The organism is Roseibium sp. HPY-6, assembly GCF_040530035.1.
Taxonomy (GTDB): Bacteria; Pseudomonadota; Alphaproteobacteria; order Rhizobiales; family Stappiaceae; genus Roseibium.
Window position 1 is genome coordinate 1,367,100 of record NZ_JBEWCD010000001.1, and the last position, 56,275, is coordinate 1,423,374.

Sequence of the window (56,275 nt, forward strand, 5' to 3'; positions counted from 1 at the left end):
TCAGGCTCAAACGCAAAGGTCCAGGATCACGGCATCAGGTCAGGAACAGCATATAGGTCCCGGGCGTTGCTGCGTCCCGAATTCTTCTCGCCCAGGGCGGAAATCTCATTTGACAGCGGCAATTCCGGCGCCATGCTGTCAAGTGGCCGGATGGGTACAACGACTCGCTTCGGCACCTTGGGGGGAACTTCGTGAAGAAACTGCTGCTAACCGCGTTCATCTCAATTGCACTTGGTGGACCCGCCACCGCCGAACTGGCTCGAACCACCTATGGCGACTGGTCGATCCGCTGCGACGAAAACAACTACTGCATTGCCGAAACCGAAGGCGAAAGTTCCAATGACGAGGCTTTCAGACTGAAAGTCGAACGGGGTGCCAAACCCGGCGGTGATGTCTTCGTCACGCTCCGTCCGACGACGGTGCTTGAGGTCGGAATGCGCGCCCGGATCGAGATCGAAAGCCTGGAAGAAGAGAACTACGGATATTTCGGCACGGCTTCGAAAGTCTATACCGGCAACGAGATGACCTTTGGCGGTGATGCTGACCGGGAACTCATCGAAAAGCTGCGCCTTGGAGAAGACGCCCGTATCCAGATCGACTACGGCGGCTCGACAGGTACGCTCACCTATTGGGTCAAACTGTCCGGTCTGACCCATGCGCTCTTGAAGATGGACGAGGAACAGGACCGCATCGGGCGCCTGGACGCGGTGGTTGCCTGGGGCGGACTGCCAGCGGACGGAACCGTCGCCATTGCGCCAGCCACCGCCAAGTCCGCACCTGCATCGAAGGACACATCAAGCGCTGTGCCAGCGCCGCAGCGTGATACCACGGCAACTGCCTCACCTCCGGTGGATGATCTGCCCCCGCCGGTCATGCCCTCTCAGGACGCATCATCGGGGCCTAGAGGGCTGGTTTATACCGTCGACGAACTGCCGGAAAGCGTTCAGATGATGGGTTATCGAACTCTGAACTGCCAGCTGACGGAAACCCTGCCCGCTTATGGGGCGCAGTTCTATGCGGAAGGTGACGTCGAAACCTGGATCGTTCCCTGCACCGTTGCGGACGCCAACGTGCCCTATTTCATGGCGATCCACATCCCGTTCAATCCGTCTCTTGACGAGTGGAAGGAATTCGAGACGCCACCGGACTTCAATCAGCCCAATCACGCACTGGTCAACAACCTTTTCTTCGATCCGGACACCGGTCAGGTGACGGGAACGACCTACTATTCTCCGAATTTCGACTGCGGTGCATATGAACGCCACGAAGTCATGGCGGAGAGCGGCGATTATGAGCTTGTCGAATACCTTGAAAAATCGAACTGCGACGGCGTCTTCGGGCCCCCGGAAGGCTGGCCCCTCAGTTGGACAATCGACGAGATGGGCGGTTGACAGGGCGCTGGCGAAAGAGGATGCCGGAACCCCTTTCAGGCCGGGTCCGGCGCGGTCTAACACAGAGTGAGAAAAACGCATGGCAGCGACCAGATTGCACTTGCTCGGCATTTTTTTCGCCGGTCTGCTGGCATCTTCGATGAGCATTGCCGCAGATTTCAGGGTGCCAGCGGAATGGGAGCCGCAAGCGGCAATATGGATGCAATGGCCGGGGAAATACGAGGCCGCGCTCAGACCTGCCTTCGCCGATATCATTCGCTCCGTTCAAAAACATGAGAACCTCCATCTCCTCACCAGCACTGCCAGGGAACAGGAGGCAGCGAAAGCTTTCCTGGCGAAGCGTGGTGTCTCGGATACAAACATCACCTGGCACCAGGTACCGGTCGACAATGCCTGGATGCGCGACAACGGCCCGATTTACCTGACGAACGGCACCACAGTCCTGATCCAGAACTGGGACTTCACCGGCTGGGACGGAACGACCGGAGCGGACTACCGCCGTGACGACAAGGTGCCCGGGCACGTTGCCGGGCTGCTCGACATGGAGTTGGAAGACCATTCCGGCTACGTCCTGGAAAAAGGCAATCTGGAAGTCAACGGCGCGGGTATCGCCATGCTGAACTGGGATTGTCAGGATCAGCGCAATCCCGGCCTTTCGAAGGCTGAACATGAAGGCATTCTGAAAGACGCCCTCGGACTGCACACGATCATCTGGTCCTATGGCCATGATCCCGAAGACCTGACGACGGGACATATCGACGGTGCAGCACGGTTTATCAACGCAACGACAGTTGTGATCGCCGATACGGGCGAGGACAGCGAATTGCGTCTGGCCGACGATCTCAGCACGGCCGGCTTCAAGGTGGAATGGTATCCGGGCGATGTGAACTGGCTGTTAGGCGATGGGTATGTTGTTGCCATGAGCGAGCTGGACGCGGCGCTTGACCGCGATCTGAAGGCCCGTTTGAAGGCCTATTTTCCAGACCGCAAGATTTATCTGATCGATGCCTGGGCGATTGCCGACGCCGGCGGCGGCATCCATTGCGTCACGAACGATCAGCCGGATGTGCAAAGCCGCCGGTGAAAGTGCGTAGTCGGCAGAATTGACGATGAAACACATGTAAAACACAACCGACGCCCGCTGATTTATTAACCATAGGTTTAAACCCGCTCATCAACTGGGGACATTTCGCTTTTTGGGGTAACAAATCCCGATATATTCTGTTTGTCGATCTGTGTGAGTCGTTGAAACGCCCGAGATAGTTGGGTTAATAAAGGGTTAAGATCGAGCAGATTTCGCCGGAGCGGCGCCGGCGAGAAATTCAGGAGACAGGAATGGGCATTTTCTCGAAGTCCCCGCGCCCGGGAAGCGACCAGGAGCAGCGGACCGAGACAAGGACTGAGTCAGACGGCGCGCAAGAGGCACTCGACGCGCCGGGGTCAACAGGAAACGTTGAAAAACTCTCCCCCTTCGCGCTCAAGATGCAGGAAAAAATGAACCATCTGGATGGTCTCAAGTCACGCGTTGGTGGCCTGAACCAGATGTTTGAGCAGATGGCTGCCTTCGCGTCGGAAAGCCAGACCAGCATCCGGATGATGTCCGAATATGTCGAAGCTTCGCGTCACTCCGTTGAGACGGAGGTCCGGCTCAAGTCGGAAAATGCGAAAATCTCAACCGATTTGCTGGACGCGGAACACAAAGTCAGATCCCTGACGACCCAGCTGGAAGACGCCCAAGCGGAAGTCCATTCACTGCGCAAGCGCGCAACGGAAACGCGCACGGCGCTCGAGACCGCCCGCAATGACATCGTGTCGATCCGCGACAACAACAAGAAAGTGAACGAGGAATACCGACTCCAGAGTTCCAAGCTCGTGGAAGCCAATTCTCAGATCGCGGAACTCACCGGCAAGTTCAATGACCTGTCCGCCAAGCACGAAACGCTTGAACGGCATGCGGAAGGATTGAAAGAGGACCTGGAAGCGGTCAAGCACCGCGAAAAGGAACTTCAGCAGAACCTGGCCGAAAGCGCCAAGCTTCTGGAAGACGAGATCCGCAAGAACAACCAGACCAGCAGTGAGCTGGAATCAGCCAAGCGAGAACTCATCGAATTCCGGAACGACAACATCGACCTGAAGTCGCACCTGGATGTCGCCAATCAGGAACTGGTCTACGCAAAGTCCAGGCTGGAAGAAGAGCAGCGCAAGCACGACAATGAGGTTTATGCGCTCAACGCGGAAATCGAGAACCTGTCGTCGCAGCGCCGTATCGGCGCGCAATCGCTTCAGGAAATGGCGCGCGAGAACTCGACACTGAAAGAACGCAGCCGTGACGTTCTGAAACGCATGCAGGAAATCGAACATCTTCTTGATAGCGCACAGAAGAACCACGAGAAGGACCGCAACGAGCTGATGGCAACGACCGCCAAGCTTCGTGAAGTGAACCTGCGGTACAATTCCGCGCTGACCGACCTCAATCATCAGCGCAACCAGAACCAGAAGTTCGCTGACAATCTGGAAGACCTGGTTGAGGAGAACAAACGGCTGCAGCGATACAAGATACAGGTCGACACGGCCAATGATCAGATCGTTCAGCTGAAATCGGTCATTGCCAACTACCAGATGGCTGTCGAAGGCAAGGGCCCGGCAGAAGAGTTGGGACTGACCGAATCTTACGATCCAGCGGTAGAACTCGGGATCACCGAGCCTCTTGAAAAAGACCTTCTCGCCAAGGACATGGACGGATCAGGAGGTCCGGACACTGAGGCTTCATCGATGGATGCAGATGGCCCGGACGATGATACGCCCGGCGGCGGCGGCGACGACAAGATCGTCAAGCTGCGCGACTAACTGTTCGACAGAACCAAAAAACAAAAAAAGCCGGGCCGCACTGCGACCCGGTTTTTTTTGAAATCTGCTGCAAAGTACTTTGTCCGGTAGCGTTGCCGCCGCGCCTCTTTTACTCCGGCTCGACTGTGAATTGCAGCGGGTAGCCCAACTGGCTCGCGGCATCGATCGCCCGCGTTGCCTTGGTCTCCGCGACGTCCTTCGGATAGACCGATACGACGCATGCACCTTTCTGGTGCGCGGTCATCATGACGACTTCCGCCTGCGCAAGGTCGAGGCGAAATTCCGCTTTCAGGATCAGGACCACAAACTCACGTGGTGTGAAATCGTCATTCAGCAGGATGACCTTGTAGAGTTTCGGCTTCTGGACTTTCGTCTTTTGCTTCAATTTCGGTTTCAGGTCGGAATCGCTCATAACACTTATCCAAACTTGCGCTCCGGAACTGGCCGAGAGCGCCGCATATCTCATAGAACTCCAAAAGCTCCTGGGTTCCGGACAGTGCACCCGGCACCCGAACACGGCGACTACGCCCGGTGCACCGGGTTACGCGCCAACATTGCGGAAGCTGAGCCGGGTTTGTCCCGGAATTTCAGACCGTTCTCCACGCTCGGGTGGCTTTGCACCGTTGCCCGGTCTGCCGTTCTTGTTACTAGCTTAGCATTATAATGCATCGCAATATCAAAGGAAACATGATGGAGGTGCAATTAAGCAGAACCATCTTGTTCTGCGCGTCAAGGCACTCCCGCGCGCGGTGATGCAGGAAGAAATTGACCACGTCCGAAGCAATCCGGCCTCCCCCCTTTTGCGTAGGACAGCTAACGCATGAGCCACCCGGAGGATTGTCCCGTGATTTCGCGTACCAAATCAATTGCCTTGAACTGGCCTACACTTTCGCTTTTTTGCTTGGTGCTTGCTTTTGCGCACCTTGCACCGGTCAGCGCGCGCGCAGATATCGGTCCTGCGGCGAGTTCGGTGCCCTCCGCCCAGTTGGTCGGCAAGGGCCGCATGACCTACCTGGGTTTCAAGGTGTTCGACGCACAACTCTATGCGCCCAACGGCGCCTACAAGGCGTCGGGACCGTTTGCGCTTAAGCTCACTTATCTTAGAAATTTCAAGGGCAAAGCCATCACCGAAAGCACCGTCAAGGAAATCAAGCGTCAGGGCGGAGCGTCCGCTTCGAAGTTGGCATCCTGGGAAAAACAGATGCTGTCGATCTTTCCGAACGTTTCACCCGGTCAATCGATTACAGGCGTTCGTACGGCGAAGGGCAACACTGTCTTTTACTATGGCGGCCGCAAGATCGGTGCGATCAACGATCCGGCCTTCACCAAGCGTTTCTTTGCGATCTGGCTTGGAAACAACACCCGGAACCCGGGCCTTAGAGCAAAACTCGTCGGGGCCGGTGCGTGACGGGAAACCAGCAACCGGCACACATTGCGGCAGAGCGCGTTGAACAACACCCTCCAGATGGCTCTGTCGCTATCACCGACGAACCGACGGACCAAAAGATTAAGCCATCGAGCCTCCTGGTCTATGGCGCGATGGCTTTCCCCCTGTCATTTGTCGGACTGCCGATCTATCTGCACGCACCTGACTTTTATGCGGTAACGCTGCAGTTGCCCCTGGCGACGTTGGGGACAGTCCTATTGGCACTCCGTCTCTTTGACGCGATCCAGGATCCGTTGATCGGAGATCTCAGCGACCGTTTTCATCATGCACGTTCCGCGATCCTCATTTTCGGGGTTGTCTTATTGGGTGCAGGCTTCTGGATGCTGTTCCATCCGCAGGCTTCATATCCTGTCCTTTGGTTCGCAGCCTCCGTTTTGATCTGCACAACCGGATTTTCCGTCGTATCGATCAATTTCCAGGCTTTGGGCGGTTTGTGGCGCACAACAACGACCCAACGCACCAAAGTCACCGCAAGCCGGGAGGCCATTGGTCTGATCGGTTTGTTGGTTGCGGCCGTGACGCCGCCTGTTCTGACGCAGATTGTCGGCCCGCAAGAGGCTTTTCACTGGCTTTCACTCATGTATCTGCCCGTGTTGTGCATCGCCCTTTGGCTGCTGATACGCTGGATGAAAGACGCACCGCTGGACATTCCTGAGAAAACATCCGGGCAGGACGGGTGGCTGTCACTTCTTCGCAACAAGTGGCGCGCGCTGTTCTTCTCACTGATGTTTCTCAACACATTCGCGAGCGCTATACCTGCCGTCCTTGTCCTTTTCTTCATTCGGGACCGTCTTGGCGCGGAGGCGTATACCGGCCTGTTTTTGCTGACTTATTTTCTCGCCGGTGCGCTTTCCATGCCGCTCTGGACCGCCCTTGCCCGGAAATTCGGGAAAATTCGCGCATGGCAATTCTCGCTGGCAGCAGCCATCTTCACGTTCTGCTGGGCCGCTTTGCTGCAGCAGGGCGATCTTGCTGCCTACGGCGTCGTCTGTGCCCTTTCCGGTCTTGCACTTGGAGCGGACCTCGCGCTGCCGCCGGCCATTCTTGCTGATCACATTGAAGCTGACGATAGGCAGAACGATGCGTCTCGCCTGTTCTCGATCATGGCCTTTCTGTCAAAGTCGGCGCTCGCGGTCGCGACCGGTCTCGCCCTGCCGATGCTCGGCATCTTCGGATATTCGCCAAGCGTTACCATGACACCGGAATTGAATTTTGTGCTAAGCATCACCTATGCAGGGCTCCCGTGCGTCTTCAAGCTTGCCGCACTGGGTGGATTGCTCATTTTCGAAAAGGACCTTGCAACACAAAGGGCCATTGCGTGAATTGAATGGTCGGCGACATGCCTGCCCAGCCGGCCCATGAAAGCCAATTGCGGAAATCACACATGACGGTCAGACCGCCTCAATTTACAAAACCTGCCGACAAGGATCCGCTCGCCGCAGCCCTGGAACAGGAAATATTCAACGAAAAGGCATCAACCCTTTCCAGATTGATCAAGCGACTGGAGAAAGCTCTCGAACTTTTGAAGGAAGCCGAAAACGATCCGGATGCGCCGGAAGAGCTTCGACTGGACAGATTTGCCGAAGCCGGCGAAGCCCTTTGGAATGTGACCATTCAAAGGGAATTGTGCGGCTTGCGCAGGCATCGGGAATTCAATGATCATCTGGGCGTTCCGAGCGCCGTAAGGCTGAGCATGGGACCGGCAAGCCTTACCAAAAAACGATCCGGCCGCTGATTATTTTTTGCCGCCGGATTCCGGAAACGGATCTCTGTGACCGCAATCACTTCTTTGTTGATGGGAATGCCGTAGCGAAAGGAAGCAGTTGCATATCGGTGACAGCGATGCTTTTTACGGGGGGTTATCAAAGTATGTGTTATTTACTGTTGCATTCAGTGAACTATCTGTATCCGCTTAGGTTGACAGGTGCAAGGGTCCTTGCCCGGTACCCGGTTAAACAATAATGCCGAGCGCAGAGCAAAAAATGATGTGCATGAAGACAGGCCCCTTGAGTTTAATACCAAAACTGACCGTCAGCTGTCTGGCCCTGGGATTATTGCTTAACCCGGCCGTGCCGACACTTGGGTTTACGCAATCCGCGCAGGCACAGTCCGTCCGCTCCGTACCCGAGGGAAATCGCTACAAGAACCAGCCGAAAATTCCCTATGCTTCGGCCCGGCGAACCGCATCTTCCAAATCCAGCTATGATGCGAAGTTCAACAAGGTGCTTGCGGTTCTGAAACGCGACCGTCGCCTAATGTCGTCCATCAAGCGCGTCTCCAGCCGATACGGCATAGATCCGATCCATATCATCGGCGCGATCGTTGGCGAGCACACATACAATTACGACACGCTCGACAGCGCTCAGTCATATTATGTCAAAGCGCTCGCGTATGCCGGCATCAATATCGACTTCGAGCTCAATGGCGAACACGTCGACACATTCGTGGAACGCCCTCAATTCGAAAGATGCCGGAAAGACCACATTCAAAAGAGCAGTGACCGGCGCTGGTCCTGTTACGAGAATGTCTGGAACAGCAAGTTCCGTGGCAAGCGTGTTGATGGTGTCCGCTATCCGAAAAAGAACTTCAACGAAGCCTTTTTCCAGCCGCTTTATGCCGGCCAAAGCTTCGGCCTTGGCCAGCTCAGCCCGCTGACGGTCCTGAAAATGACGGATCGCGTCTCGCGCCAGAGCAACTTCCGCAAGCTGAAGGCGTCCAATTCGGAGGCCGTCTACAAAGCAACAATGGATCCCAACATTTCGCTGCATTACATGGCGGCGATCATTCAGGACTCCATTGCCGCTTACAAGTCGGTGGGCAAGGTTGATATTTCCAAGAACCCCGGCTTGACGGCGACACTCTACAATCTTGGCGATCCCTGGAGCCGGGCAGCCAAGTTCCGCCGCACGGGCCGGAGCTGGCCCCGCGAAAACTATTACGGCTGGCTGGTCAACGACCGGATAGACGAATTGCGCGCCTTGCTCTGAGCCGTTTCAATCCCGTCATTGCTTCAGACCCGGGACGACGCGCCTGATTGACCTGCGTCAGGTGAGAAACGAGTTTGTCTGGCGTTCATGCCCAAGCGTGGAGGCCTGACCATGCCCGGGCAGGAATGAAACATCGTCGCCGAGCGGAAGCAGCTTTTCATGGATGGACTTGATCAGTGTCGCATGATCGGCAAGCGGCAGGTCCGTTCTTCCGATGGAGCCTGCGAACAGAACGTCGCCGGAGATCGCAAACCTCAACTCCTTGTCGAAGAAAACCAGATGACCGGGAGAATGGCCCGGGCAGTGCAACACCTCGAACGTACGTCCGGCGATTTCAACCTCGTCCCCATCATCCATCCAGCGATCCGGGGAGACGGGTTTGGCTGCGGGCACGCCGAACTGCGCAGCCTGGTCGGCGACACGCTCGATAAGCGGTTTGTCGGCTTCATGCGGCCCTTCAACCGGTACACCGAGCGCGGCCGCGAGGTCAGCAGCACCGCCAATGTGGTCGATATGGCCGTGTGTGAGGACAATCTTGTCCACCTTCACGTCGTGCTTGCGGATCGCTTCCTGGATATGCTCCACGTCTCCGCCCGGGTCGATCACCGTTCCGCGCATCGTTTGCGGATCCCAGATGATGGAACAGTTTTGCTGGAAGGGCGTGACCGGGACGACCATGACCTGGATCGGAGGGGTCTCTTCCATACTTGAATTTGTTGTTTCCTGCGACACACCTGTCTCCCTTTCAAACAAGCTAGCGTGACACGGCAACAAATGCGGGACAAAGCGAGCCAGTGTCGTCTTTCTGTATCTTAGCGGCTTCACCTTGCCGCGTGCATTTCGTACAAGAAGTATAAGCCTCTGAGAAGACGGCAATCAAAATCGGGTAACCGGATAAAATGACGCTAAGACTGCTGACCTTCCTGACAACTGCCGCGACAGCGCTACTGGCCGCAAATGTGAGCATGGCGCAACCGGGCCGCGCTGCGCCGAATTTCGATGGGTGGACGGTCGACTGCGGCAATACGGGAGCCTGTTTCGCGTCCTCTTTCACGCGCAGCCAGTCTGTCTGGGTGGACCTGCGGATCGTTCGAGACTGGCAGGCCGAAGCCCAACCCTTGATCCGCCTGACAACCAACACCGAACTTCCTCAGGACGGAACACTTCGGTTCGACGTGGACGGTGCGACGATCGAGGAACTGCCGATCGAACAGTTGCGCGAGACCCAGGCGTCCGTAACACCACCTGCCGGCTTCCGCCCTCTGGGCGGCGAAGGTTTCTGGTACCCTGCAGGTCCTGCGGCAGTTACCCTTTTGAAAGCAATGCAGAAAGGCAAGGTCCTGACGGTTCACCTGCCGGCAGGAACCGGGACCGACCCGACATCCGTGCCCGTTTCGTTGCAAGGCCTCAAAGCCAGCCTTTTGTGGCTGGACAACCGTCAGGATCGGACCGGCACCGTCGCTGCCATCGTGTCGCCGGGAACCGAACCTGCCAAAGATGCACCGCACGCATTGCCCATTCTCAGCGCTGATCAGCTGCCCCCCGAAGTTGCCGCAATCTGGTCCGCCAACCGGCTTTGCTCAGCGATAGACCCTGCCATTTTCGCCAGCTTGAACGCCGTGCGTGTTCCGCTCGCCGAAAGCAATTCCCTCTATATCGTGCCCTGCGGAGCCCCGACCCCCTACAACAGCCCATATGTCTCCATCCTTTCCGGCAAGGACGGTGCGGCACGTCAGATCCATGTCGCACGGATGTCCGACAAAGGACCAATTGCGTCCGACCTGATTTACAATGCACGATGGGTGCCCGCCGATGAGCAGCTGGTCAGCTACTTCAAAGGCTCCGGCGTTGGAGAATGCGGTCTCTGGAACCGCTGGGTCTGGAACGGAACAGGCCTTGTGTTGCTGGAAGAAGCAACGCGCAAGACGTGCGATGGAACCGAGCCGGACTTGTCCAATTGGTCAAGTACCTGGCCGCTAAAAAATGCGACCGATTGATGGCGTGACCAAGGAATTTCTTGCGATTTCATGCCTCACGCCCTTATGATAGTGCCGCAGCGGCTGGTTAGGGATGCGGCAAGTGTGTTTCAGCCCGATCCCAGAGTGTTGAACAGGCGTACAGGGTGCGTCTGCCTGAGGAGACTCGGCTGAGAAGACGGGTGAGATTGGCGGATTTGTGCCGAAGGGGGCACAGAAATTAAGGTGATTCAGTAATGCACGATGGCGATTCGGACCGGCGGTCGCGTGGTCGGCGCGGCGGCAAGCGCGAGTTTGGCGGTCCGCAAGACTTCGGCAGTGATTTTGGCGGAAGCGATTACGGTGGTGATTTTGGCGGTGGCCGGGATGGTGGCTACCGTGGCGGACGCGACAATGATTTTGGTGGCGGCTACGGCCGCGACGACAGGGCTAGCGGTTACGGCGGCGGTGGCCGTGGCGGATATGGCGATCGTGACGGCGGCGGACGCGATGGTGGCTATGGCAGCGGTGGCCGTGACGGCGGATACGGCGGCGGTGGCCGCGACGGCGGATACGGCGGCGGCGGTGGTCGCGACGGCGGATATGGCGGCGGCGGTGGCCGTGGCGGATACGGTGGCGGCGGTGGCCGCGACGGTGGCTATGGCGGCGGCGGCCGCGGTGGATACGGCGGCGGTGGCCGCGATGGTGGCTATGGAGGCGGCGGTGGCCGTGGCGGCTATGGCGGCAGGGACGGCGGCGATGGAGACGGCTTCCGTCAGGGACGCCCGCCACGTCGCGACGGACCACCCGTAGAACGCGGCCCGCGCCAGAGCGGAACCGTAAAATTCTTCAAGACAGACAAAGGCTTCGGCTTCATTACCCCGGATGAGGGTGAAGCAGACGTCTTCGTCCATATCTCGGCTGTTGAACGGTCGGGGCTTGCATCACTTGACAGCGGGCAACGCATCTCGTTCGAAACCGAGCCTGATCGCCGCGGCAAAGGGCCGAAGGCGGTCAACCTTCAGGTGATCGAGGAAGGTGGCGAAGCCGCACCCGAAGAGAGCGCTCCGGAAGAGGGTGCTCCCGACGAAGAATAAGATTGAAGCTGGCTTTCAGCTGACGACCCCGAATATCCGGGCGCGGCTTGTCTGCGCCCGTTTTTGTTGTCCTGATTATCCAGGCTGACCGCGACAGCCTATAAGCCCGTACACACCCCAGACACGCCTGTCCGATGCCGACCAGAAATACGCCGCCGCGCATTCGCCCATTCCAACCTGGAGATCTGAGCACGCTTTTGGCCCTGAATAATTCAGCCGTTCCGGCCGTGAATGCGTTGACTGCCGAAGAAATGCTCGATCTGGTCCAGAGTGCCCTTGTGTGCCTTGTCGCCATAGTCGATGGGGAACCGGCGGGGCTGCTTCTCTGTTTCGCAGATGGCGCCGACTATGAGAGTCTGAATTATCGCTGGCTCAGTGAACGCTACGCAAACTTCGCCTACACGGACCGGATCGTGGTCGACGACCGGCAACGGGGCCGGAAAATTGGCGACGCCCTTTACGCCGCACTCTTTTCGCATCCAGCGACAAGCGGCCGTTGTTTTCTATGCGAAGTCAACGAACGCCCCCCCAATCCGGGATCTTTGCGGTTTCATTCACGGCTTGGTTTTGAGGAGGTTGGCAAGGCAAACAACGGCGACAAGTCCGTTGTCTATATGAGGCGTCCGGCAGATACCGCCGCTGGCCATTCTGAAGCGTGAGAAAATAAAGATGAACTACCGGCATGCTTATCACGCAGGAAATATAGGCGACGTTCTGAAACACACCGTCCTCACCCGTTTGATTGTCTATTTTCAACGCAAGGACAAGGCCTTCAGGCTCCTTGATACACATGCGGGCATCGGCCAGTACGATCTCGCTTCCGAAGAAATGCAAAAAACCGGCGAATGGCGCGACGGAATTGCGAAAGTTCTCGCCGCGACCATGCCCGGGCGCGTCGCGGAACTGCTTGATCCCTGGCTTGCCGCCGTCAAGGCAATGAATTCCGGCGGCGACTTGCAGCTCTATCCGGGCTCGCCTTCCCTAGCCCGGCGTCTGCTGCGCAAAAACGACCGGATGACACTCACAGAGCTGCATCCGGAAGATTTTCAGACGTTGTCCGAGCGGTTTTCAGGCGACCATCAGGTCAAGACCATTCATCTCGATGGTTGGCTGGCCATGGGAAGTTTCCTGCCGCCCAAGGAAAAACGCGGGCTGGTCCTGATTGACCCTGCCTTTGAAGTCACCGACGAATTCGAACAGATGACGAATGCCGTCCTGAAGGCCTGGAAAAAGTGGACTGGCGGGACCTATGCGATGTGGTACCCTTTGAAAGACGCGCGCGCCATTCGCAGGATGCACGACCATTTCGGCGATGCCGGACTGCGCGACGTCTTATCGATCGAGCTTAAAGTCGGCAAAAGCGGCCCTGATACAAGAATGCTTGGTTCGGGCATGACGCTCATCAATCCGCCTTACACGCTCGCTGCCGAGATGCGTGAGATCCTGCCCTGGTTCTGCGATGTTTTGCACCAGGGACCGGGCTCCGGATGGGATGTCACACAACTGATTGGCGAATAAGTGCATTTTCTTGCCATTTTTGAACCCTCTGGTGCTTGACCTGAATGCATCCCTCCCCCATCGTCTCTCCCACAATCTGCCTTCCGGAGACTTTGCCGTGAACACTGCCCGCTTTGTCCGATTGATCCTGTCTGCGCTCGCCATTTGCACGTTTTTCACCGTGCCATCCGGAGCGGAGGAAAATCGCGCTTATCTTTCGCTGAGCGGCAAGAACCGCCTGCCGGACTGCACTGCCAATTCGGTACAAAAGGCAGTGCGAAAATCAGTCGCCCGCGCATATGCTGACTATTACGGCGGCAGGAAGATCGTCGGAATTCAGGAGATCTCCGAACTGGCCTTTCACGTTAACGGGGTCAGCCCGCTTGCCCGCAGATACTGCACCGGCGAAGCGAGCATGTCCGATGGTTCCCAGCAGCACCTTCACTATCTGATTGAGGAAAATGCCGGCTTCGTCGGCATCAGCTGGAATGTGGAGACATGTCTGTCACCGCTCGACAAGTGGCGCGTCTACGGGTCTCACTGCAGCACCGCGCGGCCGCACTAACCGTTCCAGGCAGATGGCGCTTCCAAAACGCATCTGGCCACTGGCTGCAGTCTTGCTGGGTTTTCTGGTTGCATTACCTGCTCTGGCCGATGAGCCGGGCGAGTTTGATTTCTACGTTCTTTCGCTGTCCTGGTCGCCAACCTACTGCAAGCAGGAAGGCGACGGCGCGAACCCGCACCAATGTAATGTACGTGATCCGTTCAGGTTCGTCGTTCACGGGTTGTGGCCGCAATATGAACGGGGCTACCCACAATCCTGCAGCGGCCCTCGCCGCATTGAAAAACGCATTGCAGTGGGCATGGAAGACATCATGCCGAGCCATGGACTGGTTTTTCATCAATGGCGCAAGCACGGAACCTGCTCGGGCTTGTCACCGGACGATTACTTTGCCTTGACCCGTCAGGCATATGAAAAAGTCACCATCCCAGGGGCATTCTCCAGATTGGACAAACGCGGCAAGGCGTCTCCGGAGACAGTGGAAAAGGCGTTTAGGCTGGCTAACCCGGGCTTGAACGATGACGCAATGGCAGTCACCTGCTCAAACGGTGAGTTCGACGAAATTCGCATTTGCCTTACCAAGGATTTGCAGTTTCGAGCCTGCCGGAATGTGGACCGGTCCGGTTGCAGGGCCGGCAGTCTTGCGATTCCTGCGCCAACCCGCTGACTTTCGAAAAAATTCAACGACCCAAAAACGTCGTCTCTGTTTCAGGAGGAATGACCATGATGAAACTTCGCTCGTCGCCACCGTCGCCTTTCGGCCGCAAAATCAAAATCGCCATGGTGATGCTCGGCCTTAAGGACCGGATTGAAGTTGTGGACGCCAACACGGCCGACCCGGCCGACAGCCTGCGCGGACAAAACCCACTCGGGAAGATCCCGGCGCTGATCCTGGAAAATGGCGACGTCCTCTACGACAGCGCTGTCATTCTTGAATACCTGGATCATCTGGCAGGTGGCAGCAAACTGTTTCCCGCGGGCGAAGCGAGGTTTGCGGTGTTACGCGACCAGGCGCTCGCTGACGGCATCATGGATGCAGCCCTTTTGCGCGTATATGAAAAGCGCTTCAAGCAGCCCCACTACAGGGACCCGGCGTGGGATGCCTATCAGGGTGAGAAAGTGGCCCGAGGTCTCGCTTACTTCGAGCAGCACATGCCAGCGACCCCGGGTTCAGCTGCCGATGTCGACGCGGCCTCGCTGACGCTCGCCTGTACACTCGGGTATCTCGACATGCGGTTCGGAGACGGCTGGCGCGCGAATTGCCCGAAGCTGGCGGCGTGGCTGCAGGCGTTCGAAGCTGCGGTCCCGGCCTTTGCCGATACGAAACAACCGGCGGCGCCCGTTCCCGATGACGCTGCGGTTGACCTGAAATAGGCGACCAACAGCATCGAAGACGTTTAGGCCGTGGCGGCACCTTCGAAAAGTGCCCGCCGGCAAGTGACCTTTACGTGTCCGGGGTCTGCGCGGAACCACCCGGCAAGGGCCGGCGTCCGCGCGCCCTCAACAGGCGGCGTCCGCTCAAGACCGACTGACCAAAATCCCGTTGTATCGCGAGCAAAGCCGGAACCAGCAATATGACCAGGAAAAGACCGACCCCCAATCCATAGGAAAGGGTGATCACGGTCGGTTTCAGGAACTGTGCCTGACGGCTGGTTTCAAACAGCAGCGGCGCGAGCCCGAAAACAGTGGTTGCCGTTGTCAGGATCACCGCTCTCAATCGATCACAAACACCGTTTATAAGAGCCTGCCGGAAGGGATGGTTGCGCGCATACTCATCGATCGTCGTCACCAGAACGATGCTGTCGTTGATGATGATCCCGGACATTCCGATGAAGCCGACGACAGAAAACATCGACAACGGTACGCCATGAATATAGTGCCCCCACAGCATCCCGATCGAACCGAAGGGAATGATGATCATGATCATCAGCGGCCGGGTCCACGATTCAAAGATCCAGCAGAGCGTGAGATAAATCCCGGCAAGGCACAGCGCAAACCCTACCATCGCGTCGGAAAGGAAGGATTTCTCCTGCTCGGCCAATCCGCCCAGTTCGCTCTCCACGTCAAACTCCGCGGCGAGCTGAGGAAGCAATTCGTCTTGCAGGAGCATCATCACGCGTGCGGCAGCTTCCGGACTGTCTTCAGCGACGTCTCCGCTGACCTGCAACGTGCGCAAGCCGTCGCTGCGTCTGACGGATGCAAAACCGTAACTGCTGTCAATCTGAACGATCTCGCTGAGCGAAACATGAGTGCCGGTCTCTGTTCGAACACGCGTCGTGTAGAGGAACGAGGAATCCGTCTCTTCTTCCGGCATCAGCACCTTCACTTTTGCCGTCCGCCGCCCGACCGGAAATTCGGCTACCTCGATCCCTTCTAGCCGGTTGCGCAGGATCCGCGCTATGTCATCGGTGGTGAAGCCAAGCGCCTCGCCCTGCGGCGTCAGGGTGAGGCTGAGTTCCGGCTTGTCGTAGGCGAGCGTGTCTTCCAGCGCGCTGACGCCCTCCAGAGGCGCAAGCGACTGCTTCAGGCTTTCGGCAGCCGCTTTGAGGTTTTCTGTCGAAGTTCCGTAGAGCCTCACGTCGATCGCATCGCCGCCCGGTCCTGACCGCTCTCCACGCAGAGCCAAGGTCTCCAGAAGCGGTGGCCGGTTGATTTCCTTTCGCCACTCGCCGATGAACTGGAAAGCGGAATAAGGTCTGAGATCCGGATCGATCAGTTCAATGGAAATGCCGCCCAGTTGATCAACGTCCTTGCTGTCTGCGCCGCTGAGGCCCCTTCCGGCCGTCCCTCCAACCGTTGACAGCGCGAACTGGACCGGCTCATCCCCGTATTGCTCACCGTAGCGCGCATTGACGACGTCGAGAGCCCGCTCCATCTCGGCGATCATGGCCTTGGTATCGTCGCGCTCTGCGCCGGGCATCATGGCGATGCTGGCGGAGACGACCGAGCGCTCAGGCGCATTGAAAAAACGCCAGCGTACGCTGCCGTCAACGAACAGCGTCACTGACAACAAAAGCACCATCACACCGAAACCGACAGCTGGGTAGCGGACCGTAATGATCCAGTTGATAAACCGACGGAACAGTGTTTCCCTGAACCAGACAAAGCCCCTGTTGAAGACCCTGTTGGGCATGTCATACCAGCGCGGTTTCTTGCTGGCAGACAGGGCGTGGTTCATGTGCGCTGGCAGGATCAGGAAGGATTCCACAAGGCTTGCGATAAGAACGACCGCGACGGTGAAGGGAATATCGGCAATCAGCGTGCCGAACCGCCCTCCAATGGCAATAAGTCCGATGAAAGCGATCAGGGTCGTGATCGACGCACTGAAGACAGGCGCCGTCATTCTTCGCGCGGCAAGGCTTGCCGCTTCCGGTGGAGGATAGCCGCGCCGGTGAAGGAAATCGGCATGTTCGCCGACCACAATGGCGTCGTCGACGACAATCCCGAGACAAATAATCAGTGCAAACACCGACACCATGTTGAGCGTCAGCCCGAAGGCATACATGAGACCGATCGTGGCCATCATGGCAACGGGAATGCCCGCGGCAACCCAGAAAGCCGTGCGTGCGGACAAGAACAGGAACAGGAATGCAAGCACCAGGCTCAGACCGAAAAGCCCGTTCTCGATCAGGATATTCATCCGGTCGATGATGTTCTGAGACCGCGTGCGGGTCAGTTGCACAACAACACCGTCGGGCAGTGTCTTCTGAAACTCCGCTGTTATGCGCTCAACGTCTCTTTGTATGGAAATGGTGTCACCCTGCGCGCTGCGGTCAACACGCAGAACGACGGCAGGCATGCCCTTGTGGTAATAGGCCCTGCCGCTCTCCACGCCTTCCGTGACGATGTCGGCAACGGAACGCAATTGAAGCTTCTCGCCCTGGCTCGGCGCTTTCAGGACGATTTCGCCAAGCTCCTGTTCGGATCTCCTGGTCTGACCGGTGCGGAGCCGCGCGCCGCTGCCACTGACATCGCCGGCGGGGGTCGTTTCCATCTCGGCGGAAACCACATCGGCAATCTCGCTCAGCGTCAGATCATGGCGCACGAGCATGCTCTCGCCGACATTGATCCGGATGATCGGGTTGGCAAGGCCCTGTATCGAAACTCGCGTTACGCCATCGCGAAACAGAACTGTCTGCAGGTCTTCGGCAAACCTTGCCAGCTGATCGATATCGACCGGACCATAAATGACGACGTCCGTAACCCGGTCCCGGTAAACGCCCCGGCTGACGACAGGCTCCTCAATGCCATCCGGCAGGCTCGAGCGTGCCTGATCAACGGCGGCCTTCACCTCGTCGGTGGCCTGGCCCATGTCCCAGCCGTCTTCGAATTCCAGATTGATCGACGCGTTGCCTTCGCGAGAGACCGACGTCGCCTCATCGACACCGTTGATCGCCAACAGCTGTGGCCCAAGAATTTCAACGACGGATCGGTCGAGGTCATCGGGGCCCGCTCCGGGCCACGACACATCTACATCCACCTCTTCGCGGACAAAGTCGGGAAAAAACTGGGTCCGGATCTGCGTGCTTGCCGCAATCCCCGCCAGCAACATCAGGGCAAGAAGCAGGTTGGCCGCCGTCCGGTGCCGCACCATGTAGTCCAGGAAAGAGGCAAACTTGGGTCCGCCGGGAGAGCGCATTCCTTCACTCCAGTTGCCAGGCAACGCGTCGGTTAGCCCTTGCGGCCTTGCCGCTGTTCGAGCCTTTCAATGAGTTCCTTTGGCACCATCGGCTCGTTCAAGAGCGCAAGAAGGCGGGCTTTCCGGTTCTCAGGCATGTTGGAACTGTTCAGCTGTTCGATTAGCGCCGCGCGTCGCTCAGGCTCAAGGGCAACAAGGTCGCTCGCAGGTCCTGCGACGGCGTCTGGCGCCCGCGCGGTTTGTGGCGCGGCGTTCTCATCACCGGCGTCGTCAGTACGGCGCGGCGTGATCTTCAATCCCTTGCCCAGCTGCGGCAGTCGCTCCCTGATGTAATCGGTGCCAAAAGGAACATCGGCAAGCACAACATCATTGCCCACGCGCCTGAGGACACGTGCCGTGATTTCATCGATGCGATCGCCTTCGGCAACGATCAGAAGCCGCCCGTTTTCCGTGACGGCGGCTGCCGGAACAACCGCGATTTCGGATAATTCCGGTTCCTCAACATCGACCCTGACGAAATCGCCGGGCCTCAATACCGTTCCGGTCTCGATGTCGAGCGTCGCAAACAGCGTTCTGCCGGCTTCTCCTTCACCTACGATCGCCGCAGCCCGGTCGACGCGCCCCGGAACTTCCACGGAGCGTCCGCCGAGTTGAAGGGTGACGGAAACGGGTGCCTTGATAAGCTTGCCGCTCGTGTCCAACAGTCTTGAAAACTCGGCCGTAGAGAGTGCAAACCTCACCTCCAACGCCGACGGATCGATAAGAAGCGCCAGTGTTTCCGAAGGGCTGACGCGGCGCCCGAGGGTCGCGTCGACTTCTGCCAGATACCCATAAAAGGGTGCGGTGAGCGTTGTCTCGTCAAGAACGCGTTCCGCATCTTCAAGCGCGAGCTGGGCCCGCTGTACGCTAAGATCCATGCGTTCAATGCGTTTGCGCGCAGTGATTACGGATTGCAGTCGGTTGTTCAACGCCTGTTCGAGGGAGGCAACCGCCAACTCTTCGCCCTCGACCTGCACTGCCGTCGAATAGCCCTTGTCTTTCAGTTGCAGCTGACGCTCAAGCGCCTGACGGCGCAAGCTCAACTGGCGCCGAGCGGCCACCAGTTCCTGTTCTGCAACAATGACGGCCTCTTCCGCCTCGGTTTTCTGGGCTTCCGCATCCGCGAGCGCCGCCTCGGCGTCCAGATACTGGAATTCGGCATTCGCCGGATCGATCCTTAAGAGAAGCTCACCTTCGGCAACGGCCGCGCCGTCCCGAAACTTGCTTGCAACATCGACGAGCCGGCCTTCCGAACTTGCCCTCAGCTGCAACGTGCGCCAGCTTTCGATCTGCCCATAAGCCGTTGTCACAGGGGCAACCGATTGCGGTGTCAGCTCGGCAACGTTGACCGTATAGCTGCGTTCACGCGCAGGCCGCTGGCGTGCGGTTTCTTCGACTGACATCGCGCCGTAGAACCTGTAGGCGCCAAAACCGGCGAAACCGATCATGATTGCCATTAATGCCAGACCGACCAGTCCGCGCATCAAAAACCGCATTCACCTCTCCAATCACTTTGCAGCGCAAGCATGCCAAAGCGCCATGATTTGACATCGCATGTAGCGCTAACATCATGTTTTACCATGGATGTGCGGTAATTTTCACAAAAGCTTGTATCCACTTGTAACAAAAAACCGGCCCCTCTCGGGACCGGTCTTTTGAAATCAGCCTTGCGAAACGTCAGAACTTGTAGCCGACGCCAAAGCGGACCAGCTGGTTGCTGAAATCGGACGTCACACCGGTTCCATTCAGATTGAAGTCCTGGTCTCCGAAATCCTGATAGGCATAGTCGAGACGCGCGGTGACATTGTTGGTGACAAGTGCCTCACCACCGACGCCGAGCGTCCAGCCGACCGCAGTTTTGCTGTCGGAGTCGCCGTTACCGGAAACTTCAAGGTCTGCCAAAGCAAGACCACCGGCGCCATAGACGAGATACCGGTCGAAGCTGTAACCGATCCGCGCACGGATGTTGGAGTTCCAGTCTGACTTGGACGTGATTGTCTGCCCGCCGGCCGACTTGGTGTCTTCCAGATCGGACAGTGTGAAGTCCGCCTCCGCACCGAGTACAACATTCGGGGTCACCTGAAAGTTGTAACCGGTATAAAGACCACCTGCGACACCGTTGGTGTCCGTGTCAATGTCGGTGCCTCCGACGCGATTGTCAAAGTTCCCGAATGCCCAGCCAAGGTTGCCACCAACGTAAAGCCCGGTCCAGTCGATGGTCTGCTGCTGAGCCGGAACGGCCTCAAAAGCCGGCGCGGGCGACTGGGGCAAATCCGCAGCCAGTACCGGTGCGGCACCCGCTGTTGCGACAGTCACTGCAAGGCCTGCAAGCACAAGACGTTTCATGAATGATACTCCAGATCCACATTATTCATACTGAGCTGGCCAAGGTGTTTGGTCAGCCAGGACCGACTGTTAGGTCGCGTCCTCACTCCCCCGAAGACGACATATGGGGAGCGTTTGTGGCGGATCAGGCGTCAGATTTGGGAGTTTTGGTGACAAAACGGGGCAACAATCTGTCAAGGTGAACCTGCCGTTAAGGGAATCGCATTTTGCAATAACCTTCGAACAAAGATGCTTGTCCCCGGGTTTCCCCGTACCAATCTATTGCGTATAAGGCGCCCAACTGATTTGCGTGCTCCCCCCGAACTCTGTGCGTGCAAACCGCAAAAAACCCGAACCGGAACTCTTAGATGCTGTTTGACTATATTAGCCTCGCAGGCGGATTGGTTGTGCTGATTATTGCCGGCGATGTCTTGGTCAGGGGCTCTGTTGGGGTTGCGCAGCGGCTTGGCATTCCAAATCTGGTGATCGGTCTGACGATCGTGGCGTTCGGCACATCCGCACCGGAACTCGTCATTTCCCTCAAGGCCGCCCTGGAAGATGCAGGCGGAATTGCCATCGGCAACGTCATCGGTTCGAACATTGCCAACGTCCTTCTGGTCCTCGGCATGCCGGCGCTGATAGCCGCAACCCCTTGTGGGGAAGATGGCGCAACACGCAATGCCATGTTTATGGTTGCCGTCACGCTTGTGTTCATCGGTCTTTGCTTCTTTACACCAATCGGCCTCTACGCCGGTCTGGTGCTTCTGGTCCTTCTTGCCCTCTTTCTCGGCGCGTCGACGATCACCGCGCGCCGCCATCGCAAAGAACAAAAGGCAATCACTGCATCGGCTGCGGGCGCGGCGGTCGCTGACGCGGAAATCGACACGGACGACACGTTGGATGATGTCGAAGATGTTCCCGATTCCGTCTGGATTGCCCTCGTCTATATCGCGCTCGGTCTGGTCGGACTTCCCCTCGGCGCGCATTTCACCATTTCAGGTGCGACCGACATCGCCTCCCATTGGGGTGTGAGCGAAGCCGTGATCGGCCTCACGGTCATTGCCCTCGGCACCTCTCTCCCGGAATTGGCCACAACAGTCATGGCCGCGGTCCGCCAGCACGGTGCGGTCGCCATCGGAAACGTCATCGGTTCAAATATTTTCAACCTGCTCGCGATCATTGGCATCACGGCGGTCGTCGTGCCGATCGATGTTCCGCCGGAAGTGCTGAAACTCGATATCTGGGTGATGCTGGCCTGTGCGATCCTGCTGACCATCCTTGCGGCTTGCCGGATCTGCCTCGGCAAGATCTCGGGACTGGCGATGACGGCAGCCTATTTTCTCTACATAACAACGGTCTATCTGCTCGGGAATGTCAGCTGATCGCTCCCGGTGAAACGGCGTGACAGAAGCTCTCTCGAGAGCCCCTTCCCCAAACAGGTGATTGCGCTTAAATACCTGTCATGCAGGACCCTTCCGATTCCCGAATAGACGCTGAAGACGACGGCGCGCAAACAGCGACGCCCGCGCCGAGGGGCGTCGATGTCATTGCCAACGAGGTCAAGCGTTTGCCCAACGGTCCGGGCGTCTACCGGATGTTGGATGAAAACGGTGAAGTGCTTTACGTCGGCAAGGCCAGAAGCCTCAAGAAACGGGTTACCAGCTACACCCGGCTTCAGGGTCAGTCGAACAGGATCATGCGCATGATCCTGGCGACGGCAGCGATGGAATTTGTCGTTACCAAGACAGAACCGGAAGCGCTCCTGCTGGAAGCCAATCTGATCAAGCGCCTCAGGCCGCGTTTCAACGTTCTGCTCAGAGACGACAAATCATTTCCGTACATTCTTGTAACGGGCGATCACGAGTCCCCGGCAATCGTGAAGCACCGTGGTGCGCGGAAACGCAAAGGCGAGTATTTCGGTCCGTTTGCATCCGCAGGTGCCGTCGACAGAACGATCAACGCGCTTCAGAAGGCCTTTCTGATCAGAACCTGTTCCGACAGCTACTATGAGAACCGCTCGCGTCCTTGCCTCCAGTATCAGATCAAGAGATGCGCGGGCCCCTGCACCGGTGAAATCGACCCCGAGGACTACGCGGGTCTGGTCTCCGAAGCCAAGGCTTTCTTGTCCGGGCGCAGCCAGCTGATCAAGAAACAGCTCGCGCAACAGATGGAAGCCGCGTCCGCCGACCTGGAGTTCGAACGTGCCGCTATCTACCGCGACAGGCTGTCGGCCTTGTCGCATGTTCAGGCGCATCAGGGCATCAACCCGCAATCCGTTCAGGAAGCTGATGTGTTTGCCGTTCATCAGGAAGGCGGTCAGACCTGTGTTCAGGTCTTCTTCTTTCGGACCGGTCAGAACTGGGGCAACCGCGCCTACTTTCCAAAGGCCGACAAGTCGCTCGACGAGGCGGAGGTTCTGGAGAGTTTCCTTGCCCAGTTCTATGACGACAAACCCGCCCCTAAGCAGATCCTGCTGACGCACGCACTGGCGGAACAGGATCTCTTGTCCGAGGCCTTGAGCGAAAGGACCGGCCGCAAGGTCGACGTGAGCGTACCTAAGCGCGGGGAAAAGAAAGAGCTGGTCGACCATGCGCTCACCAATGCGCGGGAAGCGCTCGGGCGCCGGCTCGCCGAAACCTCAAGCCAGGCCCGCCTCTTGAAAGGTGTCGGAGAGGCATTCGACTTACCGGCGGTGCCGCGCCGGATCGAGGTCTACGACAACTCCCACATCATGGGGACGAATGCCGTGGGCGGCATGATCGTTGCGGGAATTGAAGGTTTCGCAAAGGGCCAATACCGCAAGTTTAACATCAAGTCGGAAGACCTTGTTCCCGGCGACGACTACGGCATGATGCGTGAGGTTCTGACGCGGCGCTTTTCGCGCCTTTTGAAAGAAAACGCGCGCGACGAAAAACCCGCTGCGAGCGCTGAAGCGCACGAGGTGTCGGAGGAGAGCGCAGGTGAAGATACATCTGCAGCCATATCATCCGACATGCCGGCCTGGCCTGATCTCGTGCTGATTGACGGCGGACAGGGCCAACTCACAGCGGCAAGAGAAACGCTTGAAACGCTCGGCATTACCGATGTGCCGCTGGTTGGAATTGCAAAAGGGCCTGATAGGGATGCGGGACGTGAGAAGTTCTTCATCCCCGGAAGACAGTCCTTCATGCTGCCGGAACGCGATCCGGTGCTTTACTTCGTTCAGCGTCTGCGCGATGAGGCACACCGGTTTGCAATCGGAAGCCACAGGGCGCGGCGCAAGAAAGACATCGTCAAGAACCCTCTTGACGAAATCGCCGGTGTGGGCCCAACACGCAAAAAGGCACTTTTGCGCCATTTCGGCACTGCCAAAGCCGTTTCCAAGGCAGGTGTTGATGACCTTGCAGCCGTCCCGGGCATCTCGGAAGCCATCGCGAAGCTTGTTTACGATCATTTTCATGAATAGCGCGATTGATGGGCCAGATCGGTTTACGCCGCACACACCCTGGAAAATCTATGCTATGGCAGGTGCAATAGCTCTTACCTGATTTGTTGCATGCTCGCCTTTGTCACCCGTCCAATCCGGCAACTTTTTCCAACACTTGCCTCGCTCGTGTGCTGGTGCGGGTCGCTTGGTGCGCTTGGGTTCTGCCTCTTGGGCCTTTCGGCATTTGCTGCGCCGGACTTCTGGTTCACCGATAACATGAGCTTCTTCCTGCGGCAGTTTCTTGGCGCCGGTCTGCTCGGCTGCACCGCCGGAGCTCTCGGGCTCTTGATGCCGCACAGGCTGCGTCTGATCTACAGGACGGTCTGGTTTTTCGCGCTTCTCGCGTTTCTTGCGCTTGGTGGTCTGACGGTAGCAAGAACGCTTGAAAACACTGCAGCAATTGATGCCCATGCACCCGGCACCAGGACGATCAAGGTCGCTTCGATCAACGTCGAACGTATGTTTCTTGGCGACAAACGCCTGACCAGCTTTCTCGAAAAGGAGCAGCCGGACATCATCGTGATCCAGGAAGCCCTGTGGGGACTGCAGGTGCGTCGCTGGGAAAGACTGGAGCGCCCGGTCGGAGGGCTCGGTGAAACCGGCTATCCGGATCATGTCGAAGTCGGCGCTTCCGAAAGTCTCGTGGTCTATTCGGCTTTCCCAATCCAAAGGGAGCGCTCGACGATCGTCCCCGGCGAACTCCATGATACCGCAAGCGTTATTCACGATCCGGACAGGGAATTGCTGCTGGTCAGGTTGGACACGGGTAAAACATCCCTCAATCTTCTGTCGGTTCACCCGGACAGCCCGAGAAATCACGTTCGCTGGCTCAACAAGCGCCAGTATTTCGATAAGGCGGACGAAATCATCGGGAATTTGAGTGAAACCGGAAACGGTCCACTCCTTGTAATCGGCGACTGGAACAGCGCGCCCTGGTCAGCACGCTTCCAGCGGACACTTTCAAGAAACGGGCTGAAGACCGCCTATCCCGGTGGATGGCCCAGAACAACACGGTTTTTCTTCGACTACCGCCTCCACTGGATCCTCGGCTCCCCTGTCGACCAGTTTGCGGTTTCTGATGACATCAAGATCCTCGGTGTCAGGACGGGGCCGGATATAGGTTCCGATCATTTGCCCTTGATCGTCGACCTTCAGCTGCCTGTTCATTAAGCGAATTGAGTATTGCCTGTGACTTAGCTTCAAAAGTGTTTGAGCCGGGCGCTGCTATTCGAAAAACTGCACCCGATCCAACACCGATTCTTCGACTGTCAGAATGGCCAAGCTTTATTTCAACTACTCCTCAATGAATGCCGGCAAGTCGACTGTGCTTTTGCAGGCGGCCTACAACTACCGGGAACGCGGCATGAATGCGCTTCTGCTCATCGCCGCCTTCGATGATAGGGGCGGCAAGGGCCGCATCGCGTCCAGGATCGGGTTGGCCGCCGATGCCGATATCTTCACAGCTGAAGACAATGTCTTCGATCACATAAAGTCCGCGCATGAACAGACGCAGGTCGACGCGGTCCTGGTTGATGAAGCGCAGTTCCTAACGGAAGAACAGGCCTGGCAACTGGCAAATGTCGCTGACCAGTTGCGCATACCGGTGATGTGCTTCGGCTTGCGAACCGATTTTCAGGGAAAACTCTTTCCCGGAAGCGCCACCCTCCTCGCGATCGCTGACAACCTGAAAGAAATCAAGACGATCTGCTGGTGCGGCCGCAAAGCCACCATGGTTGCGCGTCTCGATGCCAACGGGCGCATTGTGGAAGAAGGCGATCAGGTCGTCATCGGCGGCAACGAAACCTACGTATCCTTGTGCCGCAAACACTGGAGCCGCCGCGAGCTCGCCTGACACCCATGCAGCTGCAACCCGACAGCTATCTGATCAAGCAACAGTCTTTCCTTGATGCGGCACCTCCCGCCGCCTAAAAAGATTCTCAAGCCGTACCGTTCTTGTGCGGCAAGTTTCGAAGTACCGGATGGCCGAAAGGCCGACGCACAAACAAAGTCTTTGGGAGGAAATGATGAAAAGAACGGTTCTTACACTGGCCCTCGCGGTTGCGGCCGGGCTCGGCTCCGGCCTGGCGGCAGCGGAAACCCGCATCACCTACAAATCCGCCAAATCGACATCATCTTACTATCAGATGGCGGTTCAGATCGCGGAGGCCATGAAGGCCGGATCCGACGGTGACATCATCGTCACGGTGGAAGAAAGCCAAGGCTCCGTGCAAAACGTCATGGAAGCAAGAGCCCGTGGCGGTGACTATGTGTTCACGACGCCGCCGGTACTGGTCAAGCTCGCCCAGGGCGGCAAGGCAATGTTCGAGGGCAAGTCCGATCCCAAGTTCGACGAGATCAGGGCGCTCTTCCCGATCCCCTCGCTGACGATGCACTTTGTGATGTCGGAAGATAGCGGCGTTACCGATTTTGCCGGGATGGAAGGCAAGACCATTCTTTTGGGCAAGGGTTCGTTCGGAGCCAGAGAAGGCGAAAAATATCTCAAGCTGTTCGGTCTGGAAGGCAAGGTTGAATTGGCGGAAGTCGAGCTTTCCAACGCGGTCGCAGCGCTTAAGAATGGGCAGATCGACGGATTTGTTACAGCCGGATCATTTCCGGCACCCAATGTGATTGAGGCCGCTGCTTCAACGGGCGTAAAGGTTATCTCTCTAAGCGATGATCAGATCGCCGAGACCAAACGCACGCGCCTTGTCATTCCTGGCGGAACTTATGCCGGTCAGACCGAGGACATCGTCACCACTTCACTGCCTGTTGTCGCCTTCACGACCACGGCAATGAGCGACGACGCGGCCTATGAACTCACCAAAACCTATTGGGAACAGAAAGCTGCAATGGGCGACGCAGCGCCGTGGTGGAATGGTGTCGACAAGGGCCTCATGAGCAACATCACCGGCAAGATCCATCCTGGCGCCATCCGCTATTACCAGGAAGCGGGTTATGAGCTGACACCCGAGCAGCAGTAAACAGTCGTTCAAACCTTGCCGGTCGCCGCGCACGCGGTGATCCCGACTTTTCCTAAAAACCCGCATCACCGTATCGGCGGTGATGCGGTTCTCCGTTTCATACGCCCGTTCCGCACACAAAGGACGATGTCTTGAGACCCCTGATCATTACGGCGGCCTTGTGCCTTGTGGCGTTTCATCTCGCGTTGATCTTCTCGGGCCTTGTGCCCAATCTCATCAGCCGTCCCCTGCACCTTGCGCTCGCGCTTCCCTGGATCATGATCGCCGCGCAGCAGGGCATGCTTGCGCGCACCAGCGGCATCATCCTGACGGTTCTTGGTGTCGGCGCTTGCGTTTGGGTGGCGGTTTCACACAATCAGCTTTCCGACCAATACGGTTTCCTCGAAGGGTCTTATCAACTCGTCATAGCGGTGATCCTTCTTGTTGTTGTTCTGGAAGCCGCCAGACGGGCGATCGGCGTCCCGTTACCGCTCGTCGCGCTGCTGGCATTGCTCTATGGCCTGTTCGGCCAGCACATTCCCGGAGAGTTCGGCCATTCGGGCACGCCGCTTGCCAGCTTCCTCGGCACTTTGACGATTGCCGAAGGCGGTATTTGGGGCAGTCTGACCGGCGTTTCGGTCAATGTGGTCGCTATTTTTGTGATTTTCGGTGCCGTCCTCAATGCGGGCGAAGCCGGCCAGGGGTTCATGAACATTGCGTCGGCCGCTGCCGGAAGGCTGAAGGGGGGAGCTGCCAAAGTCTCCGTCCTGTCGTCGGCGCTTTTCGGCTCCATATCCGGATCGGCTTCCGCCAACGTGGCCTCAACGGGTGCCATCACGCTTCCCGCCATGACCCGGCTCGGCTATCCCAAGCGCCTTGCCGGTGCCGTCGAGGCCGTCGCCTCCTCAGGTGGCCAGATCATGCCGCCACTCATGGGCGCCGGTGCCTTCGTGATGGTGGAACTGACAGGTGTTCCGTATACCTCCATCATGGCAGCCGCGGTTCTGCCCGCGATCCTGTACTTCCTGGCCGTCTGGATCGGCGTCAATGCCTATGCAGCTCATCACGATCTTGCCGGGATTGACGAGAAGGACCGGCCATCGGGCCGGGACGTCCTGATAACCTCATGCTTCTTCCTGGTGCCATTCACGGTTCTGCTGATCGGAATGTTCTGGATAAAGTTCACACCGCAATATTCGGCATCCATGGCCATTCTTGCCGGGTTCCTTCTACTGTTTTTCAACGCAAGGGGCATTTGCACCTTGCCCGAAGCGCTGTCGCGCATTGAGCGTGCGCTCCTCACGGCTGCGCGGCAGGTCTCGATCATTGCCGCAATTATCGTCTGTGCCTCCATTATTATCGGTGTCCTGTCGATTACCGGTCTAGGCGTGAAAATCACGTCGCTGATTTTGTCGGGCTCGGGTGGGCTGCTCTGGCCTTCGCTGTTTCTCACCGCCCTCGCCTGCCTCGTCCTGGGAATGGAAGTCCCCACGACTGCTGCCTACGTCATTTGCGTGTCGGTCGCCGGTCCGGCGCTCATTCAACTGGGACTGGAGCCCCTGCAGGCACATCTCTTCGTTTTCTGGTTTGCGCTGTTGTCGACGATCACACCGCCGGTCTGCGGTGCCGTGTTCATTGCGGCGGGCATGATCAACGAAAACTGGTTGAAGGTTGCCCTGACCGCGATGGCGCTGGGGATCGGGCTCTACATCATCCCGCTCGCCATGATCGCCAACCCTCAATTGATCATGCTGGAAAGCAACCCGGGAGGCGCTGTCATCGCCGCGCTGCAGACCGGGCTCGGTCTGGGCCTGGTCTCCTACGCGATCATCGGCTTCAGGAACCCGGCAACGCGCCTGCTCACCGGTTCGATTGGTCTTGCGGTCATCTTCTGGCGCCTGATGTTAAGCTGAATCGATTTCTCCTGCCCTCTTGAAGCCCTCTTCGACGCCCCGTAAAAGGAAGAAAACAGGCAAGGAGTGAGCGTCATGCTCGGCAAGATGTTCAAATCCCTCTTCGGCGGCTCCGGGGAAGGACAGGCAAAGGCCGCGTCAAAGACCACAGCGGTCGAGCACGAAGGCTATCAGATAATCGCCGAACCGCAGTCGTCGGGTGGGCAATGGCAGGTCGCAGGCCGGATCGAAAAGCAGATCGGCGAAGAGACCAAGATTCACCGGTTCATCCGCGCCGATATCATGCCGGGCGAGGCAGAAGCGGCCAACGAGATGATCCGCAAGGCCAAAATGATGATTGACCAGCAAGGTGATGCAATATTCGATTGAGACAAGCAGTGCCCTGATGCTAGTCGGGAAAGGCATGCGACACACTTTGGGACTTCGGACACCCGGCAAGACCGGGAACCGGTTCTCCTGGCGTGATTGTCCGGATGGGTCCGATATCTGAAAGCCGATATGAAACGAAACGTTGCTCTGAGCCTGCCCAATCTCCTGACGTATGGGCGCATTCTGGCGGTGCCGGCTGTTGCGGTCTGCTTTTATTTCGAAGGCAACACGCCGCGCTGGATCGCGCTGGGTCTTTTCATAGTTGCGGCGATTACAGACTTTTTTGACGGCTATCTGGCGCGGGCCTGGCAGCAGCAATCCGCGCTCGGGCGCATGCTCGACCCGATCGCCGACAAGTTGCTTGTCTCGGTAAGCCTGCTTATGCTTGCCGCCGTCGGCACCATCGGTGGCTGGTCCCTGGTGGCAGCGATCATTATCCTGTGCCGCGAAATCCTGGTGTCGGGACTGCGGGAATTTCTGGCAGAACTTCAGGTCAGTGTTCCGGTGACCAAGCTGGCGAAATGGAAGACGACGGTTCAGCTCGTGGCAATTGCCTTTCTGCTTGCCGGTCCGGCCGGCGACACCGTCTTCGAATACACAACCCTGACCGGATTGGTCGCGCTTTGGCTCGCGGCCATACTTACTCTATATACAGGCTATGATTACTTCCGCGCCGGAATAGGTCATCTCATCACCGAATGAACGCGCGGGATTGGCGGCCGTGCAGCCGCGTTATCGAGAGGTATCATGAATATTCGCTATTTTGCCTGGGTCCGTGAGCGCGTTGGCGTTGAAGAAGAAACGATCGATCTTCCAGGTAGTGTGAAAACCGTTGCCGACCTGATCACGCATCTGAAAGGGATCGACGAGTATCACGCCGCCGCGTTTGAAGAAGAAGACGCAATCCGGGTTGCGCTGGATCAGGTGCACGTGGAAACGGATGAGGAAATCGGCAACGCGCGCGAAGCAGCGTTTTTTCCCCCAATGACAGGCGGCTGAAAGTGCAGGTAGAAGCGAAGGTCAAGGTTCAGCTGGAAGACTTTGATGTGCAGGAGGAGTCCACCCGGCTGACATCAAGCCGGCGTGATGTCGGTGCGCTGGTCAGCTTCACCGGCCTGTGCCGCGATGAAGCGGGCACGCTGAGCGCCTTGGAGCTGGAGCATTATCCGGGCATGGCAGAGGCGGAGTTGTCTCGCATTGCCGGCGAGGCCATCGAGCGTTGGCCGTTGACCGGACTGACTGTCATTCACAGATACGGCAAGATCCCGCCCGGCGACAACATTGTGCTTGTCGTCGCAGCCTCTTCCCATCGCCGCGCCGCCTTCGAGGCCGCTGACTTCCTCATGGACTACCTGAAGACACGCGCGCCGTTCTGGAAAAAAGAACACCTCGTTGAGGGTGGAACGGGCAATTGGGTGGAAGCCAAGGCCGGAGATGACAAGGACGCGGCACGCTGGACCTGAGCCGGTTGAGGGCATAGACTGAAAGTCTCCTTCTCCGGTTGCCGTGCCGATTTTCTCTTTCTCTGCTGCGGCTTATCGGCGGCTCACATCAATAAACTGGTTCCGATCCCGTGAAACAAGACATCGATGCTACCGATGCTGCCATAACCGAGTCGTCTGCCGGACCATCCCGGACAGGCGGCGAGATCCTGCAGGAACCGGGTATTCCATTCGCCGAGTTTGTCGCGATCATCGCCATGATCATGGCGCTCAACGCGATGGCCATCGATATCATGCTGCCGGCGCTGCCTGCGATCGGCGATGCGCTGAACATCATTGAGGAAAACAATCGCCAGCTGATACTGACTTCGTATCTGGCCGGTTTTGGCGGCGCGCAACTGTTCTTCGGCCCTCTTACCGACGCGCTCGGCCGCCGCAAAGTGCTCATTGGCGGACTGGTTCTCTACAGCCTTGCGAGCATCGCCGCAATATTCGCCACAGATCTGGAAACGCTTCTGATCGCCCGTGTTCTTCAAGGGGTCGGCTGTGCCGGGGCGCGCGTGTCCGCGTTGTCCGTTGTCCGTGACTGCTATACCGGCCGGAGCATGGGCAAGGTCATGTCGCTGGTCATGATGGTCTTCATGGCCGTCCCGGTGATTGCCCCGTCCGTCGGCCAGGTGGTTCTCCTTGTCGCCGGCTGGCACTGGATCTTCGCGTTCTTGCTGTTTTCCGGGATGGCTGTTCTGGTCTGGTCGATGCTGCGACTGCCTGAAACGCTTGCTCCCGATCGGCGCCGGCCTGTCGAGATTTCCGAAATCTACAATGCCTACGGAACCGCACTCAAGACGCGTGTGTGCGTCGGCTATGCGGTGGCAACTGCATTTATCTTTGCCGGGCTCTTTGCGTTTCTTGCCATGTCACAACAGATCTTCGTGGACATATTCGGCCTTGGAAACCTGTTTCCCGTCGTCTTCGCATCGATCGCGATTGCGATGGCAGTCTCCTCTTTCACCAATGCACAACTGGTGGAAGCGATGGGCATGCGTCGCCTGTCGCATGCCGCACTCCTGGTCTACACACTGTTCGGTTTCGCGATCTTTGCCGTTTCGGCACTAGGCCTCGAAAGCCTCGCTTCCTTTTTCATTCTGACGACGATCGTCATGATGTGCTTCGGCTTCGTCGGTGCGAATTTCAACGCCATGGCAATGGAACCGCTCGGCAAGATTGCCGGAACGGCTGCGTCCGTAATCGGCTTCATCACCACATTGGGCGGTGCTCTGTTGGGGCATATCATGGGACAGTTTTTCGACGGCACCACCGAACCGCTTGGACTTGCCTTTGCGATCTATGGCCTTGCCGCTATCGGCTGCGTTCTGTTTGCAGAACGGGGCCGCATGTTTCACGCGCTTCACGATAGCCCCGCACCCGGGCGCTAAACCTGTAAGCAAAAAAAGCGGGCACAGGCCCGCTTCACTTCTTGAAAAACACGCGACCGCTTGTCAGCCGGCAGCCGCTTTCAAGGCAGGCGCTTCCGGACGCACGGCGGCATCATAGTCCTTCATAAGCGTTTCGATGATGTCCCCGACAACGAATTTTTTGCCGGCAATTTCCGAGACAGGCGTCACTTCTGCGGCTGTTCCGGTAACAAAGCACTGCTCGAACCCGTCGAGTTCGTCAGGCATGATCACGCGCTCAATGACCTCGATCCCGCGGTCCCGGGCTAGTCCGATGACGGTGCGGCGCGTAATTCCATCCAGAAAACAATCCGGTGTCGGCGTATGGATCTGACCGTCCTTGATGAAAAAGACATTGGCGCCGGTGCATTCCGCGACCTGGCCGCGCCAGTCGAGCATGAGTGCATCCGTGTAGCCCTTGGATTCAGCTGTGTGCTTGGAAATCGTGCAGATCATGTAAAGGCCGGCGGCCTTGGCCTTGAATGGAGCGGTTTGCGGATCGGGTCGGCGGTATTCGGCCATATCCAGGCGGATACCCTTGAGGCGTTCCTCGGGCTTGAAGTAACTTGGCCATTCCCAGGCGGCGATGGCCAGGTGAATGGTATTGTGCTGCGCCGATATGCCCATCATTTCGCTGCCGCGCCAGGCGACCGGACGGATATAGGCATCGGCGAGTTTCATACGCGCCAGCGTCTCGTCCTTGGCAGCATTTATCTGGTCTGCAGTCCAGGGGATCTCAAATCCGAGTGTCCGGGCCGATTCAAGCAGCCGCTCGGTGTGCTCTTCCGACTTGAAGATCCGGCCCCCATAGGCGCGTTCACCTTCAAACACACTGCTGCCGTAATGCAAACCGTGGCTTAGGACATGAAGTTTCGCGTCCGACCAAGGCACGAATTCGCCGTCATACCAGATGTCGCCGCTCAGCTGATCAAAAGGCACTCCCGCCATTTTCCGTCTCCCGCCCGCTCTTTGAGCGATTATTGATTTCTTGCAACAGACGCGAATAACGCCAAAGACTTGCGCCTGTTTCGCTGCTGTATCTTTTGCACAGCAAGCCAACTATCGGTATCCTGATGGCCACAGCAGCGTTGAACGGATTCGTTTATCATCCGATGCTTAATAATGCATCATTGAGACCGATCATTTCGTGCGCGGCTGCCGACAAGTAACAATCGACCAGAATTAAGTCAATATGACTGACGTAAATTTCAAACCGGCAATTTCTCCAGGTCCCCGGGACAGCGATATTGCACAAGGCAACCAGGCTCGAAATGACGACGAGGGATCTGTGCCCTACGATCTGATCGAGCTCCTGTTTTTTGCCTACAAGGATTTCACCGGCGACCCCGATGATGTGCTGGCGAAATTCGAGTTCGGGCGGGCGCACCACCGGGTCCTGCACTTCGTGGAGCGAAACCCGGGCATCATGGTGACCGACCTGCTCGGTATTCTTCGCATCACCAAGCAAAGTCTCGGCCGGGTTTTGAAACAGCTCGTCGACGCCGGCATCATTGAACAGCGTGAGGGTCTGAACGACAGACGCCAGCGTCTGCTTTATACGACGGACCGTGGCCACACTCTTGCTGAAAACCTGGCACGCATGCAGCAAAAGCGCCTTGAACGCGCCCTAATTGGATTGCCAGATGGCAGCGAGGAAATCGTGCGGCAGTTTTTGTTGCACATGATCGACCCCGAAGCGCGCATGGATATCCTGAAACTTGTCAGAAGCCCATTTCCTCTGAAGGACTGATCCACGGCGAGCGAACCAGGAAATAGCTGACCACATGAAAGTTCAGGTGCCCGACGATAACGCCAATCACATCCTTCTTGTAGATGACGACAAGCGGATCAGGGACCTTCTTTCCAGGCTCTTAAAGGAAAACGGCTATCGGGTGTCCACCGCCGCCAATTCAGCGGATGCGCGCAGATGCCTGTCCGGTCTGGAATTCGACCTGATCATTCTGGACGTGATGATGCCGGGAGAAACCGGTCTTGAGCTAGCCAAGTCGCTGCGCGAGGAGTCCGAGGTGCCTATCCTTATGCTGACTGCCAGGTCGGAAGCCACCGACCGCATCGCAGGCCTTGAGGTCGGTGTTGATGACTACCTTCCCAAACCCTTTGAACCGCGCGAACTGATGCTCCGAATGGCCGCCATTCTCCGGCGGGGAAACAGCCAGCCGGTGATCGTCACCGAGGAGATCAGGTTCGGCCCGTTTTCGTTTAACAGCTCCAGAGGCGAGCTCAAGAATGGCGACAGCCTTGTGCGACTGACGGACCGGGAAAAACAGATCCTTTCCATTTTTGCCGAACAGCCCGGTGCAACGGTTCCAAGGCACAAGATCGTCGGTGGGGAAAGCGGCCTCGGAGAGCGGACCGTGGATGTCCAGATCAACCGTCTCCGGCGCAAGATAGAAACCGATCCCGGCAATCCGATTTATCTGCAGACCGTTCGTGGCATCGGCTACCGGTTGGCGTGTGACTGAAACTGCGGCTTATGGCGAATACTGACATCCTGTTCCGGAAACTTTCGCGCTCGTCGCTTTTCTTGCCGTTCTTGCGCGCATACCGGTCGGCTTCGCGGTTCATGTACCGCATCATGCCGAAAGGTCTTTACACCCGAACCTTTCTCATCATCGTCGCTCCGATCGTCATCTTGCAGTCCGTGCTGGTCTTCGTGTTCATGGAGCGTCACTACCAGCTCGTCTCTCGGCGCATGTCGGAGGCGGTCGTGCGCGAGATCGCCGCGATCGTCTACGTGCTCGAAAACTATCCGCAGGATCCCGACCACGCAAAGATCGAACAGCTTGCATCGAGTGCCCTCGGCATGTCGACGTCAATTCTGCCGCTTGAACCCCTGCCACCACCGGCACCGAAGCCGTTCTTCGACGTCATCGACCAGGAACTCAGCCTCGCGATCAGCCGGAAGATCGGCAAACCGTTCTGGATTGATACAGTTGGCCGCTCCCGTTTCGTTGAAATCCGGATCCAGTTGAAGGATTCCATCCTGCGGGTGTTCACACGGCGCAGTCAGACCTACGCCTCCAACTCCCACATTTTCCTTGTCTGGATGTTTTCCACGTCGGTGGTTCTTCTGATCATCGCTTTGCTGTTTCTCAGGAACCAGATCAGGCCCATCGTGCGGCTTGCCGATGCGGCCGAAGCGTTCGGCAAGGGCCGGCCGGTTGAGAATTTCCGCGCCAGCGGTGCGCGGGAGGTTCGGCGCGCCAGTCTCGCTTTCATCGATATGCGCAGGCGTATCGAGCGTCAGATTGAGCAGCGCACAACGATGCTGGCCGGTGTCAGCCACGACCTGCGAACCATTCTGACCCGACTTAAGTTACAGATCGCCTTTCTTGAGCAATCGCCCGAAAGCGAAGCGATGCGCAAGGATGTCGATGAAATGAGCCACATGCTGGAGGACTATCTGGCATTCGCAAGCGGCGATGCGGATGAGGAAACCAAAACGACCGATATCAGCCTGCTTCTGGAAGAACTGGAAGAAGAAGCCGAGATATCCGGTCTCATGGTCACCACCCGCTTTGACGGATTTTCGGAGGCGCAGGTCAAGCGCCTGTCAATGAAGCGGTGCCTATCGAACCTTGTGACCAACGGCTGCAAATACGGCAACCGTGTCGAAGTATCCGGAGCGATAGAGCGTGGCTGGTTGACGATAACGGTCGACGACGACGGCCCGGGCATACCCGAAGATGAACGCGAACTCGCCTTCCGCGCCTTTCACCGTCTGGACATTGCGCGCAATCAGGACGAAACCGGCAGCGGTCTCGGGCTTGCGATCGCACGCGATGTGGCACGAGCCCATGGCGGCGATCTCTATCTGGAGAACAGCCCATTGGGCGGACTGCGGGCCCGGCTCAGGGTGCCTGCCTGACGATCGGCAAACCGTCAGTAAAGCCGCCCACCGATCGGAACGTCTTTATCGGGTGTCAGGAGAACCACTTCACCGTCTTCGTCCGGAACACCGAGTGTCAGCACTTCAGACATGACCGGTCCGATCTGCCGAGGCGGAAAATTCACGACTGCCATGACACGCTTTCCCACAAGCGTTTCGGGCGTGTAGTGCTTGGTGATCTGGGCCGAGGTTTTCTTGAGCCCTATCTCTGGACCAAAATCAATCCGCATCTTGTAGGCAGGTTTACGGGCCTCGGGAAATTCTTCCGCTTCCACGACCTGCCCGACCCGGATATCCACTTTCAGAAAGTCATCAAAACTGATTTCGTCGCTCATGAAGCACCCTTTTGTTTCAGGAGCGAACATGAACGCTGCTGGAAAAAGGCGCAAGCCAGAATGGCGTTCAGGCGCCCGCAGGCTCTTCACCGCCAAAATCGCTGTCGCGCTCGAAATTGTCTGCGCTGTGCCGGCTTCGTCTACGGCGGCCTTTAGACGCCTTCCTGAGGAACGAGCGTACCCCTTTCGCAACGCTTTCAATGCCATTGAGGCGTTTCATGAAAGATGATCCGCTGTCGAGTTCCTTGTCCAGCTTGGCCATCGTTCGCGGCATGCCTTCGTCGGTCTCGTTCAGCCAGGTATCGACAACGCGGGAAAAAGCGATGGCAAGACCTTGTGCAACGACACCACCCTTCAAGCCCGACACCTCGATCCCGGCAGCGATCAGCATCCACTTCTGGGACCGTGCCTCGAGCCTGTTGAAATCCAGTGCCAGGGCCGGGTCTCGCCGAGCCGCCATGTGCAGGGAACGGACCGCGTCCTTGTGTTCTGCAAGCGCATCGATACGCGACATCAGAATATCGAAGAGGCGATCCCGGGGCGGCTGATCACCCATATCCTCATCGCGTTCATCCAGAACCTTCGTATCGATCAACTGCGCAAAAGCCGCGACGAGCTCAAGTTTGCTCCCATAGGCACCGCGCATGTCGGACAGTTTGACCTTTGCTGATTCGGCGATCAGCGGCAGGGAGACGTGTTCATAGGAATGCTCCGCCAGAAGGTTCAGGAATGTCTGCAGGATTTTCTGCTTCGTTTTGGCCGTCGTCATGGATTGATCTCCCTTGGCTCATTCACCCCAAAGATAGGAGACCTCGGCGCAGGCGAAAAGGGCGGCGCAGCGCCGCAGTTCCCGATTTTTCGTGCAATTTTGAGCCGATGGACCTGATCGCCGTACCGTCCTGGCAAATCCAGGACGCAAGGTGATCCTTATTCGGCAAGTTCGCGCGCCCTCTTGATGGCTGCGGCAACAGCTTCTGTCATGACCGGCTGCAAGCCGTTTTCGTGCATCAGGACGTCCAATGCCGCCGCTGTCGTACCGTTCGGGCTGGTTACATTCTGACGCAGGACAGACGGATGTTCACCTGATTGATGGAGAAGTTCCCCTGCTCCACAGACGGTGGCAACGGCCAGTTCGTGCGCAATGTCGTCCGGCAATCCTGCTGACTTGCCCGCTTCGCTCAAAGCTTCGGCCAGATAAAACACATAGGCAGGCCCGGATCCGCTGACGCCGGTAACCAGATCGATCTGGTCTTCCGACTCCAGCCAGACCACTTGTCCAACAGCAGAAAGCAGCTTGGCAACGTCCCGCCTGTGTGCGTCCGTCACCTCACTGGTTGGATAGACGGCTGTGATGCCCCTTTTCACCATTGCAGGTGTGTTCGGCATGCATCGGCAGATGGGAACAAGCCCAAAAACGCCATGAAATTTTGAAACGGGCGTGCCGGCCGCAACAGACAGAACAAGCGTATCTTCCGAAACCACCGGGCTTATCCCAGGAAGAACCTGGTCCATCATTTGCGGCTTTACCGCAACAAGAACTGTGCCTGCGTGAAGATCCGCAGGCACCGCAGTAACGTGGCGAATACCATGATGCTTCAAGAGGGTGTCCATATCGCCGGACAAATGCGGATCGCAAACAACAACAGATGCGGGATCGATGCCCTCTGCCATCCACCCTGACAGCATCGCCCCTCCCATCTTGCCGGCTCCGACAAGAAGAAAGGGACGCTCTTTTGAAAAATTCATGCTTCCCCTGCGGTCTCGAACAAGGCTGTGTTCATCGCTTCTGCAGCCGAATGACCGGCCCACACGACGAACTGGAAGGCTTGATAGAAACGCTCGCAGTTTTCAAGAGCATTTGTGAGCATGGCTTCGATTTGCGCGGAGGACGCCTCCGCGCCGCCCGCCAGCAGCAGCGACTGGCGGAACATGATCACGTTCTCTTTGTGCCAGAGATCGAAATGTCCCATCCAAAGCTGCTCATTGACCAGAGCCAGCAGGCGGATCACTTCGGTCTTGCGGGGTTCCGTGACCTTCAGATCGAAGGCACAGGCAAGATGCAGTGCTTCCACTTCTTCCATCCAGGAGAAGGAGACGTGGTAATCACACCAGCTGCCACCAAGGGAGATTGTGATTTCGTCCTCGTCTGAGCGTTCAAATGCCCAGTCGTTCAACGCGGCAACAGTCTCGATTGTGTCAACGGGATTGCCAGGTCGCTCGAATTCGATCTCGATGAGGCTCATGATGCCTTCTCCCCTTTCGAGCCGGGGCCGAATACCCGATCAGGATAACCGGGCGGGCCGCCGGGATATGTCCCATGCCGGAGGAGCAAAACGCGTCCTTTGGTGGCTCTTTCGAAGCGAACCGGTTCCGTCTTGCTCCGACGAATCCCTGTTGTCCTGAGTATAGGATCAGGAATGATTTAATGGATACATACTATCCCTTAGGAAAAAGCCTAAACTTGTGGACGACTCAGCCACAATTCTCGTCAGGCTGCTCAAAATCATTGCATTTCTGCCGTGTTGATCCGTCGTAATTCTGTCATCAACAATTAACAGAAAGTGCTCACATCATCGTCACCGCGACGCTCTAAGCGTCTCCAGTTTCGGATGAATCGCCATTTTCGAGCTTGGCCAGACGCGATTCGAGTTCTTCAATCCTGTCGAGTGCCCGTACCGCCATGTCCTTTACGGCTTCATGTTCCTCACGCGAAACCATGTCCATGTCGGACAGGAACCGCTCCGCCTGCGCGCGGAATGCGGTTTCGACTTCACGGCGGGCACCTTGCGCTACGCCGGCGGCGTCGGTCATCAGTTTGGCAAAATCATCGAGAAGACGGTTCGGACCCTGGGTCATCTGACCCTCCTTGTTCACGAAAAAGTTCAATGCCTATCAGGTATGAGGGAATTGCAGCGACTTCAAGAACCAAATCAGTCGCATAGCACGCTGGTTCCCAATTCCTTCATGCTTGACGGCAGGGATAAGATCGCGCAAGCGTTCGGCGGGAATCCACCCGTGCCCAGGCCAGCCAAAAAGGACGCAACGTGCCTTCTGTTCTCGTATTGCCGTTTCCGGCAATTGACCCGGTCATCATAGAATTCGGCCCATTTGCACTTCGCTGGTATGCGCTTGCCTATATCGCTGGAATTATTCTCGCCTGGCGGTACATGCGTGCACTTGCCCTGAGTGATCGGCTTTGGAATGGTCTCCAGCGTCCTTCGCCGGCCGATCTCGATGACTTCGTTCTCTGGGGTACGCTCGGCATTATCATCGGCGGCCGCCTCGGCTATGTGCTATTCTACAATCCTGCCTATTATCTCGCCAATCCAGGCGATGCCCTCGCCATCTGGAGCGGCGGGATGTCGTTTCATGGCGGCTTTGCGGGCACTGTGATTGCCATGATGCTGTTTGCCTGGCGCCGCGGTCTTAACATCTGGACACTGTTCGATCTTGCCGGTTGCGCAGCCCCGATCGGACTGTTTTTCGGCCGGATTGCAAACTTCATCAATGCCGAGTTGTGGGGGCGTCCAACCGATGTGCCCTGGGCTTTCGTCTTCCCCGGCGCAGGCCCTGAACCGCGTCATCCCAGCCAGCTGTATGAGGCCGCCCTGGAGGGCGTGATATTGTTTCTGGCGCTGCGTCTTCTCAGCCACCGCTTTACGCTTTTGCAGCGGCCCGGCTTCCTTGCCGGCGCATTTGGCTTCGGCTACGGCATCGGACGGTCGATTGCCGAACTATACCGGGTACCGGATGCGCATATCGGATATCTCTCTGGCTTTCTCACGATGGGTATCCTGTTGTCGCTGCCAATGATCCTTGCCGGTCTCGCGCTCATGATCTGGTCCGGCACGCGACCTTCAAGGGATGCAACGGCTTGAGCGGCCTGACGGAGAGGATCAAGGCGAGGATTGCCAATGAAGGGCCCCTGTCGGTCGCCCAATACATGGCAATTTGCCTAGGAGATCCCGAGGCCGGCTATTACACCACCCGGGACCCGTTTGGCCGTGACGGCGATTTCACAACCGCGCCGGAAATCAGCCAGATGTTTGGCGAACTCGTCGGTGCCGCATGTGTGTCGGCCTATGAAGCGCTCGACGCTCCCGACCTGTTCAATCTGGTGGAACTCGGGCCTGGTCGCGGAACGCTCATGGCAGACCTGTTGCGTGTTGCGCGCTTAAGACCGGGCTTTATCAAGGCAGCCCGTCTCAATCTTGTCGAAACGAGCCCGCATCTCAGAAGCCTGCAAATGGAAAAGCTTGCAGCCGCATCGCTGGAGCCCGTCTTTCACAGCGCTTTCCGCGAAATCCCCGATGGTCCGATCATACTGATTGCGAACGAGTTCTTCGACGCCCTGCCCATCCACCAGTTCGTCAGAACCTCAGACGGCTGGCGCGAACGCGTCATAGGTCTGGATCAGGACGACAATCTGGCATTTGGAGCAGGCGCGGCAAAACTTGCAGACAAGGACATTCCCCCCGACTTCAAAGACTGCCCCGAAGGCACGATCTTTGAAACACAGCCCGCGGCCAACGCGGTGGCTGAAGAGATCGGCGAAAGGCTCGTCCAAAACGGCGGAGCCGCAATCATAATAGATTACGGTTATCGCAAGACCGCACCGGGTGACACGTTACAGGCTCTTTACCGCCATACCCATGACGAGGTTCTGGCCCACCCAGGCGATGCGGACCTCACCGCACACGTCAATTTCGAGGCTCTCGCCAGCGCCGCGGCAAAAGGGGGCGCAAGCGTATTGCCGGTTTTGACGCAAGGTGAATTTCTTTTGCGGTCAGGCCTCCTTGAGCGGGCGGGATCGCTCGGAGCCGGAAAATCGCACGCTGAACAGGAGAGCATCCGCAATGCCGTCGAACGTCTTGCCGGACCTGAACAGATGGGCAGCCTTTTCAAGGTCTTGGCGTTCACTGGTGCAAGGCGTTCCTTCCATCCGTTTGACAGCGCGGTCTGAAGTCCTCAAGGATCAAAAGTCGTGCACGAATCGTTCCTGTCTGGCGGGCCGGTCAGCAGGGCGCGCTCCGGAGCTTCAAAAGGGCAATCGATGAAGATTGAAGCAGATGCGTTGAAACTGGATGGGATACGCCACGGCTTTTTCACACGAAAGGGTGGCATCTCTACCGGCATCTACGAAAGCCTCAATATCGGACTTGGCTCAGATGATACGCGCGACAAAGTTCTGGAAAACCGCCAGCGTGTCGCCGATGAGTTCCAGATTCCATCCGAACGGCTTGTCTCGCCATACCAGATCCATTCACCCGATGTGATCGCGGTTACAGGTCCGTGGGAAGATGGCAGCAACCGGAAAGCCGATGCGCTTGTCACAAATGTCCCTCACCTTGCGATCGGTGTCGCGACGGCCGATTGCGGACCTATCCTCTTTGCCGATACCGATAGCGGCGTTGTCGGTGCCGCTCATTCCGGCTGGAAAGGCGCCCATTCCGGCGTCTTGCAGAACACGGTCGCAGCGATGGAGACACTGGGGGCCAAGAGACAAAGCATCGTGGCAGTCCTGGGTCCGACCATTTCACAGAAAGCCTATGAAGTCGGACCGGAGTTTTTCGAGCGCTTTGTCGACGCAGCGGCAGATCACGGCCGTTATTTCAAGCCGTCTCAAAAGCCAACCCACCACATGTTTGATCTGCCCGCCTTCATCACCGATTGTCTCAAAGACATGAATCTCGATAAGGTTGTGGATCTTAGCTTATGCACCTATGCCGATGAAGAACGGTTCTTTTCCTATCGGCGCACAACACATCGCAACGAACCTGACTATGGCCGCCAGATCAGCGCCATCTCCCTAGGGTACTGACGCGCCATCGAGCAAAGTGAGGACGAAAATGGCACTTCATTTTTCAGACGCTGAATTTGAGCGCCGCTTTGACGAATTGAAAGCCGCGATGGAGGCGGACAAGCTCGATGCCATGCTGCTGTTTGCGCAGGAGAGCATGTACTGGCTGACAGGATACGACACATTCGGCTTCTGTTTTTTCCAATGCCTCGTCGTGACGAAAGACGGCGAAAAGGTGCTTCTCACGCGATCGGCAGATCAGCGCCAGGCGCGCCACACCTCGAATATCTCCGACATACGCGTCTGGATCGATCGTGGTTCCGCCAGTCCCGTGCTGCAGCTCAAGGACATGCTCTTCGACATGGATTTGCTGGGCAGCAGGATCGGCATTGAATACGACACACACGGCATGACAGGCAAAATCGCACTGCAGATCAATGCCGAACTGACAAGTTTTGCCGATATCCGGGATGCCTCCGCCCTGGTGCCCGAGCTCCGGTCGGTCAAAAGCACGGAAGAGATCGCCTATGTGCGAAAAGCCTCGGAACTGACGGACAAGGCGTTTGACGCAGCGATGGAAGAAGTGCGCCCGGGCGCAGACGAGGGCAGAATCCTCGCGGCCATGCAAGGCGCAATTTTTGAAGGCGGCGGGGATTATCCTGGAAACGAATTCATCATCGGCTCAGGCCACGATGCGCTTCTGTGCCGATACAAGGCCGGGCGGCGCATTTTGGGAGACCGCGACCAGCTGACACTTGAGTGGGCGGGAAGCTATCGGCACTATCATGCTGCGGCAATGCGAACCGTCATTGTTGGCACCCCCACCGATCGCCATCAGGAAATGTACCTTGCAACGCGCGAGGCGCTTTCAGCCGTTGAGACACAACTGGTTCCCGGAAAAACCTTCGGTGACATTTTCGACGCCCATGCGGAACGACTGGATGCACACGGCATGATGCAGCACCGATTGAATGCATGCGGCTATTCGCTTGGCGCACGGTTCACTCCCAGCTGGATGGATACGCCAATGGCCTACAAAGCCAACCCGGCGGTCGTGAAGCCCAACATGGTGATTTTCATGCACATGATCCTGATGGATTCGATCACCGATACGGCCATGACGCTCGGACAGACCTACCTCACCACCGAAGCTGCTCCGGAGAGCTTATCCAAGCTGCCTCTCGACCTGCCGGTCAAGTCAGGCTAAACCAAGTGCAATCATGAATCGGCTTGAGCATTTTTCGGAAAGACAGGCCGGTTTTTGAATGACGAACACCCTTAAGCCGGACCAATTCATGCTTTCATTCTTCAGCCAGAAAACACTTTCAGTTCTGCGTAGTTTTGCAGGATTGCTGCTTTTGGGCGTCGTTGCGGCATGTCAGTCCGGTCAGCCGCCAGCCCCTATTTCCGGTCCTGTTTCCGCGCCGTCGATTGCAGGCCAGGCCGATGCCGAAAGCGGCGTTACCTTTGCCTTCGAACCTTTCACGGGTGCACCGGGAAACATTGCCGATGAATTATCTGAATATATCGGGCGTGAGGCGCGCAAGCAGGACATCACCTTGGTCCGCAGGGTCGGCGCCGCAGCAACCTACCGGGTGAATGGATACCTCGCCGCAACGGGTCAACGATCCAACGGAACGGTTTTTTATGTTTTCGACATTGTCGACAACAACGGCAGCCGGCTGAAACGTATATCCGGCACGGAATCGACGGGAGGGGCGTCCGGAGACCCCTGGCAGGCGGTCAGCTCGTCAACACTGTCCCGAATCGCAACTCGCTCGATGGTGGAAATCGAAGCCTGGCTCAACCGATAATAATTTGTTAGCCGGGTAATTATTGCATTGCGTCATAAAAATTCAAAAAAAGCGGGTGTCAAAGCGTATCCGCTGTTGTGGTCCGGTTGCATGGTTGTTACAACGCCGCCGCCTGCTGGGGGTAGCCTGTCTCGACCTTCGGTTTCCGGCACTTGACACGACCTAGGCTTTTTCCGCGTGTTTGCGAGGCTTTCGACCCGCATTCCCGCTGTCGCACCAGAAGGACTTGCGGCTTATGAAGATCGTCGCGGGCAATTCCAACCGAGCCCTGGCGGAGGAAATCTCCAACTATCTGGACGTTCCCCTGGCCAAATGCCAGGTCCGGCGATTTGCCGACCAGGAAATCTTCGTTGAAATTCAGGAGAATGTGCGCGGCGAGGACGTTTTTGTCGTTCAGCCGACCAGTTATCCTGCCAACGACCACCTGATGGAACTGCTCATCATCATAGATGCTTTACGGCGTTCCTCGGCCCGCCGCATCACTGCAGCAATCCCCTATTTCGGTTACGCCCGGCAGGATCGCCGCGCTTCAGGACGAACCCCGATCTCGGCGAAACTGGTGGCCAATCTGATCACTGAAGCTGGCGCAGACCGCGTTTTGACCCTGGATCTCCACGCTGGACAGATCCAGGGTTTTTTCGATATCCCGACCGATAACCTTTTTGCCGCTCCGGTCATGACACGCGACATCAAGGAGCGGTACGCCACTGACAACGTCATGGTCGTGTCCCCCGACGTGGGCGGCGTGGTACGTGCCCGCGCCCTTGCAAAACGCATAGATGCACCACTCTCCATCGTCGACAAGCGCCGCGACAAGCCTGGAGAATCGGAAGTCATGAACATCATCGGTGAAGTGAACGGCTACGATTGCATTCTGGTGGATGATATCGTCGACAGCGGCGGCACCCTCTGCAATGCTGCTGAAGCGCTGCTGTCCAAGGGTGCAGAATCGGTAACCGCCTATATTACCCACGGTGTTCTGTCCGGTGGTGCAGTTGCCCGGGTGACGTCTTCCAAGCTCAAGGAACTTGTGATCACCAACTCTATAGAACCGACAGCCGCGATCACGGCAGCCACCAACATTCGAACGATTTCAATCGCGCCGCTGATCGGTGAAGCGATCAACAGGACGGCTCTGGAAAAATCGGTTTCCAGCCTTTTCAGCTGATCGGAAGCCACGTGAACAACGAAGCGCCGGTACATCCGGCGCTTTTTTGTTTTTGTCGCGCCGCTCCTGACAGGAACGCGTGTTGCATTAAGCCGGAAATCTTAAATTTTTTCCCATTTGGGCAAAAAATTAACCTCAAGCACATCTGCATAGCTTGTAGGCACGCATATTATGTGATCAAATTTTCTCGTAAAAATACTTTCCAGGGGATTCAGATGCTCGTTTCAAAGCCTTTTTCCAGGGTCCGCAGGACCCTGATGTCGGCCGCCTTGGCGGTCGCTGCGACTGTCGGACTGTCGCATGTTTCCGCCGTTGCAGCCGATCCAATCAAGGTCGCTGCAATCTATACCGTTCCGGTTGAGCAACAATGGGTCAGCCGAATCGACAAGGCACTGAAGGCTGCCCAGGATCGCGGCGAAATCACCTACACATTCTCCGAAAACGTCGCCAATACCGATTATGAGCGCGTGATGCGCGAATACGCTGAACAAGGCATGGATCTGGTCGTTGGCGAAGCCTTCGCGGTCGAGCGCGCTGCCCGCAAGGTTGCCGCGGAATATCCGGATACCGCCTTTTTGATGGGATCGTCCTTCGGACCTGCCAAACCGAACTTTGCCGTCTTCGACAACTGGATCCATGAACCGAGCTATCTCTCAGGCATGATCGCCGGTTCCGCCACAAAATCCAATGTCATCGGCATGGTGGGCGGATATGCCATTCCAGAAGTGAATCGCCTGATGAATGCCTTTATGGAAGGTGCAACGGCGGTCAATCCGGATGTGAAGTTCCTGGTGACCTTCATCAACTCCTGGTACGACCCACCCAAGGCAAAGGAAGCTGCTTTTGCAATGATCGACAAGGGCGCTGACCTTCTCTATGCCGAGCGTTTCGGGGTCTCCGATGCGGCCAAGGAAAAGGGGATCCTCGCGATCGGCAACGTGATCGACACATCCGGCGACTATCCCGGAACGATCCTTTCCTCTGCCCTGTGGCACATGGAGCCGACGATCGATCGGGCTGTTTCAGCTGTTGTCGGCGGAACTTTCGAGCCGGCTGACTACGGCCCCTACAGCTTCATGTCCTATGGCGGCGGCAGCTTCATTGTCGATGAAAGCCTGGCAGATGCTGACGCCGTTGCGGCGGCAAAGGCCAAGGAGCAGGAAATTCTGGACGGTCTGTTCCGCGTCAATGTGAACGACAGCGAACCGAAATCGACCATGTAAGTTGTAAAACAGACGGCACCGGCAGTCTCATTTACTGCGGGTGCCGTGCCGCCACTTGCCGCCGTCGCGGCTTCAGGAAAACCATCGCGGAGGTCCGCATGACGGGACCCACAAACGAGGCGGAAACCGTTCTCAGGTTGGACGGTATTACCAAACGCTTTGGGGCGCTTACGGCAAACGGCGAGGTCTCACTTGATCTCAAGCGCGGCGAAATCCTGGCACTTCTGGGCGAAAACGGCGCCGGCAAGACCACGCTGATGAATATCCTGTTCGGCCACTATGTTGCCGATGAAGGGCGGGTCCTTATTGGCACCGGTGGAACGGGCTTGCAGGAACTGGAGCCGGGATCACCGCACGCCGCGCTTGAAGCAGGTATCGGCATGGTGCACCAGCATTTTACGCTGGCGGAAAACCTCAGCGCCCTCGACAACATCGTCCTGGGCACTGAAAAGTTATCGTCGCTGACATCCGCGCACGCGGCTGCGCGCAAGAAACTCAAGGATCTGATTGCGCGCTCAGGACTGAACGTTCCTTTGGATGCCCGGATTTCGCAGCTTTCAGTCGGCGAAAAACAGCGTGTCGAGATCCTGAAAGCACTATACCGCGATGCCAAGGTGTTGGTGCTTGATGAACCGACCGCCGTCCTGACCCCGCAAGAATCCGACACGCTTTTTGCAACCCTGAACAAGCTGGCCAGGGACGGGCTCGGCATCATCTTCATTTCGCACAAGCTTGCGGAGGTCATGGCCTCATCCCACAGGGTTGCGGTGCTGCGTGGCGGACGCAAGGTCGCGGACCTGCCCACCGCGGAATGCGATCTCAGAAAGCTTGCAGAACTCATGGTCGGCCACGAAATAGTTGAAACCGTGCGAAACGCTGGATCTCCAGGTGCTCTGCTTTATGTGCTCGACAAAGTCTCCGCAGGGCATGGACGCGATGCTCTTCATGAAGTTGATCTGACCCTGAGAGCGGGCGAGATCCTCGGAATCGCGGGCGTGTCCGGCAACGGGCAAACGATGCTCGCGCGCGTTATATCCGGATTGGTGCCCCCTGCTTTTGGCTCGATCTCCCTGAACGGACAAAACGAAACGCACGCAAGTGCCCGGAAAATGATTGAGAGCGGTCTGGCACGCATCCCCGAGGACCGGCACCGCGACGGCATCGTCGGCGCGATGAGTGTTTCGGAGAACCTGGCGATCGAAACCATCCGCCACCCGGAAAACCAGCGCTTCGGGCTGTTGCGCTTCCGGGCAATGCGCGACAAGGCGCGGCAATTGATCAAGGCCTACGATATCCGGTGCCAGGGAGAGGACAGTCAGGCGCGTCTTTTGTCAGGCGGCAATATCCAGAAGATTGTTCTGGCACGCACGCTTGATCCGGAACCGACTGTCGTTCTGGCGGCGCAACCCTCCCGAGGTCTCGATGTCGGCGCGACTTCAGACGTCCACAAGCGCCTTCTGGCAGCAAGGGAAAGAGGCGCTGGCGTGATCCTGATATCCGAAGACCTTGATGAACTGATGCGCCTTTCTGACCGGATCGCCGTTATCCATCGTGGGCATCTGTCCGAAGCCGAGGAGACTGAAACCCTCGACCGCGGCACGCTGGGTCTGCGGATGGCAGGGCATGGCGGGGAAGAAGCTGCATGATACGCCTTGAACCCCGCCCACCGGCATCTGTGTCCCGCATGCTGGCAATCTCTCTTGCTGCGGGTGCTGCTGCTCTTGTGCTTGCGGCAATACCGATGGGTTTTGCCGGTCTTTCCGTGTTTGACGCCTACGGCCTGATGGTCAAAGGCGCTTTCGGCTCGGTCTTTGCCTTCACAGAAATGCTGACACGTGCAACACCGCTCATCCTCACCGGGCTCGCGGCAGCCGTCGCATTCCGTGCCAAGCTCTGGAACATCGGGGCGGAGGGTCAGCTCTATGCAGGGGCGCTGGCGGCTGTTGCCGTTGGCACAGGCGCTATTTCCGGCCCGGGTTACATCCTTATTCCGGCTGTCGCCCTCGCCGGTGCGCTTGCGGGCGGGCTTGTCATGCTCGGCCCGACACTTTTGAAAAGCAAGCTGGGAGTTGACGAGGTCGTCACCACGCTCCTTTTGAATTTCATCATTCTGCTCTTCGTCCAGATGATGCTCGAAGGTCCCATGCAGGATCCGATGGGAATGGGATGGCCGCAGTCCGAACCCATTCTTGATGAAGCAGCGCTGCCGAAACTCCTGGAGCGCACCCGCATCCATTGGGGTCTGATTGTAGCTCTTGCCGCATCATTGGGCGTCTATTTCCTGCTGAAACGAACCGTTTGGGGGTTCGAGATCAGAGCGGTTGGCGAAAACGCGGCTGCGGCGCGGCACGCCGGAATACCCGTGACCGCAACGTTTATCCGGGTAGGCCTTCTGTCCGGCGCACTTGCGGGTCTTGCGGGCGTTGGTGAAGTTGCAGGCCTCAAGGGCTACCTGACCGCTGACCTGTCACCCGGCTTCGGCTACTCGGGGATCGTCGTCGCCATGTTGGCGGGCCTCTCTCCGATCGGAGTGGTTTTTGCCGCGCTCTTCATCGCCAGCATCTTTGTCGGCGCAGACTCAATGTCCCGTGCGACCGGTGTTTCCAACTATCTCGCAGACCTGATCGTTGCGATGGCGCTCTTGTGTGTTTTGGTTTCCGGTCTGTTTCTACGGTTCAAGGTGAGATTCATCAGCGCTCCAGCAACAAAGGGGTCTGCAGGATGATCGAAATTCTCGAGATACTCATTTCGCCCAATTTCTGGGCCGCCGCGCTGCGCATCGCGACGCCTTTGATCTTCGGCGTGATCGGTGCCCTGATATGCGAGCGTGCAGGTGTGCTCAATCTGGGCATTGAGGGCATATTCACGGCAGGAGCAATGGCCGGCTGGATGGCGGTCTGGCTTGGCACGGGACTGTGGGGCGGCGTTCTTGTCGCAGCCTTTGCCGGCGCGGTCTTCGGACTGATCCATGCGATCCTGACGGTCCCGCTGGGTCTGTCGCAGCATGTCTCCGGTATCGGCGTCACGTTGTTCGCCACATCGCTCAGTTACTTTGTCTACCGGACTGCGCTGCCTGACGTGTCTTCACCTCCTCGCATCGAGGCCTTCCAACCGCTGGACATTCCCGTACTGAGCGAATTGCCGTTCCTCGGCCCTGCCCTTTTCCAGCAGACGTCACTGACATTCCTGGCATTGCTGCTCGTTGCGGCGACCGGGTATCTTCTCTACCGCACCCCGCTCGGCCTGGCGATTCAGGCCGTGGGCGACAACCCGTCTGCAGTGGAATCGCAAGGGCTGTCTGTATATGCGATACGCATCGGTGCAGTGGTTGCCGGATCTTCGATCATGGCGCTTGGCGGCGCATTTTTGACCATGTCCGCTTTCGACGCGTTTTTCTTTGGCATGGTCAATGGCCGCGGCTGGATCTGCATCGCGCTGACAGTCTTTGCCTCCTGGCGACCCGGAAAAGCCTTGCTCGGAGCTCTTCTTTTCGGCGCATTCGACGCCTTTCAGGTGCGTCTTCAGACCGAAGTGGGAAGCTTCATTCCAGGCCAGGTCTTCCTGATGATGCCGTATATTCTGTCAATCGCCGCACTGATTGTCGTGGCACGCCGCGCTGATTATCCAAGAGCGTTGCTCGTCCCCTATTTCCGCGGCCAACGCTGAGGTCAAGTCCGATGAGCTTTGATCTGATTGTCAAAAACGCAAACCTGCCCGATGGCAGAACGGGTATCGACATTGCCTGCCGGAACGGCCGGATCGAAGCGGTGGACCCCGGCATCACCGCCGAAGCAGGCCAGGTGATCGAAGCCGACGGGAACCTCGTATCCCCACCCTTTGTCGACAGCCACTTTCATATGGATGCAACGCTTTCGCTTGGTTTGCCACGCATGAACAAGAGCGGAACCCTCCTGGAGGGCATTGCCCTTTGGGGGGAATTGAAGGAGATCCTGACGGTTGATGCGGTTGTCGAGCGGGCATTGAAATATTGCGACCTCGCGGTCTCTCAGGGCCTTCTGGCGATCCGCACACATGTCGATGTTTGCGACGACCGCCTGACCGGCGTCGAGGGCCTTTTGGAAGTGCGGGACCGGGTCAGGGACTATATCGACCTGCAGCTTGTGGCCTTCCCGCAGGACGGGCTCTACCGATCTCCCAACGCCGAAAAGAACCTCCTGAAAGCACTCGACATGGGCGTCGATATCGTCGGCGGCATCCCGCATTTCGAACGCACCATGGAGGATGGTGCCAAGTCCGTAAAGCGGCTCTGTGAAATCGCGGCCGAACGCGGACTGATGGTCGATATGCATTGCGACGAAACCGACGACCCGATGTCGCGTCACATCGAAACGCTCGCCTATGAGACACAGCGGCTTGGACTTCAGGGACGCGTCGCCGGGTCTCACCTGACCTCAATGCACTCGATGGACAACTACTACGTTTCCAAATTGCTTCCGCTGATTGCAGAAGCCCAAGTGCACGCAATTGCCAATCCGCTGATCAACATTACGCTTCAGGGACGGCACGACACCTATCCCAAACGGCGCGGTCAGACCCGTGTGCCGGAATTGCGTTCTTATGGCGTCAACGTCTCCTTCGGCCACGACTGCGTCATGGATCCCTGGTATTCCATGGGTTCCGGCGACATGCTCGAAGTCGCTTCAATGGGTCTTCATGTGGCCCAGATGACCAGCCGGGAAGACATCCGCTACTGCTATGAGTGCGTTACCTCGCATCCCGCCAAGGCTATGAAGCTCGATGGCTATGGCGTTGAAAGGGGCTGCAAGGCCGACTTCGTGGTTCTACAGGCACGCGACACTATTGAGGCGATCCGCCTGAAGGCGACCCGTTTGAAGGTGATCAAGAGCGGCAAGGTCATTGCCGCAACGCCCGAACGCAAGACCGACCTGTTTCTCCCCAACCGTCCCGAAATGGTCGATCCGAGCAGCTACGCACCGAACGAAGGCTGACCCGGAAAACAGGACATTGATCTGAGAAGCCGCGCCGGAAACAGGGGCCGTACCCAGGATGTATCTCCCCCTTTTCGGGACTCGCCATTGGCCTTTCTCAGGATGCGGCTACCTTGCGAATTTTTGGGGGCGAGTTCGCAAATTTCAGCCTCGTCGTTGTCGGACTTAGGCCGCTCGGAAAGCCGCATAACTCCCTCCGTCACCAATTCGGGAACGCGAACCTCTTCACGGATTTATCGTCCCGGTTTGCCGCGAAAGCGGCAAGACCGGGACGACATATGGAGGAATTAAGCTGCGGTCAGATGCGGTTAGGCAGCCGCCACCGCTTTCAGGAACCTGTCGACTGTTTCCCGAAGATCCGTCGTCCGCGTGTTGACATCGGTCGATGCATTCAATACCTGGCCAGCCGAAGAGCTTGTGACCTGTGCCTTTTCGGAAATCGTGATGATCGTCCGCGCAACTTCCTGTGTCCCGTGCGCCGCGTCCTGCACATTGACGGAGATTTCGTTGGTTGCAGCGCCCTGCTGTTCGACAGCCGCAGCGATCGTTCCGGTGTATTCATCCACCTGGCTCATGGTCTCGGTGATGCCCGCGATTGCCGAAACGGCATCCTTTGTGGCCGCCTGGACCTCGGTGATCTGACCTTCGATCTCTTCGGTCGCCTTGGCCGTCTGCGTTGCAAGTTCCTTGACTTCGGAAGCCACGACAGCGAACCCGCGCCCGGCTTCCCCGGCCCTTGCAGCTTCGATGGTCGCATTCAGCGCGAGCAGATTGGTCTGTTCTGCAATGGCCGAAATCAGATTGACCACATCGCCGATCCGCTGTGCGGCCTCGGCAAGGCCCTCGATCTTGGTGTTTGTCTGCACCGCGGCCTGTGTTGCACTGCGCACGATTTCCGTTGTTGACTGTACCTGACGACGGATTTCCTGAATGGAAGCTGACAATTCTTCTGAAGCAGATGCAACGGTCTGAACGTTGGTCGACGCCGTTTCAGATGCGCTCGATGCGCTGGATGCTTCTCCCGCCGTCTCGTCCGCGACCCCGTTCAGGTCCTCTGCAGCGACCCTCATCTGCTCGCTGTTGCTGTAAACGGCATCCAGCATCTGCGTCACTTCAGACCGGAAATCCGAAATCAGATCGGCAACTGCCGCGGCTTGACGTTCCTGCTCCAAAGACGTCTCGCGCTGAGCCGCCTCAAGGCGCTCCCGCTCCAGCGCGTTTTCGCGGAAGACATCGACCGATGCCGCCATTTCCGAAATCTCGTCACGTGTGGACTGCGCGGGTACTTCGACACTCGTATCGCCGCCTGCAAGCTTGTTCATGATGTCGCCCAGCGCCGAGAGCCGGCTGGACAGACTGCGCGCCATGACAAGGCCGATCACGCAGGCCAGAACGGCACAGACGATAGCGATTGCAAATATCCAGAACTGCAATGTCGTCAAGGGTGCCAGAACCTCGGCGGCCCCCTGCACAACAACAACCGCGTATTGCTGTCCGAACGCCGACACCGGCACAATCGCCGCAAAGACATCTCGCCCGTTATAGTCTGCCAAACGCGTGAATAGGCTCTGTGCGCCCATGGCAGAGAGGATCTCCGGCGCTGAATAGTCAGCGCTTAACAGCTCTGATGTCTCCGGTGAACGAAGGCTGTCATTCATGGCCAGACCGTGCTGATTTATCAGCAGCGTTTCACCTGTTTCGCCAAGTCCGGCAAATTTACCAAGCAGCGCTGTTACTTCCTGTGTCGGTGCTTCGTAAACCACCATTCCGATGGTTTTGGAGCCGACCAGGATCGGCGATGCCAGAAAGCCGGTCGGCTGATTGTTTTTTCCCGGATACGCAATCGGGTCGTAAGCCAGGAGATCCTGGTACCCGCCCGTTATGATCTTGTCGTAGGCATCTGCGACCGGCGTATCCTGCCAGTCACCTGAATTCAGATTGACCCCGAAGTCGCTGAGTTTGCGCGCGCTATAGATAACGTCGCCGTTCATGTTGACCAGAAGCAGGTCCGGAAACCGGTTGGCGTCGGCGAAGTCGCGCAAGGGGCTGTGATGTTTGGCGTGCGCCTTGTCATATGGCTTTCGCCCCGCCTTGACGAGCTGGTCTCTCTCACCGACGGGGTGCGGATTATCCGTCACATAGATCTTCGTCAGCGTTTCGGACGCTTTGTCCTTGTATTTTGCCCAGGCTGTATCAAAGGCGCTATAGGCCGCGCGAAGCGTTTTGCCTTGAACGTGGCCTTCGATTGTCCGTTGTTTGCGCTGGTAAAACTCCTGCAGACTGTCGCTGCGACTTTCTGCCAGTGCCATCAAACGTTGTTCAGCCTGTCCGCGAACCGTATCCGCGCTCGAAACGTAGCTGGCAATGCCGACACCGGCAGAGCAGAGAAGCGCAATACCAAGAACCAGCGCCGGAAGTTTAGCCGCAACTTTCACAAGTTTCTCCAGAAATTTGCGGGAAGGTCTTGCCTTCCCGCGATACTCGGTATCAGAGGTTTTCGACGTTTACACCGAACGTGACTGCACCGATCGCTTCACCGCTGGCCGGATCGACGACGGTCACACTGACCTGGCTTTGCAAAGTCTGCGTGCTGTCGTCCTCTTCAAGGTCGCTGATGTGCACGGCGCCCTTACCCAATGGGTACGTGTCCTGCCACTTGGCCTCATCGCCCTGCCAGTAGTCGGACGTCACGTCGCTCTGGCCAACGTTGAGACCTTTGCCGTCCATGACGAAGATTTCAGTGAAGAGACCATCGCTGCCTTCCTGAACTTCAGCGAGATACGCTGACAGCGGTTTGTCCAGAATGGCGTCGATCATGGGCTGGTCAACAGCTTCAGCTTCTGCACGCCATGTCTTGTCCAGTTCGTCGATTTTCGCCTGGTCGAAAGCAGATGTTTCGCCGTTCTGCGCCTTAACAGCTTCGATGACTTCACTGGATGCTGCGATCTCTGCAATCTTGCCGGATGCCAGTGACTTGAGCTCACTTTCGAATTCGTTTGCGGACGCGGAGCCTGCAAACAGAAAGCCGATTGCTGCTGTGGCATAAAGAAAATGTTTCATTGATGTCTCCCAAGTTGCTTGCCTCGGGAAATGCTGTATCGAGCGGATTAAAATTCTATGTATGGAGAATTGGTTTCTTGAAACAACTACACAAAAAGTCAAAAAAAAGTGGAAATACTGATAATTCAGACAATAGAATTTATGATTACATTCCATTTCTGATTGTAAATTACAATCAATAAATATAAAGGGCGAGAACGCCCTTTATAAGTGCATCGGTCAATCCAATCTTCCCGGCAGACTCAGGTCACCTGACGCGACATCGAAGACGTCCGTGACGCAAAGCAGAGGCGCATGGACGTTCTGGTTGACCCGCAGGGCCGACGTGACACCGTCATACGACAGATCTGCCGCAGTTGCTTCGTCGGCGAATGAAACGTTTATTGTGATTTCCGGTCCCTCGAGAATAGGGGTGAAACCCGGGCTGTCGAGATATAGGGGCAGGCCCGGCCAGGTCGCGGGCATCTTCGGCGTCGCTCCGTTTGGAATGTCCTGAACGGAAAGCGCACCAGCGCCACACACGTCATTTGGCGTGAGAACGACCCAGTGCGAATGCCATTTTGCGCCGTCATTGGCGACATCCCCATCGCCATCTTCATCAAAGAGCGGTGTGTCGTCGAAATCGGGATGGCTGGTCGCAACAAGGGCAAGTATTCCCTCGCCTCCCTCGAACCCGACGCTTTCCGGCGGAAGCGAAGTCGGCCAGACGTAAGCCTCTACAGGAGCGCCTGCGAGTTCTCCGGCGGGTTCGGGGATGGTCTCGCCTGCTGTGCCTTTGAGCGTCATGTGGAATGTGACGACACGGCCTTCACGGTGCACATGTGCCGCCAGAATATCGTAGTTCGGATCGAGAGCGGTATTCTCAGGCGACTGAACCGCGCTCGCTTGATGCAGCGCGTGATGGTTATGGCCGCCATCTGCAAGCGCAAGCGCCGGGACGCTCGCGATCACCAAACTTCCGAGGATCGATTTCAACATTTGCAAAACTCCTGATTTGAAGATGATGATTTAATAGTAGCGAGTCGAAACTATTGCAAGTTTAATTTCGACTCGCTACATATTGGACATGAACGACACGACTCACGTCCTGGCGATCCGGGAACTCATCGATCGGCTTTCAAGGCTGAATGCTGCCGAAGACTGGAACGGCCCACTGAACCCGTCGCAGTTCGCAGCGCTAGCCTATCTCGCTCGCGCCAACAGGTTCTCGCGTGCTCCGTCCCATGTTGCGGCCTATCTCGCGACAACACGTGGAACAGCCTCCCAGACACTGAAGGCGCTTGCCCGCAAGAACCTGATCAACGAGACCAGATCCGAAACCGACAAGCGCAGCATCCGCTACGACGTGACAGACGAAGGGAAAGCGTTGCTGGACGACCCTGTTTCGGACCTGAGCGGCGTCATTGATGACCTGCCTGCTGAAACCGTCGAAGCGCTCGCTGGATCGCTGAAGACGCTGGTGCTTGCAATTCTCCGGAAACGGGGCGGCAGATCTTTCGGCATCTGCCGGTCATGCAGGCATTTCGCGCAGATATCGGGCGGGGCTCATTGCAATCTGCTCGAAGTGCCGCTCAATCAATCGGATTCAGAACAGATCTGCCACGA

Annotated in this window: 54 protein-coding genes and 1 pseudogene (2 of these 55 only partly in view); 40 read left to right on the forward strand and 15 right to left on the reverse strand. The window is 57.5% G+C overall.

Going from position 1 to position 56,275, the window contains the following annotated elements; translation table 11 throughout:
- Nucleotides 1-10, reverse strand: partial view of an adenylate/guanylate cyclase domain-containing protein gene (locus ABVF61_RS06495; RefSeq protein WP_353992704.1) — the beginning only. It extends 1,301 nt beyond the left edge of the window; 10 of the gene's 1,311 nt are visible here — the first part of the coding sequence; it begins with the start codon at nucleotides 8-10; the stop codon falls past the left edge of the window.
- A gap of 181 nt (nucleotides 11-191) precedes the next feature.
- On the opposite strand from ABVF61_RS06495, the gene ABVF61_RS06500 reads away from it, so the two are divergent.
- The 3 genes from ABVF61_RS06500 (at nucleotide 192) to ABVF61_RS06510 (ending at nucleotide 4,238) form a co-directional block, all read left to right on the forward strand.
- Entirely contained in the window at nucleotides 192-1,391 is a 1,200-nt protein-coding gene (locus ABVF61_RS06500) for a DUF1176 domain-containing protein (RefSeq protein WP_353992705.1), read from the forward strand.
- Nucleotides 1,392-1,470: 79 nt separating this feature from the next.
- On the forward strand, nucleotides 1,471-2,475 hold the full coding sequence (locus ABVF61_RS06505; RefSeq protein ID WP_353992706.1) for an agmatine deiminase family protein: 1,005 nt from the start codon (nucleotides 1,471-1,473) through the stop codon (nucleotides 2,473-2,475).
- Nucleotides 2,476-2,726: 251 nt separating this feature from the next.
- Complete coding sequence (locus ABVF61_RS06510) at nucleotides 2,727-4,238, forward strand: coiled-coil domain-containing protein (RefSeq protein ID WP_353992707.1); 1,512 nt, start codon at nucleotides 2,727-2,729, stop codon at nucleotides 4,236-4,238.
- A 109-nt stretch (nucleotides 4,239-4,347) separates the two neighbouring features.
- On the opposite strand, the gene clpS is transcribed toward ABVF61_RS06510, so the two are convergent.
- On the reverse strand, nucleotides 4,348-4,650 hold the full coding sequence (clpS, locus tag ABVF61_RS06515) for an ATP-dependent Clp protease adapter ClpS (RefSeq protein WP_353992708.1): 303 nt from the start codon (nucleotides 4,648-4,650) through the stop codon (nucleotides 4,348-4,350).
- A 408-nt stretch (nucleotides 4,651-5,058) separates the two neighbouring features.
- Between clpS and ABVF61_RS06520 the strand changes: the two genes are divergently transcribed.
- The 4 genes from ABVF61_RS06520 (at nucleotide 5,059) to ABVF61_RS06535 (ending at nucleotide 8,672) form a co-directional block, all read left to right on the forward strand.
- Nucleotides 5,059-5,646 (forward strand): chalcone isomerase family protein, encoded by a 588-nt coding sequence (locus tag ABVF61_RS06520; protein WP_353992709.1) that lies wholly within the window; start codon nucleotides 5,059-5,061, stop codon nucleotides 5,644-5,646.
- Nucleotides 5,643-7,007 carry an MFS transporter gene (locus ABVF61_RS06525; protein ID WP_353992710.1) on the forward strand — a complete coding sequence of 455 codons (1,365 nt, stop codon included), beginning with the start codon at nucleotides 5,643-5,645 and terminating at the stop codon, nucleotides 7,005-7,007. Before ABVF61_RS06520 ends, ABVF61_RS06525 begins: the two co-directional genes overlap by 4 nt.
- A gap of 62 nt (nucleotides 7,008-7,069) precedes the next feature.
- Nucleotides 7,070-7,420 carry a DUF6665 family protein gene (locus tag ABVF61_RS06530; protein WP_353992711.1) on the forward strand — a complete coding sequence of 117 codons (351 nt, stop codon included), beginning with the start codon at nucleotides 7,070-7,072 and terminating at the stop codon, nucleotides 7,418-7,420.
- Between the two features lie 310 nt (nucleotides 7,421-7,730).
- On the forward strand, nucleotides 7,731-8,672 hold the full coding sequence (locus ABVF61_RS06535; RefSeq protein ID WP_502949948.1) for a DUF1402 family protein: 942 nt from the start codon (nucleotides 7,731-7,733) through the stop codon (nucleotides 8,670-8,672).
- 57 nt (nucleotides 8,673-8,729) lie between these two features.
- On the opposite strand, the gene ABVF61_RS06540 is transcribed toward ABVF61_RS06535, so the two are convergent.
- Nucleotides 8,730-9,377, reverse strand: a complete 648-nt coding sequence (locus ABVF61_RS06540; RefSeq protein ID WP_353992713.1) for an MBL fold metallo-hydrolase — start codon at nucleotides 9,375-9,377, stop codon at nucleotides 8,730-8,732.
- 194 nt (nucleotides 9,378-9,571) lie between these two features.
- Between ABVF61_RS06540 and ABVF61_RS06545 the strand changes: the two genes are divergently transcribed.
- From ABVF61_RS06545 to ABVF61_RS06575, 7 genes and pseudogenes are all read left to right on the forward strand, one after another.
- Complete coding sequence (locus tag ABVF61_RS06545) at nucleotides 9,572-10,669, forward strand: DUF1176 domain-containing protein (RefSeq protein WP_353992714.1); 1,098 nt, start codon at nucleotides 9,572-9,574, stop codon at nucleotides 10,667-10,669.
- 785 nt (nucleotides 10,670-11,454) lie between these two features.
- Nucleotides 11,455-11,655: pseudogene (locus ABVF61_RS06550) on the forward strand (cold-shock protein); the annotation flags it as partial.
- Between the two features lie 203 nt (nucleotides 11,656-11,858).
- Nucleotides 11,859-12,383, forward strand: coding sequence for a GNAT family N-acetyltransferase (locus ABVF61_RS06555; protein ID WP_353992715.1), 525 nt, complete (start codon nucleotides 11,859-11,861; stop codon nucleotides 12,381-12,383).
- Between the two features lie 10 nt (nucleotides 12,384-12,393).
- The gene (locus ABVF61_RS06560) at nucleotides 12,394-13,242 is read left to right on the forward strand and encodes a 23S rRNA (adenine(2030)-N(6))-methyltransferase RlmJ (protein WP_353992716.1); all 849 of its coding nucleotides are present in this window, start codon (nucleotides 12,394-12,396) and stop codon (nucleotides 13,240-13,242) included.
- Between the two features lie 97 nt (nucleotides 13,243-13,339).
- Nucleotides 13,340-13,786, forward strand: coding sequence for a cytoplasmic protein (locus ABVF61_RS06565; protein WP_353992717.1), 447 nt, complete (start codon nucleotides 13,340-13,342; stop codon nucleotides 13,784-13,786).
- Between the two features lie 13 nt (nucleotides 13,787-13,799).
- Nucleotides 13,800-14,450: a ribonuclease T2 family protein gene (locus ABVF61_RS06570; protein ID WP_353992718.1), complete on the forward strand. Its 651-nt coding sequence runs from the start codon at nucleotides 13,800-13,802 to the stop codon at nucleotides 14,448-14,450.
- A gap of 56 nt (nucleotides 14,451-14,506) precedes the next feature.
- Entirely contained in the window at nucleotides 14,507-15,157 is a 651-nt protein-coding gene (locus ABVF61_RS06575) for a glutathione S-transferase family protein (RefSeq protein WP_353992719.1), read from the forward strand.
- Nucleotides 15,158-15,227: 70 nt separating this feature from the next.
- Here the strand turns inward: ABVF61_RS06575 and ABVF61_RS06580 are convergent, their stop codons facing one another.
- From ABVF61_RS06580 to ABVF61_RS06590, 3 genes are all read right to left on the reverse strand, one after another.
- The gene (locus ABVF61_RS06580; RefSeq protein ID WP_353992720.1) at nucleotides 15,228-18,422 is read right to left on the reverse strand and encodes an efflux RND transporter permease subunit; all 3,195 of its coding nucleotides are present in this window, start codon (nucleotides 18,420-18,422) and stop codon (nucleotides 15,228-15,230) included.
- A gap of 32 nt (nucleotides 18,423-18,454) precedes the next feature.
- Nucleotides 18,455-19,957 (reverse strand): efflux RND transporter periplasmic adaptor subunit, encoded by a 1,503-nt coding sequence (locus ABVF61_RS06585; RefSeq protein WP_353992721.1) that lies wholly within the window; start codon nucleotides 19,955-19,957, stop codon nucleotides 18,455-18,457.
- Between the two features lie 181 nt (nucleotides 19,958-20,138).
- On the reverse strand, nucleotides 20,139-20,807 hold the full coding sequence (locus tag ABVF61_RS06590) for an outer membrane protein (protein ID WP_353992722.1): 669 nt from the start codon (nucleotides 20,805-20,807) through the stop codon (nucleotides 20,139-20,141).
- Between the two features lie 347 nt (nucleotides 20,808-21,154).
- Here ABVF61_RS06590 and ABVF61_RS06595 point away from each other — a divergent pair, with 347 nt between their 5' ends.
- From ABVF61_RS06595 to ABVF61_RS06645, 11 genes are all read left to right on the forward strand, one after another.
- Nucleotides 21,155-22,168: a calcium/sodium antiporter gene (locus tag ABVF61_RS06595; protein ID WP_353992723.1), complete on the forward strand. Its 1,014-nt coding sequence runs from the start codon at nucleotides 21,155-21,157 to the stop codon at nucleotides 22,166-22,168.
- Nucleotides 22,169-22,248: 80 nt separating this feature from the next.
- On the forward strand, nucleotides 22,249-24,231 hold the full coding sequence (gene uvrC, locus ABVF61_RS06600; RefSeq protein ID WP_353992724.1) for an excinuclease ABC subunit UvrC: 1,983 nt from the start codon (nucleotides 22,249-22,251) through the stop codon (nucleotides 24,229-24,231).
- Nucleotides 24,232-24,321: 90 nt separating this feature from the next.
- Complete coding sequence (locus tag ABVF61_RS06605) at nucleotides 24,322-25,422, forward strand: endonuclease/exonuclease/phosphatase family protein (protein ID WP_353992725.1); 1,101 nt, start codon at nucleotides 24,322-24,324, stop codon at nucleotides 25,420-25,422.
- Between the two features lie 103 nt (nucleotides 25,423-25,525).
- Nucleotides 25,526-26,104, forward strand: a complete 579-nt coding sequence (locus ABVF61_RS06610) for a thymidine kinase (RefSeq protein ID WP_353992726.1) — start codon at nucleotides 25,526-25,528, stop codon at nucleotides 26,102-26,104.
- Between the two features lie 172 nt (nucleotides 26,105-26,276).
- The gene (locus tag ABVF61_RS06615) at nucleotides 26,277-27,233 is read left to right on the forward strand and encodes a TAXI family TRAP transporter solute-binding subunit (RefSeq protein ID WP_353992727.1); all 957 of its coding nucleotides are present in this window, start codon (nucleotides 26,277-26,279) and stop codon (nucleotides 27,231-27,233) included.
- 131 nt (nucleotides 27,234-27,364) lie between these two features.
- Entirely contained in the window at nucleotides 27,365-29,125 is a 1,761-nt protein-coding gene (locus tag ABVF61_RS06620) for a TRAP transporter permease (RefSeq protein WP_353992728.1), read from the forward strand.
- 75 nt (nucleotides 29,126-29,200) lie between these two features.
- On the forward strand, nucleotides 29,201-29,494 hold the full coding sequence (locus ABVF61_RS06625) for an HlyU family transcriptional regulator (RefSeq protein ID WP_353992729.1): 294 nt from the start codon (nucleotides 29,201-29,203) through the stop codon (nucleotides 29,492-29,494).
- A 129-nt stretch (nucleotides 29,495-29,623) separates the two neighbouring features.
- Nucleotides 29,624-30,196, forward strand: a complete 573-nt coding sequence (pgsA, locus tag ABVF61_RS06630; RefSeq protein ID WP_353992730.1) for a CDP-diacylglycerol--glycerol-3-phosphate 3-phosphatidyltransferase — start codon at nucleotides 29,624-29,626, stop codon at nucleotides 30,194-30,196.
- Between the two features lie 45 nt (nucleotides 30,197-30,241).
- Nucleotides 30,242-30,493 (forward strand): molybdopterin converting factor subunit 1, encoded by a 252-nt coding sequence (gene moaD, locus ABVF61_RS06635; RefSeq protein WP_353992731.1) that lies wholly within the window; start codon nucleotides 30,242-30,244, stop codon nucleotides 30,491-30,493.
- Nucleotides 30,490-30,957 carry a molybdenum cofactor biosynthesis protein MoaE gene (locus ABVF61_RS06640; protein ID WP_502949949.1) on the forward strand — a complete coding sequence of 156 codons (468 nt, stop codon included), beginning with the start codon at nucleotides 30,490-30,492 and terminating at the stop codon, nucleotides 30,955-30,957. The genes moaD and ABVF61_RS06640 overlap by 4 nt, the downstream gene beginning before the upstream one ends.
- A 110-nt stretch (nucleotides 30,958-31,067) precedes the next feature.
- The gene (locus tag ABVF61_RS06645; RefSeq protein WP_353992733.1) at nucleotides 31,068-32,372 is read left to right on the forward strand and encodes a multidrug effflux MFS transporter; all 1,305 of its coding nucleotides are present in this window, start codon (nucleotides 31,068-31,070) and stop codon (nucleotides 32,370-32,372) included.
- A gap of 63 nt (nucleotides 32,373-32,435) precedes the next feature.
- On the opposite strand, the gene ABVF61_RS06650 is transcribed toward ABVF61_RS06645, so the two are convergent.
- Nucleotides 32,436-33,338: a branched-chain amino acid aminotransferase gene (locus ABVF61_RS06650; RefSeq protein ID WP_353992734.1), complete on the reverse strand. Its 903-nt coding sequence runs from the start codon at nucleotides 33,336-33,338 to the stop codon at nucleotides 32,436-32,438.
- 244 nt (nucleotides 33,339-33,582) lie between these two features.
- Here ABVF61_RS06650 and ABVF61_RS06655 point away from each other — a divergent pair, with 244 nt between their 5' ends.
- From ABVF61_RS06655 to ABVF61_RS06665, 3 genes are all read left to right on the forward strand, one after another.
- Nucleotides 33,583-34,140 carry a MarR family winged helix-turn-helix transcriptional regulator gene (locus tag ABVF61_RS06655; RefSeq protein WP_353992735.1) on the forward strand — a complete coding sequence of 186 codons (558 nt, stop codon included), beginning with the start codon at nucleotides 33,583-33,585 and terminating at the stop codon, nucleotides 34,138-34,140.
- Between the two features lie 34 nt (nucleotides 34,141-34,174).
- Nucleotides 34,175-34,873 (forward strand): response regulator, encoded by a 699-nt coding sequence (locus ABVF61_RS06660; RefSeq protein WP_353992736.1) that lies wholly within the window; start codon nucleotides 34,175-34,177, stop codon nucleotides 34,871-34,873.
- Nucleotides 34,874-34,974: 101 nt separating this feature from the next.
- Nucleotides 34,975-36,279, forward strand: a complete 1,305-nt coding sequence (locus ABVF61_RS06665) for an ATP-binding protein (RefSeq protein ID WP_353993679.1) — start codon at nucleotides 34,975-34,977, stop codon at nucleotides 36,277-36,279.
- Between the two features lie 14 nt (nucleotides 36,280-36,293).
- Here the strand turns inward: ABVF61_RS06665 and ABVF61_RS06670 are convergent, their stop codons facing one another.
- The 5 genes from ABVF61_RS06670 to ABVF61_RS06690 all read right to left on the reverse strand — a co-directional run bounded on the left by ABVF61_RS06670 (nucleotide 36,294) and on the right by ABVF61_RS06690 (nucleotide 39,491).
- Nucleotides 36,294-36,635 carry a tRNA-binding protein gene (locus ABVF61_RS06670; protein WP_353992737.1) on the reverse strand — a complete coding sequence of 114 codons (342 nt, stop codon included), beginning with the start codon at nucleotides 36,633-36,635 and terminating at the stop codon, nucleotides 36,294-36,296.
- A 67-nt stretch (nucleotides 36,636-36,702) separates the two neighbouring features.
- Nucleotides 36,703-37,404: a TetR/AcrR family transcriptional regulator gene (locus ABVF61_RS06675; protein ID WP_353992738.1), complete on the reverse strand. Its 702-nt coding sequence runs from the start codon at nucleotides 37,402-37,404 to the stop codon at nucleotides 36,703-36,705.
- Nucleotides 37,405-37,562: 158 nt separating this feature from the next.
- Nucleotides 37,563-38,381 carry a pyrroline-5-carboxylate reductase gene (gene proC / locus ABVF61_RS06680; RefSeq protein ID WP_353992739.1) on the reverse strand — a complete coding sequence of 273 codons (819 nt, stop codon included), beginning with the start codon at nucleotides 38,379-38,381 and terminating at the stop codon, nucleotides 37,563-37,565.
- Entirely contained in the window at nucleotides 38,378-38,878 is a 501-nt protein-coding gene (locus ABVF61_RS06685; RefSeq protein ID WP_299472850.1) for a type III secretion system chaperone family protein, read from the reverse strand. Before ABVF61_RS06685 ends, proC begins: the two co-directional genes overlap by 4 nt.
- A 346-nt stretch (nucleotides 38,879-39,224) precedes the next feature.
- Nucleotides 39,225-39,491, reverse strand: coding sequence for an accessory factor UbiK family protein (locus tag ABVF61_RS06690; protein ID WP_353992740.1), 267 nt, complete (start codon nucleotides 39,489-39,491; stop codon nucleotides 39,225-39,227).
- A gap of 188 nt (nucleotides 39,492-39,679) precedes the next feature.
- Here ABVF61_RS06690 and lgt point away from each other — a divergent pair, with 188 nt between their 5' ends.
- The 11 genes from lgt (at nucleotide 39,680) to ABVF61_RS06745 (ending at nucleotide 51,610) form a co-directional block, all read left to right on the forward strand.
- Nucleotides 39,680-40,513: a prolipoprotein diacylglyceryl transferase gene (lgt, locus tag ABVF61_RS06695; protein ID WP_353992741.1), complete on the forward strand. Its 834-nt coding sequence runs from the start codon at nucleotides 39,680-39,682 to the stop codon at nucleotides 40,511-40,513.
- Entirely contained in the window at nucleotides 40,510-41,598 is a 1,089-nt protein-coding gene (locus tag ABVF61_RS06700; RefSeq protein ID WP_353992742.1) for a class I SAM-dependent methyltransferase, read from the forward strand. Before lgt ends, ABVF61_RS06700 begins: the two co-directional genes overlap by 4 nt.
- Before the next feature lie 90 nt (nucleotides 41,599-41,688).
- Nucleotides 41,689-42,456 carry a peptidoglycan editing factor PgeF gene (gene pgeF / locus ABVF61_RS06705; RefSeq protein ID WP_353992743.1) on the forward strand — a complete coding sequence of 256 codons (768 nt, stop codon included), beginning with the start codon at nucleotides 41,689-41,691 and terminating at the stop codon, nucleotides 42,454-42,456.
- A gap of 28 nt (nucleotides 42,457-42,484) precedes the next feature.
- Nucleotides 42,485-43,642, forward strand: a complete 1,158-nt coding sequence (locus ABVF61_RS06710) for a M24 family metallopeptidase (protein WP_353992744.1) — start codon at nucleotides 42,485-42,487, stop codon at nucleotides 43,640-43,642.
- Nucleotides 43,643-43,700: 58 nt separating this feature from the next.
- Complete coding sequence (locus ABVF61_RS06715) at nucleotides 43,701-44,249, forward strand: hypothetical protein (protein WP_353992745.1); 549 nt, start codon at nucleotides 43,701-43,703, stop codon at nucleotides 44,247-44,249.
- Between the two features lie 235 nt (nucleotides 44,250-44,484).
- Complete coding sequence (locus tag ABVF61_RS06720) at nucleotides 44,485-45,417, forward strand: ribose-phosphate pyrophosphokinase (RefSeq protein WP_353992746.1); 933 nt, start codon at nucleotides 44,485-44,487, stop codon at nucleotides 45,415-45,417.
- A 215-nt stretch (nucleotides 45,418-45,632) separates the two neighbouring features.
- Nucleotides 45,633-46,640 (forward strand): BMP family protein, encoded by a 1,008-nt coding sequence (locus tag ABVF61_RS06725; RefSeq protein WP_353992747.1) that lies wholly within the window; start codon nucleotides 45,633-45,635, stop codon nucleotides 46,638-46,640.
- A 98-nt stretch (nucleotides 46,641-46,738) separates the two neighbouring features.
- The gene (locus ABVF61_RS06730) at nucleotides 46,739-48,286 is read left to right on the forward strand and encodes an ABC transporter ATP-binding protein (RefSeq protein WP_353992748.1); all 1,548 of its coding nucleotides are present in this window, start codon (nucleotides 46,739-46,741) and stop codon (nucleotides 48,284-48,286) included.
- Nucleotides 48,283-49,365, forward strand: a complete 1,083-nt coding sequence (locus ABVF61_RS06735; protein ID WP_353992749.1) for an ABC transporter permease — start codon at nucleotides 48,283-48,285, stop codon at nucleotides 49,363-49,365. The genes ABVF61_RS06730 and ABVF61_RS06735 overlap by 4 nt, the downstream gene beginning before the upstream one ends.
- On the forward strand, nucleotides 49,362-50,306 hold the full coding sequence (locus ABVF61_RS06740) for an ABC transporter permease (RefSeq protein ID WP_353992750.1): 945 nt from the start codon (nucleotides 49,362-49,364) through the stop codon (nucleotides 50,304-50,306). Before ABVF61_RS06735 ends, ABVF61_RS06740 begins: the two co-directional genes overlap by 4 nt.
- Before the next feature lie 11 nt (nucleotides 50,307-50,317).
- Nucleotides 50,318-51,610 carry an amidohydrolase family protein gene (locus ABVF61_RS06745; RefSeq protein ID WP_353992751.1) on the forward strand — a complete coding sequence of 431 codons (1,293 nt, stop codon included), beginning with the start codon at nucleotides 50,318-50,320 and terminating at the stop codon, nucleotides 51,608-51,610.
- A gap of 308 nt (nucleotides 51,611-51,918) precedes the next feature.
- Here ABVF61_RS06745 and ABVF61_RS06750 read toward each other — a convergent pair whose 3' ends face one another.
- The 3 genes from ABVF61_RS06750 to ABVF61_RS06760 form a co-directional block, all read right to left on the reverse strand.
- Complete coding sequence (locus ABVF61_RS06750; protein ID WP_353992752.1) at nucleotides 51,919-54,045, reverse strand: methyl-accepting chemotaxis protein; 2,127 nt, start codon at nucleotides 54,043-54,045, stop codon at nucleotides 51,919-51,921.
- 52 nt (nucleotides 54,046-54,097) lie between these two features.
- Nucleotides 54,098-54,670: a hypothetical protein gene (locus ABVF61_RS06755; RefSeq protein ID WP_353992753.1), complete on the reverse strand. Its 573-nt coding sequence runs from the start codon at nucleotides 54,668-54,670 to the stop codon at nucleotides 54,098-54,100.
- Between the two features lie 219 nt (nucleotides 54,671-54,889).
- Nucleotides 54,890-55,648: a hypothetical protein gene (locus ABVF61_RS06760; protein ID WP_353992754.1), complete on the reverse strand. Its 759-nt coding sequence runs from the start codon at nucleotides 55,646-55,648 to the stop codon at nucleotides 54,890-54,892.
- An 88-nt stretch (nucleotides 55,649-55,736) separates the two neighbouring features.
- On the opposite strand from ABVF61_RS06760, the gene ABVF61_RS06765 reads away from it, so the two are divergent.
- Nucleotides 55,737-56,275 carry the 5' portion of a MarR family winged helix-turn-helix transcriptional regulator gene (locus ABVF61_RS06765; RefSeq protein ID WP_353992755.1) on the forward strand. Its footprint extends 16 nt past the window's final position, so the window shows 539 of its 555 coding nt (coding positions 1-539); the start codon lies at nucleotides 55,737-55,739; the stop codon falls past the right edge of the window.

What these genes read in the sequence shown, in the direction of transcription:
- proC (WP_353992739.1), bottom strand. Translation starts at nt 38,381, where the DNA reads ATGAATTTTTCAAAAGAGCGTCCCTTTCTTCTTGTCGGAGCCGGCAAG.
- ABVF61_RS06605 (WP_353992725.1), top strand. Translation starts at nt 24,322, where the DNA reads ATGCTCGCCTTTGTCACCCGTCCAATCCGGCAACTTTTTCCAACACTT.
- ABVF61_RS06710 (WP_353992744.1), top strand. Translation starts at nt 42,485, where the DNA reads ATGGCACTTCATTTTTCAGACGCTGAATTTGAGCGCCGCTTTGACGAA.
- uvrC (WP_353992724.1), top strand. Translation starts at nt 22,249, where the DNA reads ATGCAGGACCCTTCCGATTCCCGAATAGACGCTGAAGACGACGGCGCG.
- ABVF61_RS06685 (WP_299472850.1), bottom strand. Translation starts at nt 38,878, where the DNA reads ATGAGCCTCATCGAGATCGAATTCGAGCGACCTGGCAATCCCGTTGAC.
- ABVF61_RS06690 (WP_353992740.1), bottom strand. Translation starts at nt 39,491, where the DNA reads ATGACCCAGGGTCCGAACCGTCTTCTCGATGATTTTGCCAAACTGATG.
- ABVF61_RS06725 (WP_353992747.1), top strand. Translation starts at nt 45,633, where the DNA reads ATGCTCGTTTCAAAGCCTTTTTCCAGGGTCCGCAGGACCCTGATGTCG.
- ABVF61_RS06660 (WP_353992736.1), top strand. Translation starts at nt 34,175, where the DNA reads ATGAAAGTTCAGGTGCCCGACGATAACGCCAATCACATCCTTCTTGTA.
- ABVF61_RS06570 (WP_353992718.1), top strand. Translation starts at nt 13,800, where the DNA reads ATGGCGCTTCCAAAACGCATCTGGCCACTGGCTGCAGTCTTGCTGGGT.
- ABVF61_RS06745 (WP_353992751.1), top strand. Translation starts at nt 50,318, where the DNA reads ATGAGCTTTGATCTGATTGTCAAAAACGCAAACCTGCCCGATGGCAGA.
- ABVF61_RS06595 (WP_353992723.1), top strand. Translation starts at nt 21,155, where the DNA reads ATGCTGTTTGACTATATTAGCCTCGCAGGCGGATTGGTTGTGCTGATT.
- ABVF61_RS06720 (WP_353992746.1), top strand. Translation starts at nt 44,485, where the DNA reads ATGAAGATCGTCGCGGGCAATTCCAACCGAGCCCTGGCGGAGGAAATC.
- ABVF61_RS06505 (WP_353992706.1), top strand. Translation starts at nt 1,471, where the DNA reads ATGGCAGCGACCAGATTGCACTTGCTCGGCATTTTTTTCGCCGGTCTG.
- ABVF61_RS06555 (WP_353992715.1), top strand. Translation starts at nt 11,859, where the DNA reads ATGCCGACCAGAAATACGCCGCCGCGCATTCGCCCATTCCAACCTGGA.
- ABVF61_RS06760 (WP_353992754.1), bottom strand. Translation starts at nt 55,648, where the DNA reads ATGTTGAAATCGATCCTCGGAAGTTTGGTGATCGCGAGCGTCCCGGCG.
- ABVF61_RS06650 (WP_353992734.1), bottom strand. Translation starts at nt 33,338, where the DNA reads ATGGCGGGAGTGCCTTTTGATCAGCTGAGCGGCGACATCTGGTATGAC.
- ABVF61_RS06675 (WP_353992738.1), bottom strand. Translation starts at nt 37,404, where the DNA reads ATGACGACGGCCAAAACGAAGCAGAAAATCCTGCAGACATTCCTGAAC.
- ABVF61_RS06610 (WP_353992726.1), top strand. Translation starts at nt 25,526, where the DNA reads ATGGCCAAGCTTTATTTCAACTACTCCTCAATGAATGCCGGCAAGTCG.
- ABVF61_RS06580 (WP_353992720.1), bottom strand. Translation starts at nt 18,422, where the DNA reads ATGCGCTCTCCCGGCGGACCCAAGTTTGCCTCTTTCCTGGACTACATG.
- ABVF61_RS06730 (WP_353992748.1), top strand. Translation starts at nt 46,739, where the DNA reads ATGACGGGACCCACAAACGAGGCGGAAACCGTTCTCAGGTTGGACGGT.
- ABVF61_RS06590 (WP_353992722.1), bottom strand. Translation starts at nt 20,807, where the DNA reads ATGAAACGTCTTGTGCTTGCAGGCCTTGCAGTGACTGTCGCAACAGCG.
- ABVF61_RS06540 (WP_353992713.1), bottom strand. Translation starts at nt 9,377, where the DNA reads ATGGAAGAGACCCCTCCGATCCAGGTCATGGTCGTCCCGGTCACGCCC.
- ABVF61_RS06615 (WP_353992727.1), top strand. Translation starts at nt 26,277, where the DNA reads ATGAAAAGAACGGTTCTTACACTGGCCCTCGCGGTTGCGGCCGGGCTC.
- ABVF61_RS06560 (WP_353992716.1), top strand. Translation starts at nt 12,394, where the DNA reads ATGAACTACCGGCATGCTTATCACGCAGGAAATATAGGCGACGTTCTG.
- ABVF61_RS06735 (WP_353992749.1), top strand. Translation starts at nt 48,283, where the DNA reads ATGATACGCCTTGAACCCCGCCCACCGGCATCTGTGTCCCGCATGCTG.
- ABVF61_RS06545 (WP_353992714.1), top strand. Translation starts at nt 9,572, where the DNA reads ATGACGCTAAGACTGCTGACCTTCCTGACAACTGCCGCGACAGCGCTA.
- clpS (WP_353992708.1), bottom strand. Translation starts at nt 4,650, where the DNA reads ATGAGCGATTCCGACCTGAAACCGAAATTGAAGCAAAAGACGAAAGTC.
- ABVF61_RS06510 (WP_353992707.1), top strand. Translation starts at nt 2,727, where the DNA reads ATGGGCATTTTCTCGAAGTCCCCGCGCCCGGGAAGCGACCAGGAGCAG.
- ABVF61_RS06530 (WP_353992711.1), top strand. Translation starts at nt 7,070, where the DNA reads ATGACGGTCAGACCGCCTCAATTTACAAAACCTGCCGACAAGGATCCG.
- pgeF (WP_353992743.1), top strand. Translation starts at nt 41,689, where the DNA reads ATGAAGATTGAAGCAGATGCGTTGAAACTGGATGGGATACGCCACGGC.
- ABVF61_RS06655 (WP_353992735.1), top strand. Translation starts at nt 33,583, where the DNA reads ATGACTGACGTAAATTTCAAACCGGCAATTTCTCCAGGTCCCCGGGAC.
- ABVF61_RS06755 (WP_353992753.1), bottom strand. Translation starts at nt 54,670, where the DNA reads ATGAAACATTTTCTTTATGCCACAGCAGCAATCGGCTTTCTGTTTGCA.
- ABVF61_RS06670 (WP_353992737.1), bottom strand. Translation starts at nt 36,635, where the DNA reads ATGAGCGACGAAATCAGTTTTGATGACTTTCTGAAAGTGGATATCCGG.
- ABVF61_RS06715 (WP_353992745.1), top strand. Translation starts at nt 43,701, where the DNA reads ATGACGAACACCCTTAAGCCGGACCAATTCATGCTTTCATTCTTCAGC.
- pgsA (WP_353992730.1), top strand. Translation starts at nt 29,624, where the DNA reads ATGAAACGAAACGTTGCTCTGAGCCTGCCCAATCTCCTGACGTATGGG.
- ABVF61_RS06740 (WP_353992750.1), top strand. Translation starts at nt 49,362, where the DNA reads ATGATCGAAATTCTCGAGATACTCATTTCGCCCAATTTCTGGGCCGCC.
- moaD (WP_353992731.1), top strand. Translation starts at nt 30,242, where the DNA reads ATGAATATTCGCTATTTTGCCTGGGTCCGTGAGCGCGTTGGCGTTGAA.
- ABVF61_RS06625 (WP_353992729.1), top strand. Translation starts at nt 29,201, where the DNA reads ATGCTCGGCAAGATGTTCAAATCCCTCTTCGGCGGCTCCGGGGAAGGA.
- ABVF61_RS06575 (WP_353992719.1), top strand. Translation starts at nt 14,507, where the DNA reads ATGATGAAACTTCGCTCGTCGCCACCGTCGCCTTTCGGCCGCAAAATC.
- ABVF61_RS06585 (WP_353992721.1), bottom strand. Translation starts at nt 19,957, where the DNA reads ATGCGGTTTTTGATGCGCGGACTGGTCGGTCTGGCATTAATGGCAATC.
- ABVF61_RS06665 (WP_353993679.1), top strand. Translation starts at nt 34,975, where the DNA reads ATGTACCGCATCATGCCGAAAGGTCTTTACACCCGAACCTTTCTCATC.
- ABVF61_RS06520 (WP_353992709.1), top strand. Translation starts at nt 5,059, where the DNA reads ATGAGCCACCCGGAGGATTGTCCCGTGATTTCGCGTACCAAATCAATT.